This window comes from Psychrobacter sp. Pi2-52 (genome assembly GCF_904846705.1).
Classification (GTDB): domain Bacteria; phylum Pseudomonadota; class Gammaproteobacteria; order Pseudomonadales; family Moraxellaceae; genus Psychrobacter.
In genome coordinates, this window is sequence record NZ_CAJHBS010000014.1 from 1 (window position 1) to 57,671 (window position 57,671).

Sequence of the window (57,671 nt, forward strand, 5' to 3'; positions counted from 1 at the left end):
ATTTCTCGCATCGACTCAATAGATGCGGTATTGTAACTATTATTTAGGGCTTATCCAATTGAAGACATGCCCTAGTATTACGGGCAAAGCTTATTGAAATGATTGAATGAATCGAGATTAATGAACTTCAGTCATCTCATGTAGAACGAATGATTCAACCGCGCCTTCTGTTGCGGCAGAGAAGTCTTTTAAGTGTTGGTTTTCCATATGGATTTGCCATAGCTCGCGCGTAGTCCAGCTTTCATGCAACATAAAGTGAGTGGGTTTTTCATTATCTTGGAACAAATCATAACGAATACAGCCTTCTTCGCTGCGAGTAGCTGGTATGAGTCTTTCGAGCTCAGCTTTTACGAGAGCGATGCTCTCGTCCTTTGCTGTTATATGGGCGATGACGGTTAATGTAGTCATTTCTAATCCTTTGAATTGGTGGGATGGTTAGACAAGTTGTGAGGATGACTGTTGGTAAAAGAGTCTATATACGAACAGAGTTATATCGATACTGTATTTATTATATCAATATATAACATTACTTGAACGACCGTTCATTTGTGGTTATAGTGTATATCAGACAATAAAAATGTGCTTCAAATTTCGACGTCTATTGTTGTTATCTCATTACAGCTTTTATAGTCATTAATATAGTCACTAGATTTGATGGTCATCAGACGACTGTCTTCATATAATAGGATAAAGTTATGCTTAAATTTTATTTTCATCAAACGCCAAACCCAATGAAAGTAGCATTGTTTCTTGAAGAAACTGGGCTGCCTTATGAGCTTGTAGCAGTAGATACGCTAAAAGGTGAGCAGCATACAGCTGAGTACCGTGCTATCAACCCAAACGGCAAAACGCCTGCGCTAGAAGATGATGGCAAACGCGTGTTTGATTCTACAGCTATCTTGATGTATCTTTCTGAAAAAACAGGCAAGCTGGCAGGACAGCCAGAAGATCGTAGCGAGATGTTGTCGTGGCTAATGTTTGTAGCATCTGGATTGGGCCCTTTTTCTGGTCAGTCTGTTCACTTTAGACATAAAGCGCCAGAAAAAATCCCATATGCGATTAATCGCTACCTTCGTGAAGCTGAGCGTCATTATGAAGTGCTAGATACACATCTAGAAGGCCGTGAATATATGGTTGGTGATAGCTACTCAATCGCTGATATTTCTACTTGGGGCTGGATTGATAAGGCGACAGTTGTGCTAGGCGAAGGCGGCTTGGATAATTATCCGAATCTAAAGCGCTGGTTTGATAGCATTAATGCTCGTCCAGCGATACAAAAAGCCCGTGACATTCCTAAAGGTATTGATTTCAAAACTGAGTTTGATGACGTTGCTGCACGCGCGCTTTATCCGCAAAACTTTGATAAAAACAGTTAATCGAAGCAAAGAGACTTAATAAGTTTTATAATATAAAAAGTGATTAAAACCAGTAACTAAGGTTGATTCTACAAACTTTGCCTTAAAATAGATTTTAATGACTATGTGCAGAATTCCTCTACCTTTAAAGTAGAGGGATGAGTATATCATTATTTTTTAGTATAGCTTAGGATGTTATCATACCTTATGCCCAAACAAATCTTAAAAGCTTATAAAGTGAGATTATATCCAAATGACGAACAGCAAGTATTCTTTGCTAAATCATTTGGATGTACCCGCTTTATTTGGAATAAGATGTTGTCTGATAAGGTTAATCATTATAAAGCAAATAAAACGATTCTAAACAACACCCCTGCTCAGTATAAAAAAGAGTTTGAATGGCTCAAAGAAGTAGATAGCTTAGCGTTAGCTAACGTGCAGCAGAACCTTCGCAGCGCCTATAAAAAGTTTTTCGAACAAGGCACAGGCTTCCCTAAATTCAAGAAAAAAGGTATCAAAGACAGCTACACCACTAATAACCAAAAAGGGACGGTTGCACTCACATATAACAGTGTCAAACTCCCCAAAATTGGTCATATCAAAGCAAAAATACATCGCCGCATTAATGGGCTTATTAAAAGTGCCACTATCAGCGCAACCCCATCTGGTAAGTACTTTGTCAGCCTATTGGTTGAAACAGTAGTTGAGCCGCTACCAAAGACTTATTCTAATATAGGCATTGATTTAGGATTGACCAACTTTATTGTCTTATCAGACAGTACTAAAGTTGCTAATCCTAGGTTTCTATCGAAGCTGAAAGACAAGCTTGCGCGTGAGCAAAAGATTTTAGCCAAACGTAGAGAGGTTGCTAAAGCTCAGCAGCGTAAGCTGTCAGACAGTCGTAATTATCAAAAGCAAAAAGCTAAAGTCGCGAAGATTTACGAAAAAATAACCAACCAGCGTCTTGATTTTCTACATAAACTCTCATTCAATATCATCAAAAACCACGATGTCATTGCTATAGAGGACTTGAACATTAAAGGGATGGTTAAAAACAGAAAGCTTGCCAAAGCTATTAACGATAGTTCATGGTTAGTCTTTACAATTATGCTTGCTTATAAAGCAGAATGGTATGACAAAGCGCTTGTGAGAATAGACCAATGGTACCCGTCATCTAAAACATGCTCAGGCTGTGATTATGTCCTTGGCAAAGATGACCTTAAACTCAGCGATAGATTATGGGACTGCCCAAGGTGTCTGCAGACCCATGATCGAGACATCAATGCCAGCATCAATATCTTAAATCAAGGATTGATATTGGTTAAACAATCAAAAACTGTCGGTGCGATAGGGTTAGCTTAGTAAATTCGCTTAACCGCTGATACAGAATAGTGTATTAAGTAAGAGCGTTACCTAAGAAACCTCTACCTATAAGTAAGGTAGTGGATAGTTCATGGCAAAGATATTAAGGTGAAAATTATGAGTGCTCCGATAAAGTTTAATCGTGAGGATGTGATCGAAAAAGCAAAAAATCTCTATTGGGAAAAAGGCTATCACGCGACATCAATGCGCAATTTGCAAGATGTGGTAAATATGCACCCAGGTAGTATTTATGCAGCTTTTGGTAGTAAAGATAAACTATTTACAGAATCGCTGAATCGCTATGCCGCAGATGGTGCCAAGAGATTGGCCGACTGTATTGAGCAAAAAGACACAGTGTTGGATGGCTTAAAACATTTTATCCATATGGTGATTGTCTGTAATAGCGCCACTGCGCCTAGTGGTATGTGCATGATCGTCAAAACAGTCGCTGAGCTTACTCAAAACGATAGTCCAGATTTGCTCGCACATGCAACGAATATCTTAGAAGGTATAGAGGCGTCATTTGCCGTGCTCTTTGGACAAGCCATTGATAGCGGTGAAATTAGCGCAGAAAAAGACCCAGTTGAGCTGGCGCGTTATTTCCAAATTCAAATTATAGGTCTCAGGACTTATGCGCAGGTCACTAACGACAATGATGCAGTAGAGAAATATATCGATGATATTTTTAAAAATATCGTATAGCAGGGCTGGATAAAAACCAGATTTTTTAGTGTCGATCACGCTGTTGCTTTTTATAAGATGCTACTTGATTAAATACCAATGATTTGGTTTTAACAGCTCGCGCACTTTATCATTGACCAATCATTATAGTATTACTAAAAACCCTGATGGCTAGTACATTAGCAATCAGGGTTTTTGTTATCTATTACTGTGCTTTTGGATTGTCATTGATGAACTTTAGTAGAAGCTCAGCCAATGTTTCGCCTTGGTCTTCTTGCAGGAAATGACCGCCATTAGTGATAGTCGTATGATTTTGGCCTTTGGTACCCGGAATCAGCTTTTGCATGATGCGATCGCCGCCACCAGTTACGGGGTCGGAATCACTAAACAATGTGATAAACGGCTTGCTCCATTTGCTCAGCACGACCCAAGCTGCACGATTGTCTTCTGAAGCAGGATCATCCGGTGTCGTGGGCACTAGGATAGGAAACTGTCTGGCGCCTTCTTTATAAGACTCATAAGGGAAGGGTGCATCGTAAGCATCCAGTACGGCTTGAGACAATGTCGTTGTGGTACCGCTTTTGATGGTGCCTGCTACATTGAACTGCGGCGTCTCCTGAGAGAACTTCTGCCACTTGCGAAAGCCTTCGCCCGGATCGTGATCCCCAGTCGGTAGCATCGTATTGCCTGCTGCGACGCGATCGAATTTATCAGGATGCGCTGCTACTAAACGTAGACCGATTAAACCGCCCCAATCTTGACAAAACAGTGTTATATTTTTTAAATCTAATTGATCAAGCACCGATTGCATCCAATCGACATGGCGCTGATAAGTGTAGTCAGTACGCGATGCAGGTTTGTCTGAACGTCCAAACCCAGGAAGGTCTGGCGCGATAACACGGTGTCCTGCTGCTGTTAGTATGGGAATGACTTTGCGGTACAGATAAGACCAAGAAGGCTCACCATGTAATAATAAGATAGGATCAGCGTCGCTTGGACCTTCATCAAGGTAGTGTACGCGCAGCTCGCCACCTTCTGTATCATCGACCATCAAATAGTTCGGTTCAAAATCGTAATCTTGCAAGTTAGCAAAACACGAGTCAGGTGTCCTAAGTTTTTTCATACATCATCCTTGGGTTAGAAAAATAACAGTGCATTCTGGCACAGGTGTTAGACAGTCTATTAAAAATGAGTCTCTAAGTGCTACTCGACTATCACTGGTAATCCTAGCGATAAAGCTATCTAACTATAGTCTATGTTGATTAAACGTTCAAAATGAAAACTATACCCTACATGCATTCGTTGCTGCAAACATTAATAGTGGATGCGCCAGTAGCATCCACTATATATAGGATAAGTTTTGATATAGGATAGGTTTTGAGTTTCATCTTATAGAGCTAAACTAATCGTGACGCCAATATACCTTTACCACAACATCTGTACGACTAAGCTCAAGTCGGTCTTTCAGTAATGGACGCAATGCTTTGGCAGTATTCGCTTCTAGCGCTCCCCAAACTTTATCAATCTGTAGAGGGTTGTCAGTCAAATAATTACCCAATTTACTGTCGATTAGCGTGGCTAACTCTGCTCCTAAGTTTGGTTGATTGGTTACTATAGACAATACGGTAAAATGATCATCCTTGCGGCTTTCAGTTTCGCAATCATTATTAGTGTCACTGTCAGTATTGCTGTTGTCATTACCAATGTTATCAATGCCGCTGCGCATTTTTACCGTATCAAAATAACTTTGATCGCCTGCATCTTGCGTCACACAAATGACCAATGGTGGCGTAGGGTTTTTCCATAGCTCTAGCAATCGTGCTGCCGTTGGCATTGATGTCTCATCGACAATCAGTACCGCTTGACCGTCTCGTAAGTGCTCTACCTTTTCTGGAAACTCTCGTTTTGTAACGACGGTCTCGCCTGCTTGTAGTGCTGCTGCCCAGTTGCCGCCCGGTGTATTCCCATGCAAAAAAACATCGACCCAAGCTCGTATTCCATTATCAGCTTGCCATGCTTTTCTCAAAGTGTAATAGCAGTGAGGACGAGCAGGGCGTACGTTTTCCTTTTCGCTATCATTAGTTTTATAGTCACTAGCTTTATTGCCATCAGTGCTGTCAGTCATCAATGCGTCGGTCATTGCATTGTGCTCTAAATCAAACAAGTAAGCGTAACCCGCTTCGTTGGTAGGTACTAACGTCGAGTTTTTTGCGCCCTTAGCATCATTTAATGACGGCATGCTCAATTCAAGGCGCAGCATATTTTTGCTGACTCTACAACTACTTTGCACATCAAATACTTGCTTGGTCAGTTTGATTGTTTTTTTGCCTAGCTTTTTATCTGCTCTTTGTTTTAGCAAGATATATTGGGCTTGCAAATCATCAAGCTGGGAGATAGGTGCAGCAAAAGCGATAAAGAAAGACTGGTTATGAAGCGAGTTATTTTGAGCGTCAGTTGATTGATTCTCTACGCCTTTTGGACAAGTCTGTATGGCAATACCTTCAGCATAAATATCAGTTATTTGGGCATCGACCAGATCCGATTCGGCGGTAGATAATGAGGTAAATGCACTCAAAAATCCAAGCAGTTCGTCGAGGTGCTCTTCATTAATATGAGCGACCACACTTGCTATTTCAGGATCGTTTAGGGAAGTGTATTGGCTGTTCTGGTTATCGGTGTTTTCTGTAGGAGCTAAAAGAAGATTAGTCATATAAATACTCGCAATCAACAGAGCGTTGAAATTAAAGTGAATGAGTTTATAGTTAATGATAATTGTTTTTGTTATCATTTACGAGTAAAATCAATTTTTATTGTGGTTTGATCGTCAAAAATTGGTCTACAACCGATGGCCGATGAACCATCATTTTTATGACATATTATTTTTATCAACAATGAGTGCTTATATGCTACGTGCAAACCAGCTGACTATCAGCCGTCAAGGAAATACTCTATTAGACAACGTGACTTGTGAGATTGATACTAATCAGCTGGTGGCTTTGGTTGGGCATAATGGGTCTGGCAAGTCGACCTTGATCAAAGCGCTAGCAGGTGAGATGGCAAGTAGTAGCGGCAACGTCACATTAGATGAGCACAGTATCAATGACTACGGCAGTAAGGAGTTAGCGCGGCAAATGGCATATCTGCCGCAGCAATTGCCAGAAGCTGCTGGATTCACGGTGCGTGAACTGGTCATGCTAGGGCGCTATCCCCATCAAAAATGGCTGCAAAAGCCAACTCAAACAGATAAAGACAAAGTCGCGCAAGCATTAAAAGTGACTCAAACCGAAGCGTTTGCTGATCGAATTACTGCCACGCTATCTGGTGGTGAGCGCGCTCGTGCGTGGCTTGCGATGTGTCTGGCACAGGATACCCGTTACTTATTGCTCGATGAGCCACTTGCTGCACTTGATATGCACTATCAAATCGAGGTCATTCAGCTCATTCGTCGTTTGGTGGATGAACAAGGATTAAGCGTGGTAATTATTATTCATGATATTAATTTGGCTGCGCAATATGCCGATCGAGTCATCGCGCTGAAAAATGGCCAAATATGTCACAACGGCGATATCGCCAGTACCATGCAACCTACCGTGCTACACGATATCTTTAATGTCGATATGCAGTTGCTCAGTCATCCTATTACTGGACAGCCTGTCGCAGTCGCTTAACGTCTGGTTTCTGCTCCTTCTTTTTAATTCGCCTACAAAGATACGCTTCTATGCCTCCCGTTTTTTATACAGATAAATTATCGAAACATCCACTAGTTACGCCAGTATCAGTAATGACAATATTGAAATGGTTCGCCCTCGCATTGTGCTTGGTATTGACCGCCTGTAATAGTCAAACATCCACTACCTCAGAAGCAGAAAACAGTCATAGCGATAGGATGAATATTATCTCTCCCGATTGGGGTAATGCAGCGACTTTGACAGCGATGGGGCATGCACCAATTGCGACAGGGGATGTTAGGGTTTGGGACAGATGGGTGGGTAGCCCTAAACTGCCAACATCGATAACAGACTTAGGCATCCGCTATCAGCCCAACGCTGAGCTAATCGCTCAACTGCCTGTCGATATGGTCATAGATAATTATTTTTATGAGCATGCACGCAATTTATATGGCGATGTGCCTGCGGAATCTGTAATGTCTGCGGCAAAAGGAGAGACAGCAACGTGGGCTGACTATACCGAGCCGACGCGGGAGCTTGGCGTACTGATTGATAATCCGAAGATGGCTGAGGACTATATTGTACAAAGTCAGAAAGATATACAGCTGGCCAGTCAGCAATTTCAGCAGCGTTATCCAAAAGCCAAGAAATTCGCAGTGGTACAGTTTGCAGATGCCAATAACATGCGTATGTATGTGGCAAATAGTTTATTTCAGCCTGCGCTAGAGCAGATGGACAGAGAGCTTGTGGTATTGGGCAAGGGCAATCAGTGGGGGTTTGTGCCGATACGAATGGGAGATTTGGCGCAATTAGATGATGAGACTTGTCTATTAATTATCGATCCACTAAGCCCAATTACTAGAGCTGAAATTGATGACAGCTTGATTTGGCAGCGCCTGGGTTATGGTAATACCCGCTGTGTGGGCGAGCTACCACCAGTATGGATTTATGGTGGGATGTCGTCATTGGTTAGCTTAGCAAACAACTTGTCAGAAGTTTCATTAAAAGGCGGGGACGTACTATGAGCGCCAATGCAGATACTCACAACAACCAAAACAATCATATCAATAACCACACCGACAGTTCTCATAACGACAGTGCTCATACGATGACATTAGCCTCTCAAGTAGCAACGGTTTCAAAACCTTCATCAACGTTATCATCGTCGCAATCATTGAAACAGTCATCATCACCACTGAATCAGCCACCGAACCAACCCAATTCTCAAACTTCCTTGTTTGCCAATTTGTCTTGGCGACTATGGGCCATGCTCATCGGATTAGCGGCTTTGTCATTATGGAGTAGCTGGGCACTGATAGAACAGCAATGGACGCGTCCACTTCGTGACTTGCTTATACCAAGCTCGCAATTAGATATTGCCAGTATGGCGATACAGCTACATATAGTGGCAACCAGCGTAGTGGCGTTGTTGGCTGGCGGGCTATTAGGCGTGGTCAGTATCTTGCTACAGCAATTGGTAAAAAACCCTTTAGCATCCGATACGACGCTAGGGGTGGGCGTTGGTGCGCAGTTGGCTATGCTCATCGTCACGTTGTTTTTGCCGAGCTTGGCCATTTATGGCGGACTTTATGTAGCCTTTGTAGGAGCTATCATTAGTATGGGTCTGGTGTTTGCCTTATCAGCACCCAGTCGATTTAATCCATTAATTTTGATATTGGCCGGTTTGGTGGTAAATATTCTGCTGGCCGCAGTGGCTAATGTACTGGTGCTGTTTTTTGCTGAACGTAGTAATGGCATGCTGTCATGGGCGGCTGGGTTTTTGACACAAAATAGCTGGCATACCAGTATCGCGCTAGTCATCACGGCTATTTTGATGGCGGTCGTATGTCTGCCATTACTAAAACCATTAACGCTGATGAGTCTAGATGACACGCAGGCAAAACGTCTGGGTGTACCTATTAATGGGATTCGCGCACTTGTTGTGTTGATTGTGGCAATTGTGACTGCTTTAGTGATTAGTGAAGTTGGCTTGATTGGATTCATTGGTCTTGGTGCGGCAAGTTTGGTCAATGCGCTAGGTATTTCTGCTATTGGTAAGCGTTTGGCTACTGCTTTTGGGTTGGGGGCGCTGCTGTTGTTGTTGACCAGTAATGTCGCGTTACTGCTTGAGCCGTTACTTGATATGCAGATTCCAGCTGGTGCCATGACAGGTATCTTGGGTGCACCGCTGATTATTTGGCTAATTTTGCGTCAGCGTCGCGAGCGGATAGAGACAGTGACACCGATGCTTGCAGGTAAGCATACATCCATTGCCTTTTGGCGATGGGGCGTTGGCGTGCTCGCTATTATCATGTTTGCCTGTTTATTTGTACAAGATATCAATGGTTGGGGGTTAAGTACGGACTGGGCGCTTACGCAGCAGTACCGCTTACCTCGCAGTTTGAGCGCTGCGGCCACAGGCTTGATGTTGGCGGTCGCCGGTGTGCTACTGCAAACTTTAACGCGTAACCCCATGGCCAGTCCTGAGGTGCTGGGGGTCAGTTCAGGCGCGGCACTTGGGGTTATTTTAGGGTTTTTATTACTGCCAAGTTTAGGACTATCTGCAGGAGCAGGAACGTTGCTGGTTTCAGGACTGTCAGGGGCGATGGCCGTGCTGCTATTGATTATTTGGCTAGCACGCAGGGTCAGCTCAGGTTATTTATTATTGGTAGGTATAGGCATTGCCGCCATGATGGATGGGGTGATGCATATGGTCAAGCTCTCAGGAGATCCGCGTCTAGAAGCGATGCTCAGCTTTCTTTCAGGGACGACTTATAGCGCTCAGCCTAGTACAGTATGGTATCTCATTGGCATTGCCGCTATCTTATTCGTACTCAGTCTATTGCTGATTAAGCCTTTGCGAGTTCTTGGGCTAGGTACAGGTGTGGCGCGTAATTTGGGTGTGGCGGTTACGCCAGTGACTTTGTCGTTATTGGCATTAGTAGCAGCACTTAGTACGGCCAGCACGCTTGCCGTTGGCCCATTGAGCTTTATTGGTTTGATGGTGCCGCATTTGGCTACTTCACTGGGAGCTGTGAAGCTTGAACGACAATTGCCACTAGCTGCACTTTTAGGGGCAGGGGTAATGGTGATAGCGGATTGGATTGGCCGTTATGTTATTTTCCCTTATGAGCTGCCTGCGGGCACGATTGCTGCCATTATCGGTGGTGGATATTTCTTATGGCTCATTCGTAAGGTGCCAGCCTCAGCAAATAGATAGCTCATGTCTGCAAGCATTGAATAGCCGACAATTTTGACTTCATTCAGCAGAGGCTTATCTAACCTTATTTGATCAGCATTTTGATAAGAATAATGATGCTAAATTTCAGCAAGATTGGATGACGTGCTCGTCAGGCTAGCCAAATAATAACTAGGAGCAAGTCATGCCGACCATCACCCAATTTTATGGTGCCGCTGCTTAATGAGCAACGCCCCTATAAATAAGGCATCTACCAATGAGTCGCCTATAAACGAAGCCTCGAATAGTAGTGGTAATGGCTTTACCGACAAACAGGTACAGCAGGTGTTACTGACACTACTGCTCGGCGGTACGGTGGTCAGCTTTAGTAATAGTGCGCTTAACCCAGCCATTCCTGTTTTTATGTTGGTGTTTGATGTCGACATTGTGATGGGCGGCTGGGTGCTAAATGCTTATGTCTTGGCCATGAGTGTGGGGCTGATGCTGAGTGGCTACTTAAACAAAAAGTTTCCTTTTAAGCATGTTTATTTGGCGGCAATTTTTGGATTTATGTTGGGCTCAGTTATTGGCATGCTGGCGTCTAGTATGAGCTTTGTCATTATTGCTAGGGCTATACAAGGACTGAGTGGCGGTCTGATTATCCCGCTGTCTATTGGTATGCTGTATCAGATTTATCCGCAGCAGCAGCACGGCAGAGTAATGGCGCTATGGGGCATTGTTATTATGATGTCATTAGCGTTTGGCCCTTTGGTCGGTGCTTACTTGGTTGAGCAGTTTGCGTGGTGGACACTGTTTGCCATTACGTTGCCACTTAGTGTGGCGGTCATGGCGATGGTATGGCGGCTAATACCTGACATGCGCTCACATGATCAAGAAACCCCTTTCGATATCATCGGGTTTATCAGTTTGCTTGTTTGGCTGCTTGCGATGATGGTTTGGCTGAGCACGCTGAAAATAGATTTCACTGGCGGGCTACTCAGCAGTGACGGATTATTAAAGATAGCCACGTTGGGTTTATTATCTATTGGATTTCTACTGTCTGCGATGGTTTGGTGGGCATATGAGCGGCGTCAGCGTCATCCGTTATTGAACGTGCGCTTGTTTAACAATAAGACCTATTTGCACAGTAATATCATTAGCATTAGCCAAACAGTCGGTTTGATGTTGTGTCTCTTGCTATTGCCCGTGTTAATCCAAGACGTGATGGGCGAGAATGCCTTATGGACAGGTGTTGTCCTGATGGTCGCGACGCTCGTGGCCAGTATCACCACGCATTACGCTGGCAAGCGGGTAGACAAACGCGGTGCCCGAGGGATTGGTATGGCGGGTATCACGATTAGTGCGCTGTCTACTTTGATGCTCGCATGGTGCTTGTATCAGCCTACGCTTTGGCTATTAATGCTAATTATGAGTGTGCGAGGTATTGGGGTAGGTTTGGCGTATCTGCCGACCACTACCGTTGGTTTTAGCAGCTTACCCAAAGACGCGGTCACTGAGGGAGCCGCCCTTAATAACATCAGTCGCCGTATCATCTCTACTATATTTATCACGCTGTCCACCCTTTATATAGGCAGTCGAAGCGCGCAGCTACTAGCCGCAGGTAGTGATGTTGGCATAGCAAGCGCTATCCAAGAAATACTGGTGATAATCGCGTTGATGCTATTGTTCACACTTCCTTCTGCCTGCAAATTACCACGATCCCCATAAACGAATACCCCCTATCGGGGTTTAATTTAACTTATCAAGACGGAAATATCATTGATTTTTGGCACTAGGCATTAATCGCCGCAGAACAGTGGGCATCATTAATGAATTGTCCTTTTCACCCACTGGATAAAAGTAAGTTAGGTTTCCCTGTATTTATGCAGGGTATCAGCGCTGTGACTATGTGCAAGAGTAACTAAACACAAGGCACGCTAGCACCCAATATTTGCTATCGCTTCGGTGAGCAGATAGCGATTATTCGTTCAGGCGATATTGCCATTATGGATAGTGATGGTGTATTTATATTATCTGTGATGTAGCATAGCAGCTATTATCAGATTGTCAAAAGAAGCATAAAGAAGATGAGGTAAAGTTTCAGCGGTTTCTTGAGGTCTATCGTAATAACGAGCTAGATAAACTATTCAGTGATTAATGAAATTATCAGAGTTCAAATAGTCAACCATATCTGAAAACAGTACAAATAAACGCTTACTACCAAAGTGTAAATACATATATAAATAAAAACGATTATCATTTACAATACGATTCACAAAGTTAGTACACACAGTATTATTAGCTAAATATTACTCATACCACTGTTTATTTATCCAACTAAGTGAAATAACCTAAGTGAAATAATTATGAAAAGCCATCATCAAATTGCTCTATCTGTTCTTACCCTCTGTATTAGTCAGCAATTATATGCACAAAACAATATCAATGAAACGGATGCCTTATTAGATGCGCAGACATCAGCGGAAATGGCTTCAAGTACTGTGTCTAACGAGACGCCTAATGTGACTTTAGACACTATCAATGTCACGGCCAAAGCCAGAACGGGCACGGCGCTGGCACAGAAAATTAGTGAGATGCCAGCAGTCACCCAAGTAATTACTGAAAATGAGATTCAGATGCAGGCAACGGGTGACCGTACTACTGGTGATATCTTGGCACAGTTGATACCGAGTCTGGGTGCCAGTAGTGGCTCTACCAGTAACTATGGTACGACCATGCACGGACGTCCTGTACAGTTCTTGTTGAATGGTGTGCCTTTAAGCAGCTCACGCAGTCTTTCACGCGAGCTAAATAGTATCGATCCTGCGCAGCTTGAGCGGGTAGAGGTACTCTCAGGTGCCACCAGTATTTACGGTGCTGGTGCAGCAGGTGGCCTGATTAACCTTGTGACCAAATCTTTGGTAGGTTATGGCCCTATCAGACAGACTAGAGTCGGTGTCAGTAGCAGTCGTGGTTTTGAGTCAGACTCATTGGGTTATCATGTAGGACAAACCTTAGGATATGGCGGCGAGCGAGTGTATGGTCGATTAGATGTTGATTATGATAATAAAGGCGGCAAGTTTGATAGCAAAGGCAATCGAATCAGCCCAGATGCCAACCAAACTGACCAGCAAGATACCGAATCGCTAAGTGTAAATGGTAGCTTGGGTGTAGAGCTCACTGACAGCCAACGTCTTGATCTTGCAGTGACTTACTATAAAGATGAGCAAAACACCGACTATGGCCCGGATTATGGTGATAATTTACAGGTTTTGTTAAAACCTAAGGATGCACCACCGTCTTTAAAAGCCATTGATGGTGCCAACGTAGAAAATGAGCCATATACCGAAAAAAGCTCAGTAAATTTAAGCTATAGCGATGATGACTTTGTAGGCTCAGGGTCTAGCTTAAGCTTGACAGGCTATTATAGAGATGAGAAAGGCCGTTTTTATCCTTCTGGTAAAGATTTCCCTAAACAAGCGGGCAAAGTCTGGGTAGCTAATGGTCTTACCGATAAGAGTACGCTAGAAGAATTATTGGGCGGGGCTGTCGTCGTCACTCAGTCAGAAGCTGACATCGAAGTAATGGGCTTACGTGCCGCCATGCAAACCGAGACGGAAGTCGCAGGCAAAAAGACTCTACTTAGCTATGGTGCTGATTTCGAGCGCGAAAACAGTGAGCAAACTTACTATGGTCAAGACCTAAATACGTTCCTTGCTAGCAATGGTTTAAGCGCCCAAACCAATGGGCTGACCTACAATGGTGGACCAGATACCACTATCGATAAATGGGGTGCTTTTGTCAATGCAGATGTAGATCTAACCGACAAGTGGCATACTAGCGCTGGTGTGCGTTACCAAAAGCTAAAATCTGAGACTGATGCCTTTACGCCTATCTATGAGCAACTGCTTGAAGAGTATTTTAATAGCCCTGCTATCAGTGGGACAAGCGCAGCTTATGGTATTGACTATCAAGCAGGCGACGTAGAAAAAGGCAACACCGACCATGACAAAGTACTTTTCAATCTTGGTACCAGCTATCAGATAACACCGAAAGATCAGTTGTTTGCCAATTTTTCACAAGGTCTTGACACTGCAGATATACAGCGAGCACTGCGTGATGTGCGTGCCGGTTTCGTGGTTAATTCAGACAATGTTCAACCGATTGCAACCAATAATTACGAGTTTGGCTGGCAAGGCAAACATGGCGATACCGCAGCACGCTTGAGTGGTTTTTATAACGAATCAGACAAAGTCGTGCGCTTTACTGACAGCTATACCGTAGAAGTTGTCGATACCGATGAGCGTGTTTATGGGGTAGAAGGGTCGCTTAGTCATGATATCAGTGATAAATGGCAAGTAGGCGGTAGTGTGGCGTACACTCGTGGTCAGTATGACAAAGATGGCGATTGGCTAGAGCTAGATGCAGTACGTCTAACACCGCTAAAAGGTACGGCATTTGCTCAGTATAATTTCGATGAAGGCAGCAATATTCGTCTACAAGCATTGGCAATCGGTGGGGATGATAAAGCCTTTAAAGACCAACAACAAGACCCTGACTCTAGTGCCTTACCTGTCACTGGTTATATGACCCTTGATGTATTAGGGCAAGTAAATATGCCAGTCGGCCGAGTAGATTATGGCGTTTATAACTTGCTTAATAAAGATTATCTAACGGTCTATCATCAAACCACGTATGGTGATCTGAACCGTTTACCTGCCTCAGGTACAACTTATGGCCTAAGCTATACCGTCGATTACTAAAAAGCGCCACGCATTAAAAAACCCTTCAGGCTATGAAAAGTTAGCGTGAAGGGTTTTTTATGTCTTTATTTTAAGTATCGGTAGTGACCAAGTTTGGACTGTCCGTTTGATTTATAACTTTATCACCAGAGAGGTTTTCGAAGAAACTTCTTTTCTCGGTTTGGTCTACTATTTTGGCACCCACTAAGTCACCAACGACATTGCCAAAGGTGAAGATCATATCGACCAAGATATTGATACCTGCAGTGAGTGCAACGATTTCGATGGGCAGTCCTGCTTGGGTAAAGACAATAGACATACCGATTAATCCAGCACCTGGGACGCCAGCCGTACCAATCGCGGCCATGGTGCCAATGATGACAATAGTGGCCAATTCAGGTACCGATAGCGACATCCCCATGATTTCTGCTGCAAAGATGACAGCGACACCGAAACGTAATGCCGTCCCATTCATATTTACGGTTGCGCCAATAGGCAATGTCAGCTTGGCGACACGCTCACCAATACCTGCTTTTTCTGCACATTTAATGGTAATCGGTAGCGTGCTCAGACTACTGCTGGTCACAAATGAAGTAAAGGCCGCTTCTTTGATGTTTTTATAGAATTGAATGACTTTTACGCCAAACAGTTTCAACATGATTGGGAACACAACACCCACCAGTATGATGACGCCAAGGTATGATGTACCAATGAATTTTCCTAGCGCAATAACAACATCCAATCCTTGTGTACCAAAGGTATTAGCAGTGATGCCCAATACGCCAATCGGTGCATATAATAGAATGCCGTTTAGTATTTTAGAGACGACTTCGTTGCAAGCTTCGAGCAGTCTGAATAAAAAATTGCCCATTTCTTGTTGCTTTTCGTCTGCTGAATGGCGCATGAACAAAATAGCCAATCCAGAGATAACAGCGACAAATACGACCGCGAGAATATCACCTTGAGCAAAAGCATGAAAAATATTACTGGGTACCATGTTCAGTAAGGTATCAATGAAAGATGGGCGGGCAGGGGCGTCCATAGTGACGGCGGTGGGCAACGAAAACCCTGCACCAGGATTGGTCATTTTTGCCAAAATAATACCAACGACCACAGCAATACTAGTCGAGACAATATAAAAGGGGAATATTTTTAGCCCTATGCGACCGAGCTCTTTAGGGTTGGAGTGATTGACGGCGACCATCAAAGAAAAAAGGACAAGAGGTATCACGACCATCTTTAATAAGTTTAAAAACAGAGTCCCAAGCGGTGATAGAAAACTACTGTGCTCGCCCAGTACCAGTGCCAAAAAGATACCTATTAAAAAGCCGCCCGTCATTTTTACCATGAATGACATACTGGTATACCAACGCCAAATTATTCCCATTACTATCTCCTGTTATTTACAATATCTGTTACTGACCTTTAGAAGGATATGTCGAGATGGGCAAGAGAATATTTTGATTTTAGACATTCCATTGTCCAGTCCTGTATGATTCAAACGCTTTGGCTTGATACGGATGCTGTCAGCTTTCAGACATGTGATATTAGAATTTTTCCTTAAGGTAAGGATACTAAACACCAACAATCACTGAAACAAGCGAATTAAATTATGGCGAGCATTCCTTTTTTTCTTGCTAAGGGAGGAATGTGCGCCTATTTTTAGCGAATGCTTAGGCGCTTTACTTGATATATAGTCGATCAATTTAAAGCGGATACAGGATGGTTGGGATAGGTTTTACAGCCTTTGGAGTGTTTTGTACACAGCAAGCGAGGCAGGATTATACCAGCAGACCCTAACCACAATTACTATTTTGGATTTAAAAATAAGTTATGAAAACGGATACCAACAGTTCGCTAGATTTTAGAAAATATCCTTCCACCAAAGCTTTACAATGTTTTGAGACAGCGGCTAGACACTTAAGTTTTACCAATGCCGCGCAAGAGATGCACATGACTCAAAGCGCCATCAGTAAGCAAGTTGCGCAGCTAGAGGAAGTGCTAAATATTGCTCTGTTTTATCGAACACCGCAAAAAATCTCATTGACGCCTGCTGGCAAGATGTATTATCTGGATGTGCTAGATATACTAAAACATATCGAGATGGCAACGACCAATTTAGTGTCGCACAGTGATAATACTGAGGTGTTGAGAATTGTCTCGCACCCAACGTTTTGTTCACGCTGGCTCATTCCTGCGTTGAGTGGGTTCAATGAGGCGCATCCTTTAATAAATGTAGAAATCAAAGAACAGGTTGGACCGTTTTTCTCTGAAGACCAAAATGTCGATATCGCGTTTTTGTATGGTACGGGTATTTGGGGTGGCATGGAAGCGATTAAGCTGTTTGATGAATACAGTGTGGCTGTCTGTCATCCTGATTATTTAAAAGACGAAAAACCCTTCACGAGCACTGTCGCTAATTGTACCTTATTGCACCTCAACTCGCGCTTAAATGCATGGCATGAGTATTTTGATCAACAGGATATCAGTGTTAACACGACGTTCATTGGCCCACGTTTTGATACGTTTCAGGCATGTATATCAGCGGCATTATTGGGGTATGGTCTCGCGCTGGTACCGCTACGCTTGGTAGAGCGTGAGCTGCAGTCAGGGGCGCTGGTCACCGCATGGGATTATGCTGCAAAAGGCAGAGGGTCTTATTATATGACCTATCCATTATCACTTGGTGAATCACACAGAATAAAAATTATTATAAATTGGATATCTGCTTATCTTGAAACTTAGGGCATATTGAACCGTCAAAAAACGAATCGTGCTTGTTGGTCAGATAAATATTTACCGCTAATCGATAGTAATCAGTGCAAGTGCATTTAATTGGAATTTGTTGAAAGGCTTCATAAGACTTTGATTGAATATATGTTTGTGCTTAGGTCTTTCCTGTTTTAGCTTTGATTTTTTACCACAATGACGAAAAGGAATGAAAGCACAACTATTATTCGTTTGCTGAGCGCATCAGGTTTTGCTGAAATGAGGGTCACATTTAAGGAAGATAAGAGACTCTTAATGGATAAGCTATACAACGTCACTGATGCTTTTACGATGGTGCATCCCATCACCGTAACCAAAGGTAAAAATGCAAAAGTTTGGGATAATAACGACCAATGCTATATTGATTTTGTGGGTGGTATTGGCGTCTTGAACTTCGGACATTGCCACCCTCACATCGTGACGGCCATTATCAATCAAACCCAATCGCTCATTCATTATGCTTACAATGCAGCTGCTCACACTCCCTATCAAACCTTCATGCCACGATTGTGCGAGCTCATTCCTATCAGTGGTGAGCTCTCGGGCATGCTCACCAATTCTGGTGCGGAAGCCACAGAAAACGCCATAAAAATTGCCCGTCTCAAAACCCAGCGCGTCGGTGTCATTGCGTTTGATGGTGGGTTCCATGGACGGACACTTGCTGCTGTCAACTTGAATGGTAAAGTTGCTCCTTACAAGCGAGGATTGGGGCCGTTAGCCGGCAGTGTCTATCACATTCCTTTCCCTAGTCCAGATAATGAGGTGAGCGACCAACAGGCAATCGATGCATTAAATCGTTTGTTTGAAGTAGAAACTGACATCAATAATATTGGGGCGATTATCGCAGAGCCCATACAAGGGGAGGGCGGGTTTCAATTAATGTCGCGCTCTTTTGCTCAGTACCTGCGCGCCTTTTGTGATGAGCACGGTATCTTGCTGATTATGGATGAGATCCAATCAGGCTATGGGCGTACTGGTTCACCTTTTGCCTTTTCACATTTGGGCATTGAGCCAGATATGATACTGCTGGGCAAAAGTATCGCAGGCGGCTTGCCCTTAGGTGCGGTTGTAGGCAAGGCCAGTGTGATAAATGGCTTGCCTAAAGGCAGTTTGGGCGGTACATATTCTGGTAACCCAGTGGCGTGTGCAGCGGCAAATGCCACGATAGACATCATGCAAGAGGATGAGATATGGGCATCTGCTAAGCACTATGCGCAAGTGATTGAAACAAGTATCGCGCAATGGCAGGCAGAAGGCATTTCCCCTTGGCTGTATGGTCTCACAGGTATTGGGGCGATGCGCGGTATTGAGCTGCGTCATGCGGAGTATGGCTCTCATCCTAGTGTGATGGCTCACGTACTAACCCAAGCACGAAAGCGAGGCTTACTGCTCATGCCAAGTGGCAAGCACCGTCATATCATTCGATTGTTACCACCGCTGACCACTGAGCCTGAAACGCTACAAACTGGCCTTGATATTTTAAGAGACGTATTACGTACGATTCCTGATCAAAACCCAGCTGACTGGTCTTAAGCACAAATTACTAATTAATGAGTTACCAGCAATAGGCTTTCTCAGTAACTATAAAAAGGATAAATATCTATGAATAACAACAGTTTTATGAGTAGTGATTTTATGAGTAGCGATGATATTCGCCATCGGTTTTCTATGTCCATGTCAGCGATGTATCAAGCAGAAGTGCCGTTATATGGCGATCTTATTGATTTGGTCACTGACGTGAACACCAAGGTTTTAGCTGCTCAACCTGATCTTAAAGCGCAGCTTGAGCATACTGGCGAAATGGATAGGCTCAGTATGGAGCGCCACGGTGCCATTAGAGTGGGTACTGCTGCTGAGCTTAGTATGATGCGTCGATTGTTTGCAGTGATGGGTATGTATCCTGTGGGCTATTATGATTTGGCCCCAGCTGGTGTGCCCGTACACTCCACCGCATTTCGAGCGACTGATGCAGCGTCATTGAGTAAAAGCCCCTTTCGAGTGTTTACGTCATTATTACGTTTAGATCTCATTGGTGATGAAACGCTCAAAGAAGAGGCCGTAGCAGCATTGGCTCGCCGCAATATTTTTACTGATACTGTCATCGAGCTTATCGAGTCTTTTGAAGCGCAAGGTGGTTTGAGCAAGCAAGCAGGCCAGCAGTTCGTCGTTGAGGCACTAGAAACGTTTCGCTGGCATGACAGTACCCCTGTGTCAAAAGCGCTGTATGAAAAACTGTTGCAACAACATGGTCTCATCGCTGATGTGGTCGGGTTTAAAGGCCCACATATCAACCATCTAACACCTCGAACCTTGGATATCGATTCTGTACAGCACAGTATGCAAGCAAGAGGGATACCGCCAAAAGCGATCATCGAAGGGCCACCAAAACGACATTGCCCGATTTTGTTAAGACAAACGAGCTTTAAGGCACTAGAGGAGGCGGTTCGCTTTAAGAATACGTTGGCCGATGCAGGACAAAATAGCCATGAGCAAGGCCAACATACGGCACGCTTTGGTGAAATTGAGCAGCGCGGCGTGGCATTGACGCCAAAGGGTCGAGCACTATATGACAAACTGCTGAGTGACGCTCGTAACCAGCTAGGGGTGACCCCAAATGAAGCCAATGCCTCACAGTATTATCAGATTTTAGAGGCGACATTTGCTGCATTCCCTGATGACTATCAAACGCTGCATAGCGAAGGCTTGGCGTATTTTTATTATCAACCCGTGGATAACAGCAATACTGACTTGCAGCTCACGAGCTTGGAGATGGCGGAGTCCAAATCTGCGATTATCGAGCTGATCGAAAAAAACGTGATACGTATTGAGCCTATTGTTTACGAAGATTTTTTACCTGTGAGTGCGGCAGGAATTTTTCAGTCGAATCTACGTGATGATAAACAAAGTAGCTATGAGGGAAATTCAAATCAGCAGGAGTTTGAAAAAGCACTGGGTACTCACGTTCAAGATGAATTGGCTTTGTATGAGACGACCCAAGCTCAGAGTCTGCAAGATTGTTTTGTTGCCTTACAAAAGTCGGCATAAGGGTTAAACACGTATGGTCGGCTCAAAATAGCACAACCTCTGTGTCACTATTGACAAAAATAGTGGCAGCTATTAATGCGTTTTTATTTACTATCGTAGGGAATATATCCGGTGAATAATTTTTCAGACCTCTCACAAGGGGTGGTTGATATTATCATACAAAAGTTGCAACAAGATCATGATTTCGAACCGACCCAAATCAAAACCGATGCTGAGAGCTTAGAGCATTGGGGCAAAGACTGGACCAAGCACTTTGCCCCTGCTGCTGCTGCCATCGTCTTTCCAAAGACCACTGAACAAGTACAGACTATCGTCCTGCTTGCCAATGAGCACAACGTCGTTCTAACCCCAAGTGGCGGTCGTACTGGTCTGTCTGCTGGTGCAGTCGCTGCTAATGGCGAGATAGTCGTTAGCATGGATAAAATGAACCAGATCGGACAGTTTTATCCTGCTGATCGAATAGTTGAAGTCGAAGCCGGTGTCATCACCCAGCAGTTGCAAGCGTTCGCTGAATCAAAAGACTTATATTACCCTGTCGACTTTGCCTCAGCAGGCTCTAGTCAGATAGGCGGCAACATTGGTACCAATGCTGGCGGTATCAAAGTCATCCGCTACGGCATGACCCGTCAATGGATTATGGGTCTGACTGTCGTCACGGGTAAAGGCGATATCTTGCAGCTGAATCGCGGCATGGTAAAGAATGCCACCGGTTATGACCTGCGCCAATTGTTCATCGGTAGTGAAGGCACACTTGGCCTTGTTACTCATGCGCAAATCAAACTTGAACGTCAGCCACAAGACTTAAATGTCATGGTGCTTGGCATGGACAGCTTTAACGATGTGATGAACGTACTCTCTGCCTTTCAAGCGCAAATTGATTTGACGGCATTCGAGTTCTTTGACGATGTAGCTATTGATAAGCTGATGGCACATGGTCAAGTACAAGAACCGTTTGAATCACGTACCAAGTTCTATACGCTATTAGAATTTGAAGCACCTTATGAGCCAATTATGGACAAAGCCATGGCCATATTTGAGCACTGTATGGAGCAAGGTTGGGTCATCGATGGGGTGATGAGTCAAAACCTCACACAGGCTGAAGAGTTATGGAAGCTACGTGAGTATATCTCTGAGACCATCTCAGTATTTACCCCTTATAAAAACGATGTCTCGGTGCTAATAAGTCACGTACCGACCTTTATCGAAGAGATTGATCATATTGTTAGCAGCAACTATCCTGACTTTGAAGTCTGTTGGTTCGGTCATATCGGCGATGGTAATTTGCATCTGAATATCTTAAAACCTGAGAATATGAATAAGGATGATTTCTTTGCAGAGTGTCAGGTCGTCAATAAATACGTGTTTGAGACGGTACAGAAATATGGCGGTTCAGTGTCTGCTGAGCATGGGGTTGGTATGACGAAGAAGCCGTACCTGCACTATAGCCGCAGTGAGACGGAGATTGATTATTTACGAGAAGTCAAAAAAGTATTCGATCCAAATAACATTATGAACCGTGGTAAGATTTTTGATATGTGATTAGTACTCTAAACGCTTAACCCAAATAAAAAGACGCTAACCCGAAAGGCTAGCGTCTTTTTTATGACTTTATAATTCGCAAAAACTACGATTTATAAAAAAAGAACTTCCAATTTCTTGGAAGTCCTAAATGATATAGCTGAAATGTGGTGGGCCCAGTAGGACTTGAACCTACGACCAAAGGATTATGAGTCCTCTGCTCTAACCAACTGAGCTATGGGCCCTAACGTTAGACGCACAATGATACCTGATTTTTTTAATTTTTCAAGTAAAAGATAGGCAGTAATCAAGATATTTTTTATTGAGCCATATTTTTGTATTACAGGTGACCGCCAGCTATGGTTAGACTACGGCCTCCATCCACAGTGATAATCTCTCCTGTGACATAATTTGCCTGAACAAGATATAGTACGCTATGAGCAACCTCATCAGGTTGGCCTATGCGCCGCATGGGGATAGCATTGATAATACTTTGTTGCTGCTCGTTATCAATAGCTTGGTCGCTAGTAGGGTCAGGTAAAATATTGACCCCAGGTGCCACCCCATTAACCCGCACTTCTGGCGCCATCTCTAGCGCTAGCGACTGTACCATCATCCGATGTGCAGCCTTTGCCATGTTGTAGACAGTGTAGTTATTAAACGGTCTATCATGCGCGTGTATGTCCAATAAGCTAATAATGCAGCCTTGTTGTTGCCTAAGATAAGGTAATAGGGCTTGGCTCAGTAATAAAGGGGCTTTCGCGTTGGTCAAAAGCAACTCATCCCACTGTGCATGATTGATACTACCGAGCGGGCTAGGATAAAACCGCGAAGCATTATGCACCAATACATCAAGCTGTCCAAACGCCTCTACGATATTTTTAACAAAGCTGTCTAAAGCTGCTTTATCATTAACTATTGTCAAGTCAGCAACGATAACTTTTGCACTATTAGCACGGATGTCGTTCAGATGGTCAGCCAAGTCATTAGCGTCTTGTTCACTACGGTGACAATGAATGATGACGCGGTAACCTTGCCTATGAGCCGCTTTAACAATAGCCGCACCAATGCGCCTAGCACTACCTGTGACAAGCATCACTGGCGCTTGGTTATTGATATTTTCTGCTTGGTAGGCATTAGTTTCTTGGTCCATAGCAATACTACTTTTTTCTCTAAGGTGCTTGTCTATATCATTGTTGCGCTTGCAAGTGTTCAATCCTGCTTTGTCGTAAGGCTGTACCAATAGCCGGGCCTTTAAGGTCTGGCGCAATGTCAGTCATACCGATGGCGTGAAAGCTGTTTAGTGCTAACATCATTTGGCGATGCTGTGTTGCTAGCTGTAACACATGACTGCACACTAGCAGTTGAGAGAGCTTGTCAGGCTCCTTATGCGCACCGCAGGCTTGGATTAGATCGATTTTTTCAGCCGCATTTAGACTGTTTATTGTGCTTAGTTTGTCAGCTTGCTGAGCGAATAAAATTGCGAACTGAGTATGTGCTTTGGGGACTTTGGCTTTATTACCGATAGCGTTAATATTTTTTATAGCGGTTGATACGTTAGACGTAGACTCAGAGTTTTCGCTATTAAATAATGATGAAGACAGGCTAGTCATTAGTAGCGCCCAACGCTGTGACAAGTTTAGACGCATTTGGCCTGCAAAATATAATGCTGTCTGCGCTGTTTCTCTTATTTGGATATTGTCCCAAGCATGATGCAATGGCGCGAAATACTCTATGAGCGCACCAATTTCAAACAGTTTTTGCCAATAGACTTGCGGTGATAACTGCATAGTTGCACGGCTCGATTCTTGCCAAATACGTTCGGCGCTTAAATGAGCCAGCTCTCCTGTATCAACCAATTGACGCATCAGCGTTAAAGTGTCATCCGCGATGGTGAACCCTAAATCGTAGTAACGACTATAGAAGCGCACTGTTCGAAGTACACGTAATGGGTCTTCATTAAAAGCATTAGACACATGACGCAATGTCTTACTTTTTAAGTCTTGTAGGCCACCATAGTAGTCGATGACTTGTCCGTCAATAGGGGTGTCGTCAGTTAAGCTGGTAACTTCGATTGCCATCGCGTTGATGGTTAAATCACGACGGCGCAAATCATCTTCTAGACTAACATCAGGGCTGGCATGTACGCTAAAGCCTTTGTAGCCTGAGCCTTGCTTGCGCTCTGTACGTGCCAACGCATACTCTTCATGACTGGTCGGATGCAAAAACACCGGAAAATCAGCACCGACTTGTTGAAACCCTGCATCAATCATCTCTGCCACAGTAGCGCCAACGACGACGAAGTCCTTGTCCTTGATAGGACGCTTGAGCAGTCGATCGCGTACAGCACCGCCTACGAGGTAAATTTGCATAGAAGCCTCTTGTTATTATCGAGCTTTATATCACTATCTCAATTTTTATGAATCAAAAAAACAGCCAATGCTCTATAAGTTGCATTGACTGGTTTTAGTATAGCAGAAGGGCTCTGTCAATGGATGACAGAGCCCTTCTTAATATAGTCAATCCTCTATAAATTGGGTCCGGTGTTAGCCACGTTCAGTCTACTACTCGTAGTACTTTCACTCGGCTTCCTGGTATCCAAATTGTATTGAACCGATATAGTGCATTCATACTGGGTATGATGTATGACTATTTTTCATTTTCTAGGTCTTGTGCTTCAGTGACGGTCAATGCAGTCATGTTGACAATACCACGTGCTGTCGCTGATGGTGTCAAAATGTGTACCGGCTTATTAGTACCTAATAGGATAGGACCAATAGAAGCACTGCCAGTCGCTGTTTTAAGCAGGTTGAAAGCGATGTTTGAGGCATCAAGGGTTGGCAAGATAAGCAGGTTCGCTGCACCTTTCAATGGGCTTGATGGCATATCGTTTAGACGAATATTTTCGTTAAGCGCGGCATCACCTTGCATTTCGCCTTCAAACTCAAAGTCGACATTCATATTGGTTAATAGTTCATGAACCTTACGCATTTTGACAGCGCTGGCACGATCTGAAGCACCAAAGTTAGAATGAGACACTAGCGCCACGCGTGGCGTAATACCAAAGCGACGTAGCTGATCCGTTGCCAAGACAGTCATTTCAGCCAATTGCTCAGCTGTTGGGTCTTCATGGACATAAGTATCAGCGATAAAGATATTACGATCTTGCATGAGTACTGCATTCATCGCATAGAAATCATTCATACCTTGTTTTTTGCCAATGACGCTTTCAACGTATTTTAGATGCAATTGGTAATGGCCAAAGGTACCGCATACCATGCCATCTGCCGCACCATTTTCAACCAGCAAAGAACCAATCAAAGTCGTCTTACGGCGAACATCACGGCGCGCAAGCTCGATGCTTACACCGCGGCGTTTGTTTTTCTCATAGTAGCCCTGCCAGTAGTCTTTGTAGCGAGGATCGTCATCAACGTTGACGATGGTAATATTTTCGCCAGCTTTTAGACGTAGGCCTAGCTTTTTGATATTGGCTTCGATAACTGAAGGACGACCAACCAAGATAGGTTGTGCTAACTTCTCATCAACGACGACTTGCACAGCAAGTAAGATGTTGTTGTCTTCACCTTCACAGTACACGATACGTTTTGGATCGGCTTTAGCACGAGCAAAGATTGGCTTCATTACAAACGCTGAGTTATAAACAAACTCAGACAGACGCTGACGATAGGCTTGCATGTCATCGATCGGTAACGTGGCAACGCCTGAATCCATCGCTGCTTTGGCAACAGCAGATGCGATTTCAATGATTAGATTTGGCTCTAGAGGGCCTGGGATTAAGTAATCACGACCAAAACTCTGCATCTTTTCGATGTTTCTAGCGCTGGTAGTTGGCGTAGCTTCGACGTGTGCCATCGCAGCGATGGCTTTTACGCAAGCGACTTTCATCTCTTCGTTGACGGTTGTCGCACCAACGTCCAATGCACCGCGGAAGATGTATGGGAAGCATAGTGCGTTGTTTACTTGGTTTGGATAATCTGAGCGACCAGTTGCCATGATGACGTCTGGACGTACCGCATGTGCCAATTCTGGCATGATTTCAGGTGTTGGGTTGGCAAGTGCAAAGACAATAGGATCTTTTGCCATACGGCGAACCATATCTTCTGATAGAGTACCTGGCATAGATAGGCCTAGGAACATATCCACATCGTCCATGACTTCTTCAATAGAAGTGGCCGTGGTATCACGAGCATAACGCTGTTTGGTTTCATCAAGGTTTTCACGACTAGTGCTGATAATGCCGCGTGAATCTGAAACAATAATGTTGTTTTTATTAACACCAAGTGCGCAAATGATATCTAAGCAAGAAATGGCTGCTGCGCCCGCGCCTGAACAAACAATTTTAATATCTTCGATTTTTTTGCCAGTAATCAACAAAGCATTTAGCATGGCTGCGGCAACGATGATTGACGTACCATGTTGATCATCATGGAACACAGGAATGTTCATGCGCTCACGTAGTACGCGCTCAATTTTGAAACATTCTGGTGCTTTGATGTCTTCTAGGTTGATACCACCAAAGGTAGGCTCAAGCGAGGCAACCGCTTCGATGAATTTGTCTGGATCATTTTGAGCAATTTCAATATCAAAAACGTCGATACCTGCGAACTTCTTAAATAGAACGCCTTTACCTTCCATGACTGGCTTCGATGCCAATGGACCGATATTACCCAGACCCAATACAGCAGTACCGTTAGTGATAACACCAACTAAGTTGTTACGTGCCGTGTATTTAGACGCAAGTTTTGGATCTCTTTGGATCTCAAGACAAGGTACAGCAACACCTGGAGAGTAGGCGAGTGCTAAATCACGTTGGTTGGCTAGCTGCTTAGTAGGGGTTACCGAAATTTTACCTGGGCGTGGAAACTCATGGTAATGTAAGGCAGCTTGTTCAAACTGCTCTTTTTCTGTACTGAGGTTATCCGTATTCGAAGTGGTATCGTCATTCATAATAATTGCCATGGTTGGAATAAATTGGAATAAATTAAATGGTGATAAAAAACAACGTCTAACCCTCCAAAGATCATTGAATGATAATAATTGAAAAGTATAAAGACGTTAAACGACTCATGACCATCAGAATCATGGTCGACGATCAAAGATCAGGTCAAAAAAGCAAACTAGCTAAAATATTCATTCTAGCATTATTGCCAATTCACTGCCTAGTCAACAACGGTGAATTGTGCGAATAATATAATAAAATGATATTCGTTATTTATCTCGTTGATAATGCCAAAAAATGCGGTTAGATATCAACCTTAATTTCATAATGTTTCAAAATATTACAGAATTGAAAGGTACTAAGACGAGCAACTACTAAGACGAACAACTAATAGGCATCTGCGGTGTATCAGGCGCAGGCGCATTACTATCTAGATCATTAGCGATATCTTGCACGCTATAAGGATTGGCTAATAAACGAAACACTCGATCAACCTCTTCAAACTGACCTTGCTCTGCGGCAGTAATTGCACGCTGCGCCATGCTATTACGAAGGACGTAGACAGGATTAGTTGTCTGCATATCGTTAACTACCTGCTCAAGTGACAGCTGCTCGATCTGTGCCAGATAACGTGTTGACCAGTCTTGCCATACTTGTTGCGCATCGCTGCTTAATTCAGTGGTCATAGTAGCCAGTAGCTTTTGCTCATAAGGATGATCTGCTGGTGCGACCAAACCGAGTAGGGCGCGGAAGCTATTGGTATAGTCGAGCAAGTTGTCTTCTAATAGTGTCAACCATTCAAAGGCCAAGCCGAGGCTTTCTCTTTGATGCGGTAAGCCAAGCTTGCGGCACAGACCTTGCTGATAATGCTGCATAAAGGTTGCTTCGTAAGGTGCTAGGCAGTCAGATAAAGTCTCACGAGTGACGCCTTCTAGGCGCATAAAGTGTGGCAGCCAAACGTTTAGATTCCAATGCCCAATAGCAGGCTGATTCTGATAAGCGTAGCGACCCGTATGGTCTGAGTGATTATTAATCCATGCAGGATTGAAGCGCTCCATAAAGCCAAACGGCCCGAAGTCCAAAGTACTGCCTGTGATAGATAAGTTATCTGTGTTCATGACACCGTGAGCAAAGCCAATCAATTGCCAATCAGCAATCATACGAGCCGTACGTTCAACCACTGCGGTCAAGAAAGCTAAGACAGGCGTTTCGCTATCGCGGCACTCTGGATAGTAAGTGTCAATCATATAGTCAGTGAACTCACCCAGTACATCAGGGGCAAAGCTGGCAATCCATTCGACATGACCTAAACGAATATGACTGTCTGCCACACGCATTAGTGCTGCACCTGCTTCGATACGCTCACGGCGCACTCTCGTATCAGATACCACAAACCCCAGAGCGTTAGACGAGGGGATGCCAAGCTGGGTCAATGCATGACCGCACAGGTACTCGCGAATGGTACTACGTAAGACTGCGCGTCCATCACCCATACGTGAATAGGGTGTCAAGCCAGCACCCTTAAGATGCAAGTCTTGTGGCTGTCCATCATTATCGAGTACCTGTGCCATGAGCAAACCGCGTCCGTCGCCCAATTGCCCAGCCCACTGTCCAAACTGGTGACCAGCATAGGCCATCGATAATGGTTTGAAATCAGCTGGCACGTATTGACCGCCCAATATCTCAACCCAATTGGTCATCAGATCCTCATCGTCGGCCCAGCTCAACTGCTGTGCAACTTGACTATTGAAGTGACCGGCACGAGGATTGTCTAGTGGTGTCGGTGGCTGCTCATGATAAAGGCGCGTGTCTAGGTTGACGTAAGTGTTTTGATAACGCATACAGGCCGTTTCCATTAAAATATAAAAGTGAGAATGTCACTATAGCATAGCTCTCATATGACATCGTTGCACTCTGTCCGTCTCTTGTAATATCTAACCAAAAAATAAATTCCTCGGTCTTTAATTAACTCAATGTGATGAACAAGATTGTTATTACTTTTAGGTTGGAGCTGGCAATGTCTCAGTCAATGTATTTTATTATTTATTATGATAATAAGGTCATTAGAAGTAGCTAGAATGACATAAACGATAAAGTATAAGCAAAAAAATCCCCCTATCTAGGACGGATAGGGGGATGGAGAAGCTTCAAAATTATAAAATAAATCAGAGGTTAATTAAGCCGCTTTTTCGTTCGCGCCAATAGAGCGGAAAGCAGTTTTTAGATTGCTGTTATGCTCAAGGATTTTCTGTTCAATTTTCGCATAATCATGCTTTAGCTTATCATCAACTTCACGTAAGCGATCAGCACATTCTATTTTTTTCATTTCAATAGTTTGAGCTTTCAGTGATTGCCATTCTTCGACAGTTTGTTTAAATGCATCGTATTCAAACTTAATGCGGTCTTGGAAGCTCTTCATCGCATGAGGAAGATCAAGCCCAGTGCTTGTGGCTGTATCGATCTGCTGTTGTGCTGCTTTGAACTGCATTTGCACTTCGGCATGCTTAATAGTCGTATCATCAACAGTACGCAAATCCGTCGTTAAACCGATTTTTGATAAACCAGCAATCAACCATTTTGTTGGATCATATTGCCACCATTTCACACCATTACGATAATCATACTGGAAGAAATGATGATAGTTATGATAACCCTCGCCCCACGTAAAGATAGCTAAGAAAAAGTTATCACGAGCACTATTAGTATCCGTATAAGGACGTGTACCAAACATATGACATAGCGAATTGATGAAGAAGGTGAAGTGATGAGTTAATACCAAGCGCAGCAAACCAGCGATCAGTAAAGTACCCCAAACATCACCAATGAGCCAACCAATAGCAGCAACCATACCAACATTCATGGCAACTACCCACAAACCATAATATTTATGCTGAATCTGTAAGACTCTGTCTTTGGTCAAATCAGGAATGTTTTTATAATCAAATTTACCGCTAGGGTAGTTGCGTAGCATCCAACCAATATGGCTGAACCAAAAACCACGCTGTGCTGAATATGGATCGTCCAAACGATCATCTACATGACGATGGTGAGTACGATGTCCAGAAACCCAATCAAACGCTGAGCCTTGTACGGCTAAGGTTGAACCTAACAATAAAAAGTTTTTGACAATAGGGTGCGCTTTGTAAGCACGGTGCGATAGCAGACGATGGTAACCCGCCGTGATACTGATACCTGTCCATACCATAAAGGCACCAAACACACCCCAAACAGGAGCGCTAACTTCATGAGTCCATAGATACCATGGCGTAATCACAGCAGCAGCAATTGGCGTCGCTACTAAAATAGCCGCTGGAATCCAGTTAATTGGTGCTTTGGTAAATTCAAACTCACGCATATCAATGCTTTGCTCTTGCGCAGAAAGATCCGCTTGCTCAGAAGCTTTCGCATAATTGCGTTTTGCAACAGGCTGCTCATCAAGCGCCATTTGCGCTTTTTTCTCATCGAAACGAGTTTTAAAACGCGTTACTTGAGTGCTGGCGGTCTTTACAAGCGTATCACCAGATTTGATAGCGAAACGTAAGCCTTTAAGCGGTAAGCCAAGTGCTTTTTTTGCAATCATATAATATCCCTAACGGTATTAATTTAAGCCACCATAGTACCTTAAAAAGCGTGTAAAGTGAACACTTATACACTATAAAAATATTGCTAAATAACAATAACTTGTATGGATTATAGAATGTATTGATCAAAAATACGAGTGACTTATCAGACATGAAGGAGAAGTGTAACAAGAAGGGTAGATATGTAGGAAAGAATGCGTTTATCGAAAAAATGATTAAATATCAAAAAAGTACGGATAACTCGGTCAAGGCAACAGCAAATGACTTGGAAAATCCGTAATGATGACATCAGTCTCCCATTTGATGAGCTGCTCAATGGTGGGAATATCATTAACCGTCCAAGCACTTACGGGCAATCCATAACGGTGGCTATGCTTGATGACGGCTTGGGTCAAAAGCGGATAATGAATGCCCAGTTGAATACAGCCGAGTTGCAATGCGGTATTGGTCGCGCTTGCCAACGCTTCTGGCGTACGAATAAGCAAGCCGCGAGGCATATGAGATAATAGTTTGTGACGTTGCAAACGGTTGTGTAACTCGACATCGAAGCTCGTCAATACAACTGGTAAGCTGGCAAGAGGTGTATCAATAAATGCCTGCCGAAGCGCTGCAATCAACACCGTGTAGTTGGTACGGCTATGCGTCTTAATTTCAAGCTCAATAACGTTAAACCCGCTAAGCGCAGGTGCCATGCTCGCCAATGTCATAATAGGTTGACCAAACTGCAACTGGCATTGAATCTCTGTCAGTTTTAACTGGTCAATACGTGATTGCCGACCGCACATACGCTCTAGATCGTCATCGTGGAATACAATTAAGTGACCATCAGCGTTTAGTTGTATATCAAACTCTACGCCTGCTAAACCTCTTGACTTAAGATTTTGAGAGTATTGAAAGCCTGAAAAGGTATTTTCTAACGCTTCACCGCGTGCGCCTCGATGACCTAGTAATAACGTATCTCTAAAATTTATCATATGCACCAATTATCGATGATTTTTATGCCCAATCATATAGCGTCATATCAACGACGTCTAACAAAAACTGCGATGCAATCCGTACTTTTTTAAATATGACTTTTTAGAGTCCAAACCTGCGAATGTTTGTTATGTTTTTGCAACCAAACGCAGGTTTTACCCATAATGAGGGGCGCTATTTGTATATCCATGGGCTACACTAATGACCATTTGATTTAAACACCGTATAATGATGTGGTTTTCATATCTGTAGCAGCTAGCGTTGCATTTGAATGTTGAACACTGTCAGTCAGTGGCGGTACGAACCTGTAAATTGGGAGTAGAGTTAGTATGAGCGTAGCAAATATAAGTTTGAGCAAGTGGCATAAAGTTGCTGGGATTGGATTGGTATGTGGTTTAGCGCTTGCAGGCTGTGATCGCTCAGATAAAGAAGACACTCCTGAGCAGGCAGAGCTAACGGAACAAGAGACGGTCGATGCTGAAAATAGCGTTGCGCCTGCGATCAGCTGTGATGATCCTATGGTGCAAGATCGCCTTAAGTCAGCTCTGAAAAATACGCTCAACCAACAAGCACAGTCATTGGCTGCCAATTATGCAAATGATGCTGAAATCAGTTTAGCAAATGGTGTGGTTAGCGAAAAAACCAATGGCGTTGTCATTGATGTCCAAAACGCTGCCATCTTGCAACAAGCCAATGAAAACGGCATGACCACTTGCCAAGCAAGTGTCAGCATGACGCTACCAAGTGAAGACTTGTATCAAGCCAGTCAGGTACAAGCGGCCAATAATCAGCCAAGCTTACAATCACGTTTAGCGCAAGATAATATCCGTATCAATAACAATATGCTCGTTGATGACGCTTTCACTTACATCGTTGGTACTCAAGGCGGTCAAGTGCGTACGCGTATTGCGGGTCAGCCTGCTTTGATTACTGTGGTTGCAGATGTAATGGCAGGTTCTGTATTTAAAACTGCAATGGATGAGCAACGCGCCCAACGTGCTGCTGAGCGCCGTGCAACACAGAACAACGATACGACTCAAACAGCGCCAATTCGTCAGCCAAGAACCGTAACGCCAGTTGAGCCAATTCGTCCAACTGAGCCTACGCCGCCACCAACCATCAACAAACCTGCTGAAAGTCAGAACAGTTCGACTGCAAACACCCAAGCAGCTGCTGCCGAGCCTAGCAAGCCTGCAACACCAAAAGCCGTACCTAAAGATGAAACCATCGATATGGTCATCATTGAAGACAACAGCGCGACTTATTAATTTGTCATTGTAATAAGAGGTAGTGGTTTCCAATAGAGCGAATTGTTATCGCTGAGTAATAAAAGCCCCGCAACAATCATGTCGCGGGGTTTTTTGTGTTCAAATATTTATTGTTAAATACTTAGTTTGTATTACTGACTGTCAGTGAACGTATTCAAGGCTTGACTGTCCCATAATACCTCAGAGACTTTTTCTGGATCTGTACAGAAGCGTGCAGCAACAAACAGCCAATCGGATAAGCGGTTGATAAAGCTGACGGCAGTACTGCGAATCGCTTGTGGACGCTGCTGTTGCAATATCACGGCTTGACGTTCAGCGCGGCGACATACACTACGCGCCACGTGTAATTGACTCACCAATATAGAACCTGTTGGCAGAATAAAGTCTTTCAGCGGTGGCAATGTGGCATTCATCATATCTATTTGCTGCTCTAACCATTCAATATGAGTGGCATTAACCCCTTCATACTCTGGCATGGCAAGCTCGCCGCCTATATTGAACAACAAGTGCTGAATGATGACCAAAGCCTCAGAGAACTCTTTCTCTATAGATTGCCCTTTATTGTGTTTTAGTTGCGCACGTACCAAGCCAATATGCGAGTTGAGCTCGTCGATGTCACCCATGACGCTAAATAGATCGTCCGCTTTACTAAGGCGGCTGCCATCAGCCATACCAGTGCTGCCGTCATCTCCAGTACGTGTGTATATTTTGCTTAAGCGATTGCCCATCTTTACATCCTTAACGGTTTTTATGATTGAATAGCGTTAGTTGCACGCTCATTGTAGTATTTTACGCCTGTTTTCGCTAAGATAATGGGTTACGTTTTATATCACGACGTTTTTTGGTCTGAATTTTTATTTTTTTGATTTATAGTCACAGTCATTGGTATTGCTTATTCATACACGGCGGCTGAGATTTCCCATTTCTTTATTTTATTTACGTTACAAGGCTTTTTTACTATGACCACACCACTTGCAGATGCGATGTCCCAACTTGCCATTTACGATTCATTGACTGGCAGCAAGCGTCAGTTTGTACCACTCAAAGCAGGGCAGGTTGGTATGTATGTGTGCGGCATGACCGTTTATGACTATTGTCATATTGGTCATGCGCGAGTGATGGTCGGTTTTGATATGGCCGTTCGTTGGTTGGCACGTTTGGGTTACGACGTGAATTACGTACGTAATATCACTGATATCGATGATAAAATCATTGCCCGTGCCGCTGAAAACGGTGAAGAGATTGGTACATTGACGCAGCGTTTTATTGAAGCGATGCATGAAGACGCGACTGCGCTTGGTTGCGAGATGCCAAATGCTGAGCCACGTGCGACCGATCATATCGATGATATGCAGGATATGATTGAGACGTTAGTCACTGGCAACTATGCGTATGCAGGCGACAACGGTGACGTCTACTATGCTGTTGATAGCTTTGACGGTTATGGTAAATTATCTAAGCGTAATCTGGAGGATATGCAGGCAGGTTCGCGAGTCGAAGTTGAAAATGATAAACGCAATCCATTTGACTTTGTACTATGGAAAGCGGCAAAACCTGACGAGCCGCAGTGGGCATCACCATGGGGTCAAGGGCGTCCAGGCTGGCATATTGAATGTTCAGCGATGTCGACTAAGTGCTTAGGTAGTACCTTTGATATTCATGGCGGTGGTCATGACTTACAGTTCCCGCATCACGAGAACGAAATAGCACAGTCTGAGGCAGCAACTGGTTGTGAGTATGCACGCAACTGGATGCATGTTGGTTTTATCAATGTCGATGGCGAAAAAATGTCTAAATCATTGGGCAACTTTTTTACCATTCGCGATGTCATGGCAAAGTACTTGCCCGAAACGGTGCGTTTTTTCTTATTATCGAGCCATTATCGCAGCCAAGTTAACTTCTCTGATAGTGCCTTAGATGAAGCGCATAATAGCCTAAGTAGACTATTTAATGCACTAAAATTGGCTGAGCAGCAAAAAGGACAGTCAATCATAATCAACGAAGACTTAGTGGCTGAAACTTACAATAGCGCGGTTGGACAAGACTTCATAAAGGCGATGAATGACGACTTCAATAGCTCGACGGCTATTAGCATCTTATTTGGATTGGCTCGCGATATCAATAAAGCCATTAAAGCGGAAGACGTTGATACCGCATGGCAATTAGCCCAGCAACTAAAAGCATTGGCGCAAGTATTAAATATTTTACAGCAGCCAGTGCAGCAGTTTTTGCAAGCAGTGATTGGTGATCAGGCAGAAGATGGTCTAACGGATGCGGTTATTGATAATTTAATTATCGAACGTGCAGAGTCTAAAGCCAACAAAAACTTTGCTCGTGCTGATGAGATACGTGAGCAACTAAAAGAGGCGGGTATTGAGCTCGAAGATAGCCGTGCTGGCACCACATGGCGCCGCGCTTAGAATAATTTTTGCCGTTTATAGGGTAAATAGCTACAAATCTCGTAATAAATTAAGTCAGCTTTAGGCTGGCTTTTTTTTGCTTACTGAATTAGGTTAAAGCAGCAACGATATATTTTGTATACTTTCCTTTTGTAGACTGATGGCTTTGAAAACATGAATACTCTTAAAGACAACCCTATGGACAATCATTGTGCTGTTTTGCACTCAGATGATAATCATCAAGTAGATGTAGAGAAAAGCCGTTTTCAAAGTCATGTGCTGCAAGTATTGTTGGGCTTTTTGATTGTCGCTATAAATGTCATCTATTCACCCGCTTATGCAGCAAATAGTGAAAATGAACAGAGCACGAGCGAGTCAGAAAAACAAACGCCTAGTAAGCCTGATAGTTTTACTGAATATGCCGCTCAGCAAGTCAATGCGCTTAAAGATGAAAGTGTCAGTATTTCTGGTATTACTGAAGAGATATTCGACCCTACTGAGCGTAACGCAGTGGAGCAGGCAGGCAGACTACAAGGTGATACGGCACTGACCGGAGAATATAGTGAGAGCTACTATATACTCGATAAACTAAATGCAGGGTTGCCGCCGTTATCTGAGCCACCTAACTTGGAGACGCCGCTTGCAGCCTTAGAGTTTTTTCAATCAGCGTTAATGAAGCAGCAGTATGATTTGGCCGCTTACGCGCTAAACATGAATTTGATTGATGAGAAAAGCCAACGTAGCCGTGCGCTTGATCTCACAAAGCGACTGGATTTCTTATTGTCCGAAAAAGAGCTCTATGTATTCGACGATATGCCAGATCGCCCCGATGGCTTAATTGAACCACCGCTTGGTAATAATAGCAGTGTCATGGGTATTGCCAGACGTTCTATTCAGCTTGGCTATATTGATTATCGCGAGCGCCGTGTTCCTATCTATTTGCAGCGAGTACGAGTAGGGGATGAAGCCCCTGTCTGGGTGTTTTCGGCGCAGACAGTAGGTAATATTGATAATCTCTATGAGCAGTATCATCCAGCCGAGTTTGAGCGTTATTTGCCCACTTGGTTAAAGCTAAAGTTTTTTGGAATTGCGCTATGGGAATTCTCAGCGCTGATATTGTTCTTTTTATTAACCATGGGGATGGGTTGGCTACTGAGTAAAGGTACTGCAAAAATCATCAATCATTATATCGATGAAGAAAAATACAGCGTGTATGTTGGCAGTACCAATGGCGTCGCAGATTTGGTTAGCAAGCTAACAGTACCATTAACCTTTACCATCAGTTTTTCACTGGTTTTTACCTTGGTTTCTGGTGGTTTTCCTTATTTAGATGCAGTCGCCTCATCTACTCGTCCATTGATTTGGATTGGACTGGTATTTAGTACCATGTGGTTAGGCATTCGTATCATTAACTTTTTTGCCAATCGCTATCAAGACATGCAGATTGAAAATTTGGCTGCAGAGCATTTCGATAAAGAACGTCGCCGCCGTACTTATGTATCAATATTTCGCCGTGTGTTTATTTTCGCGATGATTTTGGGAAGCTTCTGGATAGGCCTTAGTGAGTTTGCCAATATGGAAGGCCTTGGCAAAACTTTATTGACTTCAGCGGGTATTGCAGGTGTGGTTATCGGTATTGCGGCACAGCCGATATTGGGGAATATCATCGCTGGTGTGCAGGTAGCAGTGACGCAGCCAGTGCGAATCGGCGATAGTGTGATAATGGATGGTAATTTTAGTACGGTCGAAGACCTGCGTTACACGTATGCCGTGTTAAAAACATGGGATGAGCGTCGCTTGATCGTGCCAATGCGTGAGCTAATCACTGAACGAGTGGAAAACTGGTCGCATACAGAAGTTCATCAGACCTGTCCTGTGTTTTTGTATATCGATTATGGCGCAGATATCGACGCTATCCGAGAGGCATTTATATCGATGGTCAAGGACAATAAACTTTGGGATAATAAAACAGAACCTGAAATGTATGTGGTTGATGTGACCGAAAATAACATTCAACTGCGCGGCGCTGTTTCATCGGTAGGGCCTATAGAGGCATGGACGCTGGCTTGTGAGATACGAGAGAAAATGCTTGGTTACCTGCATGCACAACAGAACCAATATCTACCTACAGAGCGTTTTACGTTAACAAAAGGCGACTAGAAATTGGGAATAGCGATGAGCCTTGCGAACTTAATTAGCTTTAAAAGCCAGTTATTAATGGTTTGAAGCACAACTACCATCGATAAAGACGCACTTGTGTAAAATAATCTGACAAATATAGTGTGTCAGCGAGGCGCTTATTTGTTATAATGTGGCGTTATTTTTATAGGATAACTGAGTGGTTAGCCATGAGTCAGCACTGTATATGCAGCTGTAATGATTGATACGCTTAACCCTGAGCTCCTACCCATCAAAATAACCACCACTAGGGGTCTGTATGTTGCGAATTGTCGATGAAGCCTTAACCTTTGATGACGTTTTATTATTACCAGCCTATTCTGAAGTTCTGCCAAAAACTGCTGATCTGTCTACTCGTTTGACCAAAAACATCACACTTAATCTTCCGCTAATCTCTGCGGCGATGGATACTGTGACTGAGTCTGAAATGGCTATCACTATGGCACAGCTTGGTGGCATGGGTATTTTGCATAAGAGCATGGACATCGAGAAGCAGGCCACACAAGTACGCCGTGTCAAAAAATTTGAAGCGGGTACCGTTGTTGATCCTATCACTGTCCATCCAGAGATGACAATCGGTGAATTGCTGCGTTTGACTCAAGATAATAATATCTCAGGTGTGCCAGTAGTCGAAAGAGGCACAGATAACGTTGTGGGTATTGTTACCCATAGAGATTGGCGTTTTGAGACCAATTTGTCATTACCAGTTAGTCAGATTATGACACCTAAAGAGCAGCTAGTAACTGTGCATGAAGGTGAAAGCAACGAGAATATCAAAAGATTGCTACATGAGCACCGCATCGAAAAAGTCATCGTTATTGATGACAATTTCCGCCTGCGTGGTTTGATTACTGTTAATGACTTTGCCAAAGCTGAAAACAATCCAAATGCGTGTAAAGACGAACAAGGTCGCCTACGTGTTGGCGCAGCTGTTGGTACTGGTGCCGACACGCAAGCCCGCGTTGAAGCATTAATCGCTGCTGACGTTGACGTTATCGTCGTTGATACTGCGCACGGTCATTCAAAAGGCGTGATCGATAAAGTATCTTGGATCAAGAAAAACTACCCGCATGTACAAGTAATCGGTGGCAACATCGCAACAGGTGAAGCTGCAATCGCTTTACGTGACGCAGGTGCTGATGCAGTAAAAGTAGGTATCGGCCCTGGTTCTATCTGTACCACGCGTATTATCGCAGGTATCGGTGTACCACAAATCTCAGCGATTGATAACGTTGCTAGTGCTTTAAAAGACAGCATTCCATTGATTGCTGACGGTGGTATCCGCTACTCAGGTGATATGGCAAAAGCAATCGCTGCTGGTGCATCGTGTATCATGGTTGGTTCACTCATGGCTGGTACTGAAGAAGCGCCAGGTGAAGTTGAGCTGTTCCAAGGTCGCTACTATAAAGCTTATCGCGGTATGGGTAGTTTGGGTGCGATGTCAGGATCAAATGGTTCTTCAGACCGCTACTTCCAAGATGCAAAAGACGGCGTAGAGAAGCTAGTGCCAGAAGGTATCGAAGGCCGTGTTCCTTATAAAGGGCCAGTTGCGGGTATCGTTAATCAGTTGGTTGGTGGCTTACGTTCATCAATGGGTTATACTGGTTCTGCCACTATCGAAGATATGCGCACCAATCCGCAGTTTATCAAAGTAACCTCAGCGGGTATGAAAGAGTCGCATGTGCATGATGTGCAAATCACTAAAGAAGCACCGAACTATCGAGTAAACTAGGTCGTTCCGTAAAATGCTTCCCTTTTATAGATTTAAATCGTATTAATGTTAGCTGAGACGTAAGGCTGCAGCGAGCTTAGGATACAAACAGCCAACAATGCTCTGTTATTGTTGGCTGTTTTTTTTGTAAAATACAGAAACAGATTATTACAACAATAGTATTGCCTGCGTATACGTTTGGCCTTTTATTTTTTTGACTTGAGGAACACACAATGAGCTATTTTGGCACTGATGGAATTCGCGGAAAATTTGGTGAATTACCAATTACACCGGATTTTATTTTAAAACTAGGCTATGTCACTGGGCTTGTTCTCATAGAAAAAAATGAAAATCCTACGCGTAAGCCAAGTGTAGTGATTGGTAAAGATACGCGTCTGTCAGGCTATGTGATAGAGGGAGCATTACAAGCAGGTTTTAATGCGGCTGGTGTTGATGTTTATATGCTTGGTCCATTACCAACCCCAGCGATTGCGCATTTAACCCGTAGCTTTAATGCAGATGCTGGCGTGGTTATCTCAGCCTCGCATAACCCTTATTATGATAATGGCATCAAGTTTTTCTCAGGTGATGGCAAAAAGATAAGTGATGAGATGCAAACTGCAATCAATGATAAATTGACGGCAATTATGAACGACGTTGGTAGTGATGTTGCCATAATGCCTATTCTTGATCCTGCAAATTTAGGTAAGAACAATCGTATTGATGATGCTAAAGGTCGCTATATTGAATTTTGCAAAGGCAGCTTCCCTTATCAGTACGATCTCAGTCATCTGACAGTAGTAGTGGATTGTGCCAATGGCGCAGGCTATAGCGTAGCACCTAGAGTAATGCGCGAGTTGGGGGCCAACGTGATTGCCATCAATAATACGCCAGACGGTATCAATATCAATGCTGAATGTGGTTCTACTCATCCTAAAAGCTTACAAAAGGCTGTGCTTGAGCATGACGCAGATGTCGGGATTGCACTAGATGGTGATGGCGACCGTATCGTAATGGTTGATGAGACGGGTAAGCTGATCGATGGTGATGGTATCTTATACGTACTTGCTACCCAAGGTAAAATTAAAGCTGAAGGTGTTGTCGGCACACTCATGAGCAATATGGGGTTAGAGCTGGCGCTAAAAGATGCAAATATTCAATTTACTCGCGCAAAGGTTGGTGATCGCTATGTGATGCAGGATTTAGAAGCTAATGGCTGGATATTGGGCGGTGAGCCATCTGGTCATATCTTATGCTTAGATAAAAGTCGCACAGGGGACGCTATCATTGCTAGCTTGCAAGTACTGGCAGTAATGCAAGCCAGAGAGCGTGCGCTAAGTGAGCTTGTTGAAGGTTTTGAAGTGTTACCGCAAAAGCTAGTCAATGTACGCTTATCTCAAATGCAAGACCCATTCAAACATGAGGAGTTGGTTGCTGCTTTTGATAAAGCACAGGCAACGCTAGAGGGTCGTGGTCGTCTTCTGATACGTCAGTCAGGTACAGAGCCTATGATTCGCGTGATGGTGGAATCAGATGATGAAATAGAATGTGATGTAATGGCTAATGATTTAGCTGATCTTATAAAGTCGGTACTAGGCTAATAGCATTCTAGGCAATAACTGGTATTCAAAATAGTAACTGGTATTTAAGATAATGACTGGTATTCGAGACAACAACATTATAGTTTTCAAATAAGGAGCTGCCATGAGCATGGACTTTACCGACCAACGCCTCTCATACGAGAAAGGTGAGCTTGACCAACAGTCAGTACCAACGTCACCATTCGAGCTTTTAAAAGCTTGGATGAATGAAGCGTTAGTGCAAAAGGTGCAAGAGCCTTATGCAATGAGTTTGGCAACATGTGGCGCAGACAATAAGCCTAGCGTCCGTATTGTGTTACTACGCGAGATTACTGAGACGGGTATTGTTTTTTATACCAATTATGAAAGCGCGAAGGGGCAGGATATTGTAGAAAACCCTAATGCCGAAGCGTTATTCTTTTGGCATGAGCTGGAGCGTCAAGTCCGTATCAGCGGTAGTATCGCTAAAATAGATGCTGATAAATCGGCTGCTTACTTTCAAAAACGTCCTCATGATAGTCAAGTAGGCGCTTGGGTCAGTCAACCGCAAAGTGGTGAAGTGGCCAATCGTGAAATCATGGAGCAAACGTTTGAACAGCTTCAAGCAGCGCACCCTGACAATACTACTGTACCAACGCCAGAGTTTTGGGGTGGGTATGAGATTACGGTTGAAAGTATTGAGTTTTGGCAAGGTCGAGCCAATCGGATGCATGACCGAATTGTGTATACGCAGAGTAGCGACGACAATGAAGGCGATAAAGGCCATACAAGCTGGACAACCAAGCGCTTACTACCATAGTTGCTGTAGCCTCAAGCTATAGATTATACAAAACTAAAAAAGCCACTCTAAATCCAATTTCTTTGGTATCTAGGGTGGCTTTTTTACGTTAGCTATTGACCTTAATTAGCATTATTTTTTAATTAACTTTTTATTTAACCTTTCATTTAATATTGGTATCGACATCCACTGAGACTGACATACCAGGACGTAAGCGTGCCAGTTCAGGCTGATCTTGGTCTAAGTCGATGCGTACAGGAATACGTTGAGCGATTTTTATGTAGTTACCTGTCGCAGGGTTGGCAGCAGCAGCACTAAACTCGCTACCAGTCGCTGGCGAGATATTACTAACGTGACCCGTAAATTTGGCACCGCCAAGCGCATCGACATGAATGGTCGCAGGCTCGCCTATTGCCATATTGGCTATTTGAGTTTCCTTAAAGTTTGCAATAATCCAGATACCTTTTGGCACGATATACATGAGCTGCGTACCAGCGCTAACGTATTGACCTTCTTTGACACTGACTTGGCTTAGCTGGCCAGATTCAGGCGCAGTGATGATAGTATTGTCTAGATTGATTTGCGCTTGCTTGACGCCTGCCTCAGCATTTTTAATATTTGCGTCCAGCGATGAGCGACTGCCACTGGTCTTTTCACGGTTTTCTTGAGCGGCTTGCAAATTAGCCTCTGCTTGCTGTACACCTGCCTGCGCTTGAGCCAATTGCGCCTTGATATGAGCAACTTCTGCTTTAGATACCGCACCAATAGCATCTAAACCTTGATAACGGTTAACATCTTCACGTGCACTCTCCACATTGATTTTGGCACTATATAAATCAGCTCTACGTGCTTCAATTTGTGCTTGGCTGGTTTGCGTATCTTGCTCATTAGTAGAGCGGTTAGTAACTGCTACCTCTGTATTTGCTTGGGCTTGTTCGAGCTGCTGCTGAAAGGTTCGATCGTCAATCTTTATGAGTAAGTCGCCAGCTTTTACATTGGCGAAGTCTTGCACTGCTACCTTGGTCACGTAGCCAGAAACTTGCGGGCTAATAATAGTGGTTTGACCTTTGACAAAAGCATTATTGGTTTGCTGTACCGTTGGGGTGAATGGTGGGAGCTTCCATGCATACAAAATTAATATCACGCCAATGACAATCAATAAAATTAATAAGCCTAAGTTTAGATAGGATTTTTTCTTGGGCGACCAACCAGTAGTATTGGGTATTGGCTCTTTTGGCGGCATTGGTGGTTCATTGCTGTCTGTACTGTCTTCTACATCACCTTCTGCCGTCTTAGTTGCTGATTGCGACGAAGTTGTAGCAGACTCTTCTTTACTTATATCGGACGCTATAGGTGTGTCTGTTGCTGGAGCGCCAGTGGACGTCTGAGGTGTTTGATTAAGCTCATTTAGTTTTTCTTGGCTCATGACGTGCTCCTAAATTCTTAATAAATATTAAAATAGACTGGCTATAAATGAATGAGGTGAAACATTATTAATATAATAAGGTGAGCTATTTTGACTCACGCATTTTTGCAATAACGGCAAGCTCTTTAGCAAGTGGATTGCGCTTGTGGTAACGGTTATAAAAATAGTTGATCAATAAAATGGCTGTAACGAAAGTAGCAAAACTGGCCATCAAAAAGAACAGATCGCTATAAGCGGAGACAGTTGCTTGGCGCTGAATCCCTTGCAACACTTGGCTCATCGCGGCCACATTCGCTTGTGCTGCGTCCGTCGTTTGGTTTGACAATACACTACGAGTACCAGCAATTTGAGCGCTGAACGTAGGATCACCCAAGTTCAGTGAGCTGACCATATCTGCATAATGGACCTGTGTACGAATGGTCGTAAATGCCTGAATAGCCGCTGCACCTGCCAATCCGCCAACCGTTTGGGAAATACCAAAGATAACCGAAAAACTAATGATATAAGCAGGGCCACTAGCAATAGCTCGCAAGAATCCTTCGAAAACCAAAGGTCCCATGAAATATACCGCGGCAAATGCAATCAAAAACTGGCTAATATAAAACATATAGGGAGCCGAGTTGATAGAGACCCCAACGTCCATCCAAGAACCTAAGGCAATCAATGCCACTGCTAAAATAACGGGACGGCGCAAGTCCATTGGATTGGTACTAAAAATACTAATCACCAAAGCCAACACACTGGCAGCCATTATGACAGCATAAAAAGTAACCAGCTGATCGTTACCATAGCCCAAATTAGCGAGCAGTCCTGCAGCGCCGACATTTTGCTCAGATAGCAAAATTCGCATGACCGCGCCGGTAATCATAAAGGCAATAATATTGCGACTACGCATCCAGCGGACTTGTAGCATTGGGTTTTTGCGATGTGTTTCAATCCATAAAGCGATGCCAATCCCAATAATGGCAATCATCAGTGGATAGACGAGCCAAGGCGTCGTCCACCATAAAATCCTACCTTGCACCAAAATAACAGCCAGTGCAGCTAGACCGCTCGCAAAAAAAGCAAAGCTTAAAAAGTCGAGTTTCTCAAACACTTTTTCGGTATTGCCTGGTGGTAGCTCCAATATATTAATCAGTCCAAAACAAATCAGTGCCAAACCAAATTGAAATAGAAATAAATTCTCAAGCTGACCATCGATGGCGAGATAGGGTGAGATGATTCGTGATAGTGGAATACCAAACTGCACCAAGCCAAAACCCAATATTAAGCCGCTGGTGCGCTTGACGGTTGGCATGCCTTGCAAACAGTAGAATAATCCTAAGATGGTCATGCCACTTGCCACCATACCGCTAAGTCCCCTGGCGACAATCTCTAGGTAATAAGGCTCAATTCCTATATTAGGCGTATCTAATAAATGACTACTGATTAGCCACTGTAAACTCGTGGCAGCCAACAAAAAGAACAGAGTGATTTTACTAAAAAGTGACATACCAAACTGCTGGCGAATCTTGTACAGCAGAACGGTGATACAGGCATTGGTCATATTATAGCTGACAGATATCCAACCACCTTCGGCTGGTGTTAAACCCAGTTGACCTTGAATTTGAGTAAGATTTGCGACGAGCAGACCGTTTTGAAAGCTAGCAGTGAGACCAACGAAAATTCCGATCAGTAAGTAAAATAATTTGCGGCGTGCAGGATGATCAGGATTGGCAGGAGAGCCCACCATTATCGGTTGTTCGTGGGGCTTAAACTGATATTCATTACTCATGGACGTACCATAATCTGTATAAGGAAATAAAATGGCATAGAACAGATTCCAGACGCAAAATCAGGTCAGTACGATGAATGTTCATAGCTTAAAAAACAGCGGAGTTACTGATATAAATGCTGGTCAAACTGGAAAGATAACCCAAGAAATGCAGGACATATTTTATCATAACTTCTACAGCGCTTTTGTCATTAGCGCGTAACTCATTTACGCTATTGAATAAAGATATAGCAGTATTTCGTGCAATGTGATGAGCGATGCAACAAGCAAAAAATGCTATACGCATAAAAAACAGCTCTATACAGAGCTGTTTTTGTGTATCAAAAAATTGGTCAGTCAATAATAGTATTTTGGCTAATACCGAGGTATCAATTAATACTAAGTACTAAATCGATTCATCATATTTTGCTTCTAGCTGCATCGCACGCTGATAGCTATCAAGACTGGCCAGCTTTTCAGCATACTGTTTGATATGCGGATAAGCATCAAGTTTCTGACGCTTAGCAAGAATAATCAAATCGAATGACAGCATAAAGTCGGCACCGCTCAGTTTATCACCTACAATAAACGACTTACCTTCAACTGAGGCATCCAGATACTTAAACAGTCTGGTTTTTTCTGTCTCGATGTAGCCGTTTAAAAACTCATTGTCATCGATGCCTGCTTTGTTAGTAAATAATTCAAGCATTAATGGCAACATGAGCGAGCTTTCTGCAAAATCAATCCACTGTAGATAATACCCATAGTCCGAGCTGTCTGTCGCAGGACGTAGACGCTCGGGCGCAAATCGCTCAATCAGTAACTCAGTAATGGCCCCTGATTCAGCATAAATTTGGCCGTCCATCTCGATAACTGGAGATTTACCGAGTGGGTGAACTGCCTTCAGGGAATCTGGTGCCAAATGAGTCTTGGCATCGCGCTGATGACTGACCACTTCATAAGGCACGCCTAGCTCTTCTAAGAGCCAAAGCGTACGCAACGAACGTGACTGATTAAGGTGATGTAAGCGAATCATGATATTAACCTTTGAGCTTGTTGATCAAACGCGTAGCCGCTTCTTCTGAAGATGCTGGGTTTTGACCAGTGATCAATAAACCATCTTCCACGACAAATGATTCCCAATCAGCCGCTTTTTCGTAGTTGCCACCATTGGCTTTCAATGCGTCTTCTACTAGGAAGGGTACTACGTCTGTTAGGCCAACTGCGTCTTCTTCAGAGTTAGTAAAACCAGTCACTGTCTTGCCTTTTACTAAGTACTCGCCATCGACTTTAACGTTTTTAAGCGCTGCAGGAGAATGACAAACAAAAGCAACAGGCTTGTCTTGCTTAACAAAAGTCTCGATCAGATTGATAGAGTTTTTATCTACTGCCAAATCCCACAATGGGCCATGACCACCAGGGTAGAATACTGAATCGAAATCTTCAGCGTTCATATCAGCAAGTTTTTTGGTATTAGCCAAATGTTCTTGCGCGTCTTTATCGTCTTTAAAACGAGTGGTATCTTTGGTTTGCGTGTCTTCTGTGTCACTACTAGGATCTAGTGGTGGCTGGCCGCCAGCTGGAGAAGCTAGAGTTACATTTACGCCAGCGTCAAGAAATGCGTAGTAAGGAGCAGCAAATTCTTCTAGCCAAAAGCCAGTTTTCTTACCAGTATCGCCTAAACGGTCATGAGAAGTTAGTACCATTAAAATGTTCATAATTATCCTTGTTTATTATTTATGTGTTAGTAACTATATAGCCGACAGTCATAAGTTTTACGTTACATCATTAGCCATTTTTACCTAATTAGCCTAAATGCAAATAATGACTGTTAGCATTATTCCTGCTTTGTAAGCAACTTTCAGTAGTGATATTAGCAATTTATGTTGTTAAGTAGTTATTCATAACGATTGCTAACTATCAGTAGCTGCTTAACTACTCAATGTTTAACCAGTAACTACTTAACGTCAGATACTTTGATTACGGTTTTACCAAAGTTATCACCGTTTAACATACTGACAAATGCATCTGGGGCATTATCTAGACCGTCAGTAATGTGCTCTTTGGTTTTTACTTCGCCTGACTCTACCCATTTGCTCATGGTTTCTAAGAACTCTGGGAAGTGGTCGCCGTACTCTTCAAAGATAATGAAACCTCTGACAGTTAGGCGTTGGCTTAAGATAAGACCCATCAACATACCTAGGCGATCTTTGCCATCCGGTAAATCAGTTGCGTTATACTGCGATACCAGACCACATACTGGAATACGTGCGTGGTCGTTAAGTAATGGCATTACCGCATCAAATACTTTACCGCCAACGTTTTCATAGTAGATGTCGATACCATCTGGACATGCTGCTTTTAATTGTTCAGCGAAGTCGTCAGCTTTGTGATCGATACAGATATCAAAGCCAAGCTCATTGACTGCAAAGTCGCATTTCTCTTTGCCGCCTGCCACACCGACAGTGCGCAGACCATATTGATTACCCACTTGACCGACAGTGGCACCGACGGGTCCAGTTGCTGCTGCCACAACTAAAGTTTCGCCTTTTTGTGGTTTACCGATATCAGTCAGACCCATGTAACCGGTGAACCCTGGCATACCTAACACACCTAAACCATAAGAAGGGTTAGACATGTTTTTGTCTAGTTTGAGTACGCCTTCGCCATCACTGACACTGTAGTCCTGCCAGCCCGAGTTTGATACGACTAAGTCGCCTACTGCGAAGTTATCGATATTTGACTCGACCACTTGCGCTACGGTACCACCCATGATGACGTCACCGACTTCTAACGGGTCTGCGTAGCTCTTGGCATCGCTCATACGCCCACGCATGTATGGATCTAGTGATAGATATACAGTGCGTAATAACATCTCGTTATCGTTTGGCGTTGGGATGTCGCTGGTTGTCATGTCAAAGTTGTCAGCGGTTGGTTCGCCGTTCGGGCGGCTGGCAAGTTTGATTTGACGGTTGGTTTGTTGATTCTGCTCTTTATCGAAGCTCATAGTAGGACTCCTTTATATTTATTCATTGTCATTATTATAGAGATATTAGATGTAGTAACTACTCAGCATTGAACTGAATAGCTACTATAAATAGCATAACGATATGTAGTTATTGTTACTGTCGCGATTTTTCTTATAATTCTTCTGACAGTTCTTGCTATAGCGCTTACTAAGACGCTTTGCTAGTCACAGCACGCTGCAAGATACGACGTGATACTTCTAGGTCGTTAGTACCATGTTCACCAAGCTTAACCATGTTATGCACTTCAAGCTGCTTGATAATTGGATCAATCGCTGATTCCGTCAAGTCAACGTCTTCTAGGCTAACTGGCAAGCCAAGCTCGCGGAAGAAGTTTTCAGTGTAGACAATAGCCGTTTCGATGATGGCATCGTCATCTAGGTTAGTATCGGTAATGTTCCATACGTTACGTGCATACTGAAGCAGTTTTTCTTTCTTGCTTTCTTTTAGCTCACGCATGACTGATGGCAATACGATGGTTAGCGTACGTGCATGATCGATAGCGTGTAGTGACGTCAGCTCATGACCAACCATATGAGTTGTCCAGTCTTGTGGCACACCAGTACCGATCAGACCGTTCAATGCCATGGTCGCTGTCCACATAATGTTCTTACGTGTTTCTAGGTTTTCTGGATCTTGCTTAACAACTAGACCTTCATCAATAAGGATTTTAAGCAGGCTTTCAGCGAAGGCATCTTGGACTTTAGCGTTTACTGGGTAAGTTAGGTACTGTTCCATTACGTGAACAAATGCATCAGCCACACCATTCATAACCTGACGCTCAGGCAAGGTAAGTGTTTTGATTGGATCTAGAATTGAGAATTTAGGGAAGGCCAATGGGTTACCAAACGGTAATTTTGCTTGACGTTCGCTATAGTTAATGACGCCGCCTGAGTTCATCTCAGAACCTGTGGCTGGGATGGTCAATACAGCACCCAAGTCGACAGCAGAGTCGATATTTTTGCAATAACCAGTTAAGGCATCCCAAGCTTGGTCACGTGAGACAGTGCCGTCTTCTTCAGTCAATGAAGAAACGAGTGCGACAAATTTGCTGCCGTCAATCACAGAACCACCGCCAACTGCTAATAAGAAGTCGATGTTGTGCTCATTAACCATATCAGCGGCTTTAAGTAATGTGGTGAACTCTGGATTGGCTTCAATGCCACCGAATTCAAATACAGTACGGTTACCGCTTGCTGACAAGGCAGTTTTTACTTCGTCTAAAGTACCAGTACGCTGTGCTGAACCACCACCATAAGTAATGAGGACACGCGCATCAGTAGGAACTAGATCTGATAATTGCTCGATTTGACCTTCACCAAAAACGATACGGACTGGGTTGTAATATTGGAAGTTATTCATAAGATTCCTAATTAGTAATAAAAAGTTTTTAATAAAAACGGTTCAATCAAATGGTTTTGACATGGGATATTGTCTGATATCAATCAATGAATGATAAGCAATGCTCGTATAGACATTCATTCTTAATATTTGTGCGCATTGTACACCAATTAGACCAGTCGTCTAGTTATATTTACAAAACTCTCGTATAACTGTTTAAGTCATATGCAGGTGTCTTTAAGAAATTCGTTCAGAAAAGAGAAGGCAATAAAGCACACTGAATACTCAAGCATAGTACTAGCCGCTACTATCTATAAGCGTTATGAATATTCAATGTGCCTTAATGGTTACGTTAGAAATGCAGTTGCTAGAAATCCGAACAGTTGACGATTAGCGTCCCAGTTGGGTCGTGGTCATCTGCCAAATTTCTGCTAAAGGGGTATTGGTTTGGCTAATCTTTGCAATCAAGCTTGCGCCAAGCCATGCAAGATACCAACGCTTGGCCATACTCTCAGCTGAAATATTGTCGAGACGAGGTACCGACCCGTCTGCCCAGCCTGCCTTAATCTGCTCAGCAAGCCACATGGTCGTCTGCTGATAGCCAGTATCAAGTGCCTTACGCATGGTTTCTGACATATCGGCTACCTCTGCGCTGAGCTTCACTACCAAGCATTTTTCATGGTCACAGCCGTTCTGCTGGGTGTCATACCAGTTTTGAAAATAATCATATAGTTTTTGCTGTGCACTGACATCTTGTGCATCGATGACATCCAACCGAGTCTTATATAAACTAAAATAATGATTAATAATTGCTTCACCAAAGGCTTCTTTAGAAGCGAAATAATGGTAAAAAGAACCCTTTGGCACACCTGCTGTATCTAAAATTTGCTTTAGACCAACAGCGGTAAAACCTTTCTTAGCAATTAATTGGTAGCCAGTAGCAAGTAAATGAGCTTTGGTATCTGGGGTAGTTGCGTCTGTATTAGACATAAACAGGATTGTCTCCCTTAGTAGTTGCTTATATTAGCGTATGTATTAGATAGTCAGTTAAAACAGTTAACGTTCATTTGAACGTCACGTTGATGGCGTATTGTAATAGGATATAGTTATATGTGTTACGTTTTATCAACAATATTCACTGACAAAATAGTCTTGTTTTATTAATAGCTATGGTAGCATTAGACCAGTCGTCTATCAAGGTAGGTTTTGTTGTTATCCGTTACCGTTAGTATTTATTGCTAAAGATCATTTTTCATTAGAGCTCTTTTTAATTGATAACTATTGATTGATAGCTCAGTAACGATTTCAGACTTACTTCTTGCCAGATATTTTCTCATTAAGATATCGCCGACTTAATAATTTTATTTTAATAATCGAAAACCAATACTTAACATAACAAATTAAAAATAAGGATGATTATGTCAACCAATACTACGAGTACATATAGTGATTTCCATTTACAGTTCATCGCTGGTGAATGGCAAACCGGTAAAGACGATAGTACCAACACCAATACCAACCCATATAACGGTGATACGCTTGTAGAGATCCAGCAAGCGACCAAAGAACAGTTGAACGAAGCCTATGATGCGGCGACCCAAGCTCAAGAAGCGTGGGCCAAGCAGACACCAGCAGCGCGTGCCGCAGTGTTGTATAAAGTCGTAAATATACTCGATCAGCGCCAAGAAGAAATCGTCGATTGGCTAATCAAAGAGTCGGGCAGTACTCGTATCAAAGCCATGGTCGAGTTCGGTGCAACGCGCGCGATTACCCTTGAAGCAGCGACATTCCCTAACCGTGTCCATGGTGAGATTCGTCCATCGAATACTCCTGGTAAAGAAAACTTCATTTATCGTGAGCCAATCGGCGTTGTCGCTGTTATTAGCCCATGGAACTTCCCACTACATTTAACGCAGCGCTCTATCGCGCCTGCCTTAGCACTTGGTAACGCCGTAGTACTCAAGCCTGCTAGTGATACGCCAGTGACAGGTGGTCTGTTACTTGCAAAAGTGTTTGAAGAAGCAGGTCTTCCAAAAGGTCTATTAAACGTCGTGGTCGGCTCAGGAAGTGAGATAGGCGATGCAATCGTTGAACACAAAGCGCCAAGTCTAGTGTCGTTCACGGGTTCGACCTCTGTGGGCAAACATATCGGTGAGTTGGCAAATGGTGGTGAATACATCAAACAAGTAGCGCTTGAATTGGGCGGTAACAGTCCATTTGTTGTACTAAAAGATGCTGATATCGAGCAAGCCGTAAAAGCGGCTGCCTTTGGTAAATTCTTGCATCAAGGTCAAATCTGTATCGCGATTAACAGAGTCATCGTAGAAGACGAGATATATGATGATTTCGTGGAGCGTTTCTTAGCGCATGTTAAAACATTGAACGTCGGCGACCCTAATAAGCAAGATACCGCTGTTGGCCCAATTATCAACGAAAAACAAGTTAAATCGCTCAAAGAAAAAATCGCTAAAGCGCAGGAAGAAGGCGCAAAAATGATACTCAGTGGCGAGATCGACGGCCAAGTCGTACCGCCGCACATCTTTACCGAAGTGACTCGCGAAATGGATCTATCACGCAATGAAGTGTTTGGACCATTGGTTGGTATCATCCGTGCTAAAGACGAAGACGATGCGCTATCGATTGCCAATGATTCTATGTATGGTCTGTCTAGCGCGGTATTCACTGCTGATATGCAAAAAGGTCTACGTTTCGCTCGGGGTATCAGAGCTGGCATGACCCATATCAATGACATCTCAGTCAATGATGAAAGCAATACGCCATTCGGTGGTGAGAAAAACTCAGGTATTGGTCGCTTCAACGGTGAGTGGGTACTAGAAGAGTTCACTAGAACACATTGGATCTCAATGCAAAATGAGCCACGTGAATATCCGTTCTAATTTTCCTAAAATAGAATGCTAATAGTTAATAAAAAAGACCGCTTTGATAGCGGTCTTTTTTTTGTGTCATTTGGCAACTTGCTGATAATGACGTATTTGAAGTTGGTCAATCTCTTATCTGGCATGAAAACCAAGTAACCCTTCAATCTCTTCCATAGTCATTCGTCTTACCAGTGCTTGTTCTTCTACCGACAGGCGGTTGGTGTGCTCTTTTATCATCGTATGAATACTCCGCGATATCTCAGAGGTAGTCGCGTAATACATTTGAGGCTGATCTTTTGTCAATCTCATCAAAAATCGATTGATAAGTTTACGCTTTTCATCTGATTTATTTTCTTCAGTCGTAGTATTATTTTGAGTCATGGTGTTCTCCTAGAGGTAAGCCATTTAAGCAGTCAGACATATGAGAGTCAACGCTTATAAGTAGTTTCTGGGGCTGAGCGCATTGCCTTACAAGTATTAGGCTCGCATCATAGTTGAATGCTAAGTATGTTTTACATCGTATATGATATTTCAAGATTAAAGACTAAATATTAAAAATAATAGATAAGCGCTAAACAGCCAGAAGGATAGGGTATGTCAAATCAAGCAGCGAACAACTCAGAGAACAGAAATGTCACGTTGGTGCTATTTCACAATGACTTGCGGGTAGCCGACAATGCCACTCTATTAAAAGCATCTGAAATATCTACTAAAGGTAACTTGTTGCTAGTTTATGCGTTATCGTTGACAGATATATTAGACGATAAAGACCATTACGATGCCTATCATTATGAGGCTATGGGGCAAGCTCGTCAGCAGTTTTTGCATGATAGCCTAGCTGATTTAAATGCGTCACTGATACAGCGTGGTAATAGGTTGCTGTATTTACAGAAAGACGATGAAACATTGGACGTCTTTACTCAGTTGAGTGATCTAATAGCGCAGCAACAAGTGACAGATATCTGCATCAGCCAGACGGCAGATTATAATCAAAACAAAGTATATGACCTTCTACAGGCGAAATATCCAGAGATACAGTGGCACATTCAAACAACGGCTACTTTGTTTGACGAGTTACCGCTAGAAAGCTTACCCAAAAGTTTTACGCAGTTTCGTAAACAAATCGAAATTGGTTACGATTTGCTACATGCAGAAAAAGATATAGCCATTTCTCCAACGCCAGAAACACTTGCTCCATTGCTTGACAATATGTTGAGTAGGAACGAGTACTTTTTTGAATTTCAGTGGTCTAATCAGGCAGGGCGTGATAAGCCATCACAGCAGCCATCCAGTTTTAGAGGTGGTGAGTTAAATGGCCTCGAGCACTTAGATGCCTATTTCGATTCCGATGCGCCCAGCACTTATAAAACTACCCGAAACGCGCTAGATGAGTGGGCGCATTCCACAAAGTTCTCCGCATGGCTTGCAAACGGCTCACTGTCTGTAAACACGATATTAAATCGTCTACGTCGCTATGAGCGCGATATTATCGCAAATGACTCTACCTATTGGATATGGTTTGAGCTGCTGTGGCGTGAGTATTTTTATTGGTACGCCGTGACCCACCAGCAAAAGTTATTTTGGTTTAAGGGCATCGCTCAGCACGCACCTTCAACTCAATTGGACGAAAATCTGTTAGCACAATGGAAAAATGGTACAACACAATATCCTATCGTCAACGCATGCATGAACCAATTGAACGCGACAGGTTATATGTCGAATCGTGGACGACAACTGGTTGCCAGTTGCTTTATTCATGAGCTAGGCCTTGATTGGCGTTACGGGGCAGCTTACTTTGAGCAACAACTTATCGACTACGATGTCGGCAGTAATTGGGGCAATTGGCAATATCTGGCAGGCGTGGGTGCTGACCCAAGAGGATGCAGGCAGTTTAATCTCGACAAGCAAACCCAGCAATACGATCCAAATGGTGAGTTTATCCGTCAGTGGCAAGGCAACACTCAAAAGAGTGACTAATGTATGTTGAAAACTCCCACTCAACAAGTGACAACTATTATTAGATTAATTATAAGATAGGTTTAAACAATGAAAAAGCCCAGTCCTTATTTAACTTTTGCAGGTGCTATTCCGTTTGTCGCCTGTGCATTTTTGCTGATGATAGACGTTGTTACCGTGCCTATGCTTGGTTCAGTACTCGATGTATTGAGTGCTTATGGACTAGTGATTGGCTCATTTATGGCAGGTGCGCATTGGGGTAATCATTTAGATTTAGCTGAAGACAATAAGTGGGCAGTTAGGCTTCCATTATATAGCAATGTCATTGCGCTTGGCCTTTGGCTTGGGTTTTTAATCTTATCAGCCAGCAGTTTTATTTGGCTATTAGTGATTGGGTTTATAAGTCTGTTGGTTATTGATTATAGCCTTCATCAAGCGCAGATTATCAGTCACACATATTTTAAAATTAGGCAGTATGTCACGGCGATAGTGGTCATATCGTTAGTCATCGCGGTATTACAGTTGTAAGTGGTATTGACTAAGTCATGTCTAAATAATAGCTAAAGAACAGCCAGCCTGATTTCTCTATTTTTATAATTGGGAAATTTATTTCAGAGATTTCCGCAAGCGTAGCACTTCGATGAGTAAAATATTTGATAGTTAGACTAAAAATTAATAAAGTTCATTTAAAATGAATGTTATAATTAAAGCCATCTATATTCTTTAAGAAGATGGCTATGCAATCTATCAAGTTACCTAGAAAACCACCAAGCTCTCCGCATCCTATCCTTAATTTAAGCTTTCGCATATTTTTTAGTGCTGCTGCGCTATTTGCCGTAGTAACGATGCTGCTATGGGCGTTTGTGTTCACTGGTCACACGGATATCGATGCACAGGTTTTGAACCCGTTATACTGGCACGGCCATGAAATGGTGTATGGTTATGCCCTAGCAGTGGTAGCCGGGTTCTTGCTAACCGCGGTCAAGACATGGACAGGGGTGATGATGCCGCATGGTTATAAATTGCTAGGTATCTTTATCTGTTGGTTGCTGGCACGTCTGAGCTGGTTAGGTTTTGGGCTTGGCATGACGCTCATAGGTGATAGTATCTCGTGGCTATATATAGCAGCCATTTTTGATGTAGTATTTGTCGCCTCGATGGCATATGTAGTATGTCGAGCAGTATGGCAAGTTAAACAATATAAGCAAATGGGTATCTTGGCAAAACTGGCCCTGCTGTTCTTTGGCAACGGACTCTGCTATTGGGGCATTATTAATGCTGATATGAATACAACTAAGATAGGTATTTATCTTGGGTTCTACTTGATTATCGGTTTGGTGCTGACTATTGGCCGCCGCGTAGTACCATTTTTTATCGAACGTGGTCTTAGTATGGGTATAGAAAATTCAGAACCCGTTAAACTACGTAATAGTAATACACAAGATATCGCAAGCTTAGTGTTTTTCTTCGCCTTTTTTATTAGTGATGTATTTTACCCAAATAAATATCTGCTGACGGTTACTGCACTTGGCGTAGCAGTGATTAATATCGTACGTCTGATAGGGTGGTATCATCACGGTATTTGGCAAAAACCATTACTTTGGTCGTTGTATATTGCGTTTTTAGGCATGTGTTTGAGTTTCTTATTGTATGCACTACAGCCTTGGCTCGGTTATCCGCACAGCATCGCTATGCATGGACTGGCGATCGCTGGTGTTGGTATGATGACGTTAGCCATGATGACTAGAGTATCTCTGGGACATACAGGTCGCAGTATTCATCAACCGCCAAAAACGGTAAGCGTTATGTATGGCTTGATGGTCTTAGTATTTATCAGCCGCGTACTACTACCGCTAGTAGATATGAGTCATTACCTAATGTGGATTATGATGGCGCAAAGTGCTTGGATTGTGTGTTTTGTGCTATTTTGCATCAGTTATCTGCCTATGCTGGCACGTCCTCGGCCTGATGGTTTATTTGGTTAAAGCAGGCTAACGATACTGTTTCCAAATGCTATGTCTAAATGTTATTACCAAAAATACGACTTACTTTGTCTAGGGCGTGTCATCAATTAGCACATTGATGCAATTTATAGCCTTAAAATGGCTAAATTTTCGCTAAACTGTGTCAAAGTTCTTGTCAATATGTTCATATTCACTGCGAACTTTTCCTTATTTAGCATCAATTTATCTTATTTTAATGCTCATAATCTAATTGATGACACGCCCTAGCTTAATATATAAAATTTATAAAAATAGGAGCGCAAGTACATGCGACTGACCAACTATAGTGACTACGCGCTACGCTCATTGATCTATTTGGCTGTGAAACCAGATCCATCATTATTGGCTAATATTAGCGATATCGCTGACAGCTATGGTATTTCTAAAAGTCATTTGACCAAGATTATTCATCAGCTGGGCCAACTGGGTTATATCGAAAGTGTGCGCGGCAAAAACGGTGGCATACGATTGGCACGTGCGCCTAAAGATATCAATTTAGGCGTATTGATCAAACAGATAGAGCCTGATTTCAATTTGGTTGAGTGCTTTGCCGTACCAGCGACCCGCAATGATAGCGAGCAGGATGTTCATCAGGCGAATTTGCCAGTGACATTTATTGAGGAAAAAAAGAATAAATCACTAGGCTGCGTGATTAGTCCAGCCTGTCAGCTAAAAAGCGTGTTTTTTGAAGCGCTCACCGCATTTATCAATGTGCTTGAGCGTTATACGTTAGCAGATATTATTAACAATGAAGATGAGTTGGCTACTTTGCTGTTTCGATAATAAGTTTCGATCATCGCATGTTTTATAAAGTTACTGGCTCAAAAAATGGGTCGCTACATTAGTAAATACAGTAATAGCGACCCATTTTTATGTTTAGCAAAGATGTTTGCCTAAGGTGTGAAAAGTTAGGCGTTTTCTAGTTTTGGACGTGCTTTCTTAACGGCTTTCACCAGTGCTTTCTCAAACCCACCTTCTTTGAACTGAACAAGATAAGAATGCGCAGCACAGAAATTGCGTACGTCACGCCATTCATGAGCCAAATTGGTCGCCCAGTCGCAGTATTGCGCGCCAGCGTTCGGCTCGTTTTTCAGGGCTTTTTTGGTCGTAGGATGCAGTATTAGCTCAGGTAATACAGCTTCTAATAGCTTCGTTGGTGGACTCATAAAAGTATCATCTACGTGTAAGCTTTGACTGGCAGGATGATAAGCCAATAAAGAACCTGCATGAATCATCTCATTGGGCGAGATATAATAAATGCCCTCTGATATTGAAAACTTAAGCTCAGGATAGCGTGCAGCGACTGCGTCACTTTCAACCAAGTCATCTGCCCAATCGATTTCTGGTACTTTTTTATGATGACGGCTACTGCCATAAAAGGTGGCTTGCGGGAAGTCTTTGGCCATTTGAGCACAGCTGACTGTATGAAAAGGATGTACGTTCAGCACCGCTTCGACATCTTGACCATTGTTAGTGAGTGCCATGACCTCATCTCGAACATCACCCGTTAGGGCGTAACTGTCCAAAAAGATAAATTTC

General features: G+C 43.2%; 43 protein-coding genes and 1 tRNA gene (1 of these 44 running past the window's edge). 23 read left to right on the plus strand and 21 right to left on the minus strand.

Annotation, left to right across the window (positions count from 1 at the left end):
• Positions 1–117: 117 nt before the first annotated feature.
• A complete protein-coding gene (locus JMY00_RS08645) occupies positions 118–408 on the minus strand; it encodes a putative quinol monooxygenase (RefSeq protein ID WP_201579868.1) in 291 nt (96 codons plus the stop codon).
• Positions 409–695: 287 nt separating this feature from the next.
• Here JMY00_RS08645 and JMY00_RS08650 point away from each other — a divergent pair, with 287 nt between their 5' ends.
• From JMY00_RS08650 to JMY00_RS08660, 3 genes are all read left to right on the plus strand, one after another.
• A complete protein-coding gene (locus JMY00_RS08650; RefSeq protein ID WP_201579869.1) occupies positions 696–1,376 on the plus strand; it encodes a glutathione S-transferase N-terminal domain-containing protein in 681 nt (226 codons plus the stop codon).
• Positions 1,377–1,562: 186 nt separating this feature from the next.
• Positions 1,563–2,717 carry an IS200/IS605 family element RNA-guided endonuclease TnpB gene (gene tnpB / locus JMY00_RS08655; protein ID WP_201579870.1) on the plus strand — a complete coding sequence of 385 codons (1,155 nt, stop codon included), beginning with the start codon at positions 1,563–1,565 and terminating at the stop codon, positions 2,715–2,717.
• Between the two features lie 117 nt (positions 2,718–2,834).
• Positions 2,835–3,419 (plus strand): TetR/AcrR family transcriptional regulator, encoded by a 585-nt coding sequence (locus tag JMY00_RS08660; RefSeq protein WP_201579871.1) that lies wholly within the window; start codon positions 2,835–2,837, stop codon positions 3,417–3,419.
• A 184-nt stretch (positions 3,420–3,603) separates the two neighbouring features.
• Here JMY00_RS08660 and JMY00_RS08665 read toward each other — a convergent pair whose 3' ends face one another.
• Both JMY00_RS08665 and JMY00_RS08670 read right to left on the minus strand, forming a co-directional pair.
• Positions 3,604–4,521, minus strand: coding sequence for a haloalkane dehalogenase (locus JMY00_RS08665; RefSeq protein ID WP_201579872.1), 918 nt, complete (start codon positions 4,519–4,521; stop codon positions 3,604–3,606).
• Positions 4,522–4,800: 279 nt separating this feature from the next.
• The gene (locus JMY00_RS08670; RefSeq protein ID WP_201579873.1) at positions 4,801–6,108 is read right to left on the minus strand and encodes an SIP domain-containing protein; all 1,308 of its coding nucleotides are present in this window, start codon (positions 6,106–6,108) and stop codon (positions 4,801–4,803) included.
• A 193-nt stretch (positions 6,109–6,301) separates the two neighbouring features.
• Here JMY00_RS08670 and JMY00_RS08675 point away from each other — a divergent pair, with 193 nt between their 5' ends.
• The 5 genes from JMY00_RS08675 to JMY00_RS08695 all read left to right on the plus strand — a co-directional run bounded on the left by JMY00_RS08675 (position 6,302) and on the right by JMY00_RS08695 (position 15,007).
• Positions 6,302–7,066 (plus strand): ABC transporter ATP-binding protein, encoded by a 765-nt coding sequence (locus JMY00_RS08675; protein WP_201579874.1) that lies wholly within the window; start codon positions 6,302–6,304, stop codon positions 7,064–7,066.
• A 50-nt stretch (positions 7,067–7,116) separates the two neighbouring features.
• On the plus strand, positions 7,117–8,091 hold the full coding sequence (locus tag JMY00_RS08680; protein WP_201579875.1) for an ABC transporter substrate-binding protein: 975 nt from the start codon (positions 7,117–7,119) through the stop codon (positions 8,089–8,091).
• On the plus strand, positions 8,088–10,286 hold the full coding sequence (fhuB, locus tag JMY00_RS08685; RefSeq protein WP_201579876.1) for a Fe(3+)-hydroxamate ABC transporter permease FhuB: 2,199 nt from the start codon (positions 8,088–8,090) through the stop codon (positions 10,284–10,286). Before JMY00_RS08680 ends, fhuB begins: the two co-directional genes overlap by 4 nt.
• Before the next feature lie 201 nt (positions 10,287–10,487).
• Positions 10,488–11,972 (plus strand): MFS transporter, encoded by a 1,485-nt coding sequence (locus JMY00_RS08690; protein ID WP_201579877.1) that lies wholly within the window; start codon positions 10,488–10,490, stop codon positions 11,970–11,972.
• A 638-nt stretch (positions 11,973–12,610) separates the two neighbouring features.
• On the plus strand, positions 12,611–15,007 hold the full coding sequence (locus tag JMY00_RS08695; protein ID WP_201579878.1) for a TonB-dependent receptor: 2,397 nt from the start codon (positions 12,611–12,613) through the stop codon (positions 15,005–15,007).
• Between the two features lie 70 nt (positions 15,008–15,077).
• On the opposite strand, the gene JMY00_RS08700 is transcribed toward JMY00_RS08695, so the two are convergent.
• Complete coding sequence (locus JMY00_RS08700; RefSeq protein WP_240990709.1) at positions 15,078–16,373, minus strand: dicarboxylate/amino acid:cation symporter; 1,296 nt, start codon at positions 16,371–16,373, stop codon at positions 15,078–15,080.
• Between the two features lie 446 nt (positions 16,374–16,819).
• Between JMY00_RS08700 and JMY00_RS08705 the strand changes: the two genes are divergently transcribed.
• From JMY00_RS08705 to JMY00_RS08720, 4 genes are all read left to right on the plus strand, one after another.
• Positions 16,820–17,731, plus strand: coding sequence for a LysR substrate-binding domain-containing protein (locus JMY00_RS08705; RefSeq protein ID WP_060491243.1), 912 nt, complete (start codon positions 16,820–16,822; stop codon positions 17,729–17,731).
• Positions 17,732–18,010: 279 nt separating this feature from the next.
• Positions 18,011–19,288, plus strand: a complete 1,278-nt coding sequence (locus JMY00_RS08710) for an aspartate aminotransferase family protein (protein WP_201579879.1) — start codon at positions 18,011–18,013, stop codon at positions 19,286–19,288.
• A 69-nt stretch (positions 19,289–19,357) separates the two neighbouring features.
• A complete protein-coding gene (locus JMY00_RS08715; protein WP_201579880.1) occupies positions 19,358–20,800 on the plus strand; it encodes a VOC family protein in 1,443 nt (480 codons plus the stop codon).
• Positions 20,801–20,941: 141 nt separating this feature from the next.
• Positions 20,942–22,339: an FAD-binding oxidoreductase gene (locus JMY00_RS08720; protein WP_240990711.1), complete on the plus strand. Its 1,398-nt coding sequence runs from the start codon at positions 20,942–20,944 to the stop codon at positions 22,337–22,339.
• A 147-nt stretch (positions 22,340–22,486) separates the two neighbouring features.
• Here JMY00_RS08720 and JMY00_RS08725 read toward each other — a convergent pair.
• The 7 genes from JMY00_RS08725 to JMY00_RS08755 all read right to left on the minus strand — a co-directional run bounded on the left by JMY00_RS08725 (position 22,487) and on the right by JMY00_RS08755 (position 31,833).
• Positions 22,487–22,563 (minus strand) — tRNA-Ile (locus tag JMY00_RS08725).
• A 95-nt stretch (positions 22,564–22,658) separates the two neighbouring features.
• Positions 22,659–23,471, minus strand: coding sequence for a pteridine reductase (locus JMY00_RS08730; RefSeq protein WP_165598014.1), 813 nt, complete (start codon positions 23,469–23,471; stop codon positions 22,659–22,661).
• 37 nt (positions 23,472–23,508) lie between these two features.
• Positions 23,509–24,690, minus strand: coding sequence for a tRNA nucleotidyltransferase (locus JMY00_RS08735; RefSeq protein ID WP_201579882.1), 1,182 nt, complete (start codon positions 24,688–24,690; stop codon positions 23,509–23,511).
• A gap of 277 nt (positions 24,691–24,967) precedes the next feature.
• Entirely contained in the window at positions 24,968–27,286 is a 2,319-nt protein-coding gene (locus tag JMY00_RS08740; RefSeq protein ID WP_201579883.1) for an NADP-dependent malic enzyme, read from the minus strand.
• A 366-nt stretch (positions 27,287–27,652) separates the two neighbouring features.
• The gene (locus tag JMY00_RS08745; protein WP_201579884.1) at positions 27,653–29,119 is read right to left on the minus strand and encodes a protein adenylyltransferase SelO family protein; all 1,467 of its coding nucleotides are present in this window, start codon (positions 29,117–29,119) and stop codon (positions 27,653–27,655) included.
• A 335-nt stretch (positions 29,120–29,454) separates the two neighbouring features.
• Positions 29,455–30,633: a fatty acid desaturase gene (locus tag JMY00_RS08750; protein WP_179799003.1), complete on the minus strand. Its 1,179-nt coding sequence runs from the start codon at positions 30,631–30,633 to the stop codon at positions 29,455–29,457.
• Between the two features lie 471 nt (positions 30,634–31,104).
• Complete coding sequence (locus tag JMY00_RS08755) at positions 31,105–31,833, minus strand: glycerophosphodiester phosphodiesterase (protein WP_201579885.1); 729 nt, start codon at positions 31,831–31,833, stop codon at positions 31,105–31,107.
• Positions 31,834–32,163: 330 nt separating this feature from the next.
• On the opposite strand from JMY00_RS08755, the gene JMY00_RS08760 reads away from it, so the two are divergent.
• Positions 32,164–33,102 (plus strand): hypothetical protein, encoded by a 939-nt coding sequence (locus JMY00_RS08760; RefSeq protein ID WP_201579886.1) that lies wholly within the window; start codon positions 32,164–32,166, stop codon positions 33,100–33,102.
• A gap of 131 nt (positions 33,103–33,233) precedes the next feature.
• Here JMY00_RS08760 and JMY00_RS08765 read toward each other — a convergent pair whose 3' ends face one another.
• A complete protein-coding gene (locus tag JMY00_RS08765; protein WP_201579887.1) occupies positions 33,234–33,830 on the minus strand; it encodes a cob(I)yrinic acid a,c-diamide adenosyltransferase in 597 nt (198 codons plus the stop codon).
• 231 nt (positions 33,831–34,061) lie between these two features.
• Here JMY00_RS08765 and cysS point away from each other — a divergent pair, with 231 nt between their 5' ends.
• The 5 genes from cysS to pdxH all read left to right on the plus strand — a co-directional run bounded on the left by cysS (position 34,062) and on the right by pdxH (position 41,769).
• Complete coding sequence (gene cysS, locus JMY00_RS08770; protein ID WP_201579888.1) at positions 34,062–35,522, plus strand: cysteine--tRNA ligase; 1,461 nt, start codon at positions 34,062–34,064, stop codon at positions 35,520–35,522.
• A 153-nt stretch (positions 35,523–35,675) separates the two neighbouring features.
• Positions 35,676–37,661 (plus strand): mechanosensitive ion channel family protein, encoded by a 1,986-nt coding sequence (locus JMY00_RS08775; protein WP_240990710.1) that lies wholly within the window; start codon positions 35,676–35,678, stop codon positions 37,659–37,661.
• 277 nt (positions 37,662–37,938) lie between these two features.
• Positions 37,939–39,411, plus strand: a complete 1,473-nt coding sequence (gene guaB, locus JMY00_RS08780; RefSeq protein ID WP_102094506.1) for an IMP dehydrogenase — start codon at positions 37,939–37,941, stop codon at positions 39,409–39,411.
• A 212-nt stretch (positions 39,412–39,623) separates the two neighbouring features.
• Positions 39,624–40,991: a phosphoglucosamine mutase gene (glmM, locus tag JMY00_RS08785; RefSeq protein WP_201579889.1), complete on the plus strand. Its 1,368-nt coding sequence runs from the start codon at positions 39,624–39,626 to the stop codon at positions 40,989–40,991.
• Between the two features lie 109 nt (positions 40,992–41,100).
• On the plus strand, positions 41,101–41,769 hold the full coding sequence (gene pdxH / locus JMY00_RS08790; protein WP_201579918.1) for a pyridoxamine 5'-phosphate oxidase: 669 nt from the start codon (positions 41,101–41,103) through the stop codon (positions 41,767–41,769).
• 142 nt (positions 41,770–41,911) lie between these two features.
• Here pdxH and JMY00_RS08795 read toward each other — a convergent pair whose 3' ends face one another.
• The 7 genes from JMY00_RS08795 to JMY00_RS08825 form a co-directional block, all read right to left on the minus strand.
• Positions 41,912–43,174, minus strand: coding sequence for an HlyD family secretion protein (locus JMY00_RS08795; RefSeq protein WP_201579890.1), 1,263 nt, complete (start codon positions 43,172–43,174; stop codon positions 41,912–41,914).
• An 85-nt stretch (positions 43,175–43,259) separates the two neighbouring features.
• Positions 43,260–44,948 (minus strand): MFS transporter, encoded by a 1,689-nt coding sequence (locus JMY00_RS08800; RefSeq protein ID WP_201579891.1) that lies wholly within the window; start codon positions 44,946–44,948, stop codon positions 43,260–43,262.
• A gap of 385 nt (positions 44,949–45,333) precedes the next feature.
• Positions 45,334–45,963 (minus strand): glutathione S-transferase, encoded by a 630-nt coding sequence (locus tag JMY00_RS08805; protein WP_201579892.1) that lies wholly within the window; start codon positions 45,961–45,963, stop codon positions 45,334–45,336.
• Between the two features lie 4 nt (positions 45,964–45,967).
• The gene (locus JMY00_RS08810) at positions 45,968–46,645 is read right to left on the minus strand and encodes a type 1 glutamine amidotransferase domain-containing protein (RefSeq protein WP_201579893.1); all 678 of its coding nucleotides are present in this window, start codon (positions 46,643–46,645) and stop codon (positions 45,968–45,970) included.
• A gap of 239 nt (positions 46,646–46,884) precedes the next feature.
• Positions 46,885–47,934 (minus strand): NADP-dependent oxidoreductase, encoded by a 1,050-nt coding sequence (locus tag JMY00_RS08815; RefSeq protein WP_201579894.1) that lies wholly within the window; start codon positions 47,932–47,934, stop codon positions 46,885–46,887.
• A gap of 169 nt (positions 47,935–48,103) precedes the next feature.
• Positions 48,104–49,315 carry an iron-containing alcohol dehydrogenase gene (locus tag JMY00_RS08820; protein ID WP_201579895.1) on the minus strand — a complete coding sequence of 404 codons (1,212 nt, stop codon included), beginning with the start codon at positions 49,313–49,315 and terminating at the stop codon, positions 48,104–48,106.
• A 369-nt stretch (positions 49,316–49,684) separates the two neighbouring features.
• Positions 49,685–50,284 (minus strand): TetR/AcrR family transcriptional regulator, encoded by a 600-nt coding sequence (locus JMY00_RS08825; RefSeq protein ID WP_201579896.1) that lies wholly within the window; start codon positions 50,282–50,284, stop codon positions 49,685–49,687.
• A 428-nt stretch (positions 50,285–50,712) separates the two neighbouring features.
• On the opposite strand from JMY00_RS08825, the gene JMY00_RS08830 reads away from it, so the two are divergent.
• Complete coding sequence (locus tag JMY00_RS08830; RefSeq protein WP_201579897.1) at positions 50,713–52,191, plus strand: aldehyde dehydrogenase family protein; 1,479 nt, start codon at positions 50,713–50,715, stop codon at positions 52,189–52,191.
• 114 nt (positions 52,192–52,305) lie between these two features.
• On the opposite strand, the gene JMY00_RS08835 is transcribed toward JMY00_RS08830, so the two are convergent.
• On the minus strand, positions 52,306–52,554 hold the full coding sequence (locus JMY00_RS08835) for a hypothetical protein (RefSeq protein ID WP_201579898.1): 249 nt from the start codon (positions 52,552–52,554) through the stop codon (positions 52,306–52,308).
• A gap of 213 nt (positions 52,555–52,767) precedes the next feature.
• On the opposite strand from JMY00_RS08835, the gene JMY00_RS08840 reads away from it, so the two are divergent.
• The 4 genes from JMY00_RS08840 to JMY00_RS08855 all read left to right on the plus strand — a co-directional run bounded on the left by JMY00_RS08840 (position 52,768) and on the right by JMY00_RS08855 (position 56,915).
• Positions 52,768–54,150: a DASH family cryptochrome gene (locus JMY00_RS08840; protein ID WP_201579899.1), complete on the plus strand. Its 1,383-nt coding sequence runs from the start codon at positions 52,768–52,770 to the stop codon at positions 54,148–54,150.
• Between the two features lie 69 nt (positions 54,151–54,219).
• The gene (locus JMY00_RS08845) at positions 54,220–54,657 is read left to right on the plus strand and encodes a DUF3429 domain-containing protein (protein ID WP_201579900.1); all 438 of its coding nucleotides are present in this window, start codon (positions 54,220–54,222) and stop codon (positions 54,655–54,657) included.
• Positions 54,658–54,866: 209 nt separating this feature from the next.
• Positions 54,867–56,114: an NnrS family protein gene (locus JMY00_RS08850; RefSeq protein WP_201579901.1), complete on the plus strand. Its 1,248-nt coding sequence runs from the start codon at positions 54,867–54,869 to the stop codon at positions 56,112–56,114.
• A 285-nt stretch (positions 56,115–56,399) separates the two neighbouring features.
• Positions 56,400–56,915 (plus strand): Rrf2 family transcriptional regulator, encoded by a 516-nt coding sequence (locus JMY00_RS08855; RefSeq protein ID WP_201579902.1) that lies wholly within the window; start codon positions 56,400–56,402, stop codon positions 56,913–56,915.
• A 125-nt stretch (positions 56,916–57,040) separates the two neighbouring features.
• On the opposite strand, the gene JMY00_RS08860 is transcribed toward JMY00_RS08855, so the two are convergent.
• On the minus strand, positions 57,041–57,671 hold the 3' portion of the coding sequence (locus tag JMY00_RS08860) for a hypothetical protein (protein ID WP_201579903.1). The gene runs 116 nt beyond the window's last position; 631 of the gene's 747 nt are visible here — the last part of the coding sequence; the start codon falls outside the window, past its right edge; its stop codon occupies positions 57,041–57,043.

What these genes read in the sequence shown, in the direction of transcription:
- JMY00_RS08645 (WP_201579868.1), bottom strand. Translation starts at nt 408, where the DNA reads ATGACTACATTAACCGTCATCGCCCATATAACAGCAAAGGACGAGAGC.
- JMY00_RS08650 (WP_201579869.1), top strand. Translation starts at nt 696, where the DNA reads ATGCTTAAATTTTATTTTCATCAAACGCCAAACCCAATGAAAGTAGCA.
- tnpB (WP_201579870.1), top strand. Translation starts at nt 1,563, where the DNA reads ATGCCCAAACAAATCTTAAAAGCTTATAAAGTGAGATTATATCCAAAT.
- JMY00_RS08660 (WP_201579871.1), top strand. Translation starts at nt 2,835, where the DNA reads ATGAGTGCTCCGATAAAGTTTAATCGTGAGGATGTGATCGAAAAAGCA.
- JMY00_RS08665 (WP_201579872.1), bottom strand. Translation starts at nt 4,521, where the DNA reads ATGAAAAAACTTAGGACACCTGACTCGTGTTTTGCTAACTTGCAAGAT.
- JMY00_RS08670 (WP_201579873.1), bottom strand. Translation starts at nt 6,108, where the DNA reads ATGACTAATCTTCTTTTAGCTCCTACAGAAAACACCGATAACCAGAAC.
- JMY00_RS08675 (WP_201579874.1), top strand. Translation starts at nt 6,302, where the DNA reads ATGCTACGTGCAAACCAGCTGACTATCAGCCGTCAAGGAAATACTCTA.
- JMY00_RS08680 (WP_201579875.1), top strand. Translation starts at nt 7,117, where the DNA reads ATGCCTCCCGTTTTTTATACAGATAAATTATCGAAACATCCACTAGTT.
- fhuB (WP_201579876.1), top strand. Translation starts at nt 8,088, where the DNA reads ATGAGCGCCAATGCAGATACTCACAACAACCAAAACAATCATATCAAT.
- JMY00_RS08690 (WP_201579877.1), top strand. Translation starts at nt 10,488, where the DNA reads ATGAGCAACGCCCCTATAAATAAGGCATCTACCAATGAGTCGCCTATA.
- JMY00_RS08695 (WP_201579878.1), top strand. Translation starts at nt 12,611, where the DNA reads ATGAAAAGCCATCATCAAATTGCTCTATCTGTTCTTACCCTCTGTATT.
- JMY00_RS08700 (WP_240990709.1), bottom strand. Translation starts at nt 16,373, where the DNA reads ATGGGAATAATTTGGCGTTGGTATACCAGTATGTCATTCATGGTAAAA.
- JMY00_RS08705 (WP_060491243.1), top strand. Translation starts at nt 16,820, where the DNA reads ATGAAAACGGATACCAACAGTTCGCTAGATTTTAGAAAATATCCTTCC.
- JMY00_RS08710 (WP_201579879.1), top strand. Translation starts at nt 18,011, where the DNA reads ATGGATAAGCTATACAACGTCACTGATGCTTTTACGATGGTGCATCCC.
- JMY00_RS08715 (WP_201579880.1), top strand. Translation starts at nt 19,358, where the DNA reads ATGAATAACAACAGTTTTATGAGTAGTGATTTTATGAGTAGCGATGAT.
- JMY00_RS08730 (WP_165598014.1), bottom strand. Translation starts at nt 23,471, where the DNA reads ATGGACCAAGAAACTAATGCCTACCAAGCAGAAAATATCAATAACCAA.
- JMY00_RS08735 (WP_201579882.1), bottom strand. Translation starts at nt 24,690, where the DNA reads ATGCAAATTTACCTCGTAGGCGGTGCTGTACGCGATCGACTGCTCAAG.
- JMY00_RS08740 (WP_201579883.1), bottom strand. Translation starts at nt 27,286, where the DNA reads ATGAATGACGATACCACTTCGAATACGGATAACCTCAGTACAGAAAAA.
- JMY00_RS08745 (WP_201579884.1), bottom strand. Translation starts at nt 29,119, where the DNA reads ATGCGTTATCAAAACACTTACGTCAACCTAGACACGCGCCTTTATCAT.
- JMY00_RS08750 (WP_179799003.1), bottom strand. Translation starts at nt 30,633, where the DNA reads ATGCGTGAGTTTGAATTTACCAAAGCACCAATTAACTGGATTCCAGCG.
- JMY00_RS08755 (WP_201579885.1), bottom strand. Translation starts at nt 31,833, where the DNA reads ATGATAAATTTTAGAGATACGTTATTACTAGGTCATCGAGGCGCACGC.
- JMY00_RS08760 (WP_201579886.1), top strand. Translation starts at nt 32,164, where the DNA reads ATGAGCGTAGCAAATATAAGTTTGAGCAAGTGGCATAAAGTTGCTGGG.
- JMY00_RS08765 (WP_201579887.1), bottom strand. Translation starts at nt 33,830, where the DNA reads ATGGGCAATCGCTTAAGCAAAATATACACACGTACTGGAGATGACGGC.
- cysS (WP_201579888.1), top strand. Translation starts at nt 34,062, where the DNA reads ATGACCACACCACTTGCAGATGCGATGTCCCAACTTGCCATTTACGAT.
- JMY00_RS08775 (WP_240990710.1), top strand. Translation starts at nt 35,676, where the DNA reads ATGAATACTCTTAAAGACAACCCTATGGACAATCATTGTGCTGTTTTG.
- guaB (WP_102094506.1), top strand. Translation starts at nt 37,939, where the DNA reads ATGTTGCGAATTGTCGATGAAGCCTTAACCTTTGATGACGTTTTATTA.
- glmM (WP_201579889.1), top strand. Translation starts at nt 39,624, where the DNA reads ATGAGCTATTTTGGCACTGATGGAATTCGCGGAAAATTTGGTGAATTA.
- pdxH (WP_201579918.1), top strand. Translation starts at nt 41,101, where the DNA reads ATGGACTTTACCGACCAACGCCTCTCATACGAGAAAGGTGAGCTTGAC.
- JMY00_RS08795 (WP_201579890.1), bottom strand. Translation starts at nt 43,174, where the DNA reads ATGAGCCAAGAAAAACTAAATGAGCTTAATCAAACACCTCAGACGTCC.
- JMY00_RS08800 (WP_201579891.1), bottom strand. Translation starts at nt 44,948, where the DNA reads ATGAGTAATGAATATCAGTTTAAGCCCCACGAACAACCGATAATGGTG.
- JMY00_RS08805 (WP_201579892.1), bottom strand. Translation starts at nt 45,963, where the DNA reads ATGATTCGCTTACATCACCTTAATCAGTCACGTTCGTTGCGTACGCTT.
- JMY00_RS08810 (WP_201579893.1), bottom strand. Translation starts at nt 46,645, where the DNA reads ATGAACATTTTAATGGTACTAACTTCTCATGACCGTTTAGGCGATACT.
- JMY00_RS08815 (WP_201579894.1), bottom strand. Translation starts at nt 47,934, where the DNA reads ATGAGCTTCGATAAAGAGCAGAATCAACAAACCAACCGTCAAATCAAA.
- JMY00_RS08820 (WP_201579895.1), bottom strand. Translation starts at nt 49,315, where the DNA reads ATGAATAACTTCCAATATTACAACCCAGTCCGTATCGTTTTTGGTGAA.
- JMY00_RS08825 (WP_201579896.1), bottom strand. Translation starts at nt 50,284, where the DNA reads ATGTCTAATACAGACGCAACTACCCCAGATACCAAAGCTCATTTACTT.
- JMY00_RS08830 (WP_201579897.1), top strand. Translation starts at nt 50,713, where the DNA reads ATGTCAACCAATACTACGAGTACATATAGTGATTTCCATTTACAGTTC.
- JMY00_RS08835 (WP_201579898.1), bottom strand. Translation starts at nt 52,554, where the DNA reads ATGACTCAAAATAATACTACGACTGAAGAAAATAAATCAGATGAAAAG.
- JMY00_RS08840 (WP_201579899.1), top strand. Translation starts at nt 52,768, where the DNA reads ATGTCAAATCAAGCAGCGAACAACTCAGAGAACAGAAATGTCACGTTG.
- JMY00_RS08845 (WP_201579900.1), top strand. Translation starts at nt 54,220, where the DNA reads ATGAAAAAGCCCAGTCCTTATTTAACTTTTGCAGGTGCTATTCCGTTT.
- JMY00_RS08850 (WP_201579901.1), top strand. Translation starts at nt 54,867, where the DNA reads ATGCAATCTATCAAGTTACCTAGAAAACCACCAAGCTCTCCGCATCCT.
- JMY00_RS08855 (WP_201579902.1), top strand. Translation starts at nt 56,400, where the DNA reads ATGCGACTGACCAACTATAGTGACTACGCGCTACGCTCATTGATCTAT.